The sequence below is a fragment of the Streptomyces sp. NPDC048473 genome, from assembly GCF_043200155.1.
GTDB lineage: Bacteria > Actinomycetota > Actinomycetes > Streptomycetales > Streptomycetaceae > Streptomyces.
This window is the reverse complement of the sequence record NZ_JBICXE010000017.1, coordinates 1-55,604: the sequence shown is the minus strand read 5'-3', so window position 1 is coordinate 55,604 and position 55,604 is coordinate 1. Positions and strand designations below refer to the sequence as shown.

The following is a 55,604-nucleotide window of genomic DNA, read 5'->3' as shown; positions in this document are numbered from 1 at the left end:
CCCACCTTGGGGGTGGCGCGGGCACCGTGGTGGATGTAGGGCGTGCCGTCGGCGAGCGTGTAGAACACGACCGGGACCCAGATCTTGAGCCCCGGCCGCTGCACGACGAACAGCCCCGGCTCGACCGGGTGCAGCTCGTACTCGTGCTCCGTGTCGGGGGTCAGTTCGGCCAGCGGTCCGGTGATCCGGTCGAGCATCACCAGGCCGCCGTCCCGCTCCACGATCTCCACCCGGCTGGAGAGCCGCTGGTACACGCCGACGTAGTCGGCGGGGTCCACCGCCACCGGTTCCGTCGCCGGCTGGACCGAGGTACGCATCGTCACGCCGGCCAGTTCCTGGACGATCTCCGCGAACACGTCCCGGTACAGGCTCATGGTGTCGCCGCCATTGGTGAGCAGGCAGATCGCCAGGTCGGCCTCCGGCAGCACCCGCAGGAACGCGCTCTGCCCGATGGTGCCGCCGTCGTGTCCGTACACCCGCTGTCCGTCCCAGGTGTCGAGGAACCAGCCCAGCCCCCAGGCGTGGCCCAGGATGTGCGGGTCGGGGAGCTCGACCTGCGGCGTCTGCATGGCGGTGACGCCCTCGGCCGAGAGGATCTTGGTGCCGTCCTCGGTGACGCCGTTGTCGAGGTGCAGCCGGGCGAACTGCAGTACCTCGCGCGGCGTCGAGCAGATCAGTCCGGCAGGTCCGGCCGAACGCATCAGCCCCCACAGCGGGGCCTGCACCGGCGGATCCCCCAGGTGCCCGATGGCGGCGCGGAAGCGCAGCACCTCCTCCGGCAGGGTCGCGGTGTGCGTCAGGCCGAGCGGACGGAACAGGCGCTCGCGCATCAGCTCGTCCCACTGGACGCCGGTGACGACTTCCAGTACCCGGCCGAGCAGGGTGAAGCCCGCGTTGCAGTACGACATGGTGGCGCCGAGCGGGTGGTTGGCGGTGACGTCGCCGAGCAGCGCGGCGAACTTCTCCAGGCAGTCGTCGCCCCGGCCGGTGTCGGTGAAGAGGTCGCCGTCGATGCCGCTGGTGTGGTCCAGGAGGTGGCGGAGCGTCACGCCCCGCGTCAGCTCCTCGTTCGCGATCCGCAGTTCGGGGAGTACGGAAACAATGGGCGCGTCCAGTTCGAGCAGGCCCTCGTCGACCAGGGCCATGGCCACCGTGGTGGTCCACACCTTGGAGATCGAGCCGATCTGGAACAGGGTGTCGGTGGTCGTCTCGATCCCGGCGTCGGTGTTGGCCAGGCCGACGGCGGCCTCGGCGATCAGTTCGCCGCGGTGCAGGATGCCGAGAGCGGCGCCGGGGACGGAGTGACGGGCGGCCAGTTCGGTGAGGCGGGCGGTCCAGCGGGCGGACAGGTCGGTGGTGTCGGTCATGTTGGGCTCCAATTCCGTTTCGTTCAGCGGTTCCAGGGTGTTCGGCGGGTTCAGCGGTCGGTGTGCGTGGTGACCCAGTCGACCAGGCGGCGGGAGTAGTCCTCACGGTGCGAGGGCCGGCCGTCCAGGAGGAACAGGTGCGAGCTGCCGGGGTACACGACCAGCCGGGCCGGCACGTCCCGGGTGCGCAGCGCGTGGAACCACTGCTCGGCCTGGCCGGCCGGGCAGCTGTCGTCCGCGCCGCCGTGCAGAATCAGGGTGGGTGCGCGCACCGCGTCGGCATGGCTGATCGGCGAGAGCGCCGTCATCCGTTCCGGGTCGCCGATCTCGTAGCCGGCGATCAGGTGTCCTTCTTCGGAGGTGCCGGCCATGCTCTTCAGATCGACCAGGATGCCGCCCGGTACGACGGCGGCGAAGAGGTCGCTGCGGGCGGAGAGCCAGCAGCTCAGATAGCCGCCGTAGCTGTAGCCGGTGAGCGCGATGCGTTCCGGGTCGACGAGCCCCTCGGCGACGAGGGTGGCGACCGGCTGCAGGACGTCCTGTTCGTCGGTCTCGCCCCAGGCGCCCACGGCGGCTGTGTAGAACGCCTCGCCGTAGCCGTCGCTGCCGCGGACGTTCAGCGTCAGGATCGTCCAGCCCTGCGAGGCCAGCTCCTGGTGGTAGGGGTGGAACGGGTCGGAGTGCGGTGCCCAGGCGTTGTGCGGACCGCCGTGTATGTCGACCAACAGCGGCCCGCCCGGGGGTGTCTGCGCGGCACGCGTGATCATGCCGTGCACCACCGTGCCGTCCGAGATGCTGAACTCGCGCTCGGTGACCGGGTGGAGGGTGATCTCCGGCAGTGACCGGGCCATGTGGTCGGTGAGTCGCGCGGGCTGTCGGCCTGCCACCGACTCGCCCGGTTCCCCGGACGCCCAGGAGTCCAGGTCGAGCAGGGCGATCTCGGCGAAGCTCGACGTGTCGGAGACCACCAGCGCCGCTCGCCCGGCCTTCGTGGCGACCGAGCAGCCGCTGACCCCGGTACCGGCGGGCAGCGGGGACGCGCTGATCCCGGCCGCGTGCACCCGGTACAGGCGTGTGGCGCCCCGGTCGCGGGCGCAGAACACGATGTCGTCGCCGTGGAACTGCGGCAGCGCACCCGGGTAGCCCGGGCCACCGCCCATGACGTTGCGGTCCAGGGCGGCGCTGACCGAGACCGGCGCCGATCCGTCCAGGGGCTGGCGCAGCAGCTCCAGATGGCCGACGCCGAACGTGTTCCGGCCGACGACGAGCAGCGCGGACCCGTCGGGGAACCAGCTCACCGGACCGGCGAGACCACCGGCCGGGCCGACCCGGCGGGGCTCGGGCGCGTCCTCCCCGACCCGTACGACATGAGCGGCCGAGGCCCCGGGCACAGCCGCGTCCGGGCCGCTCTGCGCGGGGTAGGCGAGCTGTGTGCCGTCGGGCGACCAGGTGGGCGAGCCGGCGTGCCGGTCGCCCTCGGTGACCTGCCTGACCTCGCCCGATTCCGTCTCCACCACGAACAGTTGTGTCCGGACCGAACCGATCAGGCCCGCCCCGTCCGCCTTCCAGCCGAGGGCGTCGATGACCACGGGTGCGGTGTCGGCGCGCCGGGTCTCGGGGGCCGAGAAAGCGATCCGTGATCCGTCCGGACTCCAGACCGGTGTGCCCGCCCCCGCCGGGCACCGGGCGGGCGTGGTGAGCGGTACGGCCTCTCCCCCGTCGACGGGCAGCAGATGGAGCTGCCCCTCGCGCAGGAACGCCAGTTGCGTCCCGTCCGGGGACCAGCGCGGCGCGGTGTCCGCGGGACCGTGGGTGAGCCGCCGGGCCGGGCCGCCCGCGCCGCGTACCTCCCAGATGGAGTGGACCACACGGTCGTTCTCGGCGTCCTGGGTGGTCAGCGCGTAGGCGACACGCTCGCCGTCGGGGGACAGTGCGGGATCACCGGGGATCTCGAACCGGTACAAGTCGTCGATCGTCAGCGGTCGGGTCATGACGCCTCCTCGGCGAGGGCAAGGGTGGGTACGCAGGAGATCAGGTTCCGGGTCGTCGGGTGCTCCGGGCGCTCCAGCACCCGTTCGGTGGGACCGCACTCGACGAGGTGCCCGCCGTCCATCACGGCGACCTGGTCGGACAAGTAGCGGACGACCGCGAGGTTGTGGGAGATGAAGAGCATCGCGAATCCCAGTTCGCGCTGGAGCCTGCGCAGCAGATTGAGCACCGCGCCCTGTACGGACACGTCCAGGGCCGAGGTGATCTCGTCCGCGATCAGCACGGCGGGCCGGGCGGCCAGGGCCCTTGCCAGGGCCACCCGTTGGCGCTGGCCGCCCGAGAGCGCGTCCGGGGTGAGCGCGGCCCGAGCGGGGTCGATGCCGACGAGCTCCAGGTAGCGGGCCACCTCCGCGTTGCGTGCGGCGCGGCGTTCGCGGGCCGGTGCCTTGCGGGCGGGTGCTCGGCGTGAGCCGGTTTCGCGGGGCAGCGCTTCGGCGACCGATGCGCCGATGGTCATGCGCGGGTCGAGCGAGGCGTACGGATTCTGGAACACCAGCTGCACCGGGCTGCGCCCGTGCCGGCGCCCGGCCTCGCTCCCGGCGAGCAGTACGCGCCCGGACTGCATCGGCGTCAGCCCGACAACAGCCTTCCCGAGGGTCGATTTACCCGACCCCGACCCGCCCACGAGTCCGGTCACCGTTCCCTCCGGCACCAGCAGGTCGACGTTCTCCACCGCGGTGAAGCGGCCGTAGCGCACGGTGATCCCGCGCAGCTCCAGTGAGCTCATGACGTTGCCTCCGCTCCCTGTGACGTGGCCTCGGCAGGGGCGCCGGCCGTTACCGCGTCCACCGGGTACCAGCAGGCGACCTGTCGGCCCGGCCCGAAGTCGGCCAGCTCGGGAGCATCGCCGTGGCAGCGTTCCCGGGCGCGTTCGCAGCGCGGCGCGAAGGGGCATCCCGTACCGGCCTCCCCCGGTTCCGGCGGGCGGCCGGGGATGGTCGCCAATTCCGTGCCGGGATCCGTGGCCATCGTCGGGACCGCCCCCACCAGTGCCCGGGTGTACGGGTGGGCCGCGCCGCCGGCCAGCTCGGCAACCGGGAGGTCCTCGACGATCAGACCTCCGTACATCACCAGGACCCGTTCGCAGACCTGGGCGACGACGGCGAGGTCGTGGGAGATCAGCAGCAGCGCGGCGCCGGAGTCCTCGCGTACCTCGGCGAGCAGGTCGAGCACCTGTTGCTGGACGGCCACGTCGAGCGCCGTGGTCGGCTCATCGGCGATGATCAGTCTCGGCTCCCCCATGAGGCCCATCGCGATGACGGCCCGCTGCCGCATTCCGCCGGAGTACTCGTGCGGCCGCTGCCGGGCGCGCCGCTGCGGCGAGGGGATACGGACGGCGCCGAGCCGGTCGACGGCGCGTGCCGTCGCCTGTGCCCGGGTCGCGCCGAGGTGTACCTCGGCCACCTCGGCGAGCTGGCGGCCCACGCGCAGGGCCGGGTTGAGCGAGGCCATGGGGTCCTGGAAGACCATGGCCAGTTCGGTGCCCAGTCGCGGGTCCGTACGCAGATCGTGCCCGTCGAAGCGGAGGGTGCGTGCGGAGATCTGCCCCGGGTGCGGGACCAGATCCGCCAGTGCCAGCGCGCTCACGCTCTTGCCGGAACCCGATTCGCCGACCAGGCCGACGGCCTCGCCCACGCCGATGCTCAACGAGATCCCGCGTACGGCCTGCCGCCCGCCGGGGAACGTCACCCTCAGATCACGCGCCCGGACCACTGCCCCGCCGTCGCCGTCGGAGGCTGCTTCATCCGGTGCCTTCATCTGCTGCTGCGGCGTCAACTCCCGGACCTGCGGCGCACGTCGGCCGCCGGCCTGTGCGAGTACTTCACCGACCAGCCCGAACATCAGCCCAGTGAGGACCACGGCCGCGCCGGGCGCGAGTGCCGCCGCCGGGTTCACATAGATCCGGTTCAGCTGCTCGTTGAGCAGCCGCCCCCAGTCGCACTCCGGCGGCTGTACGCCCAGTCCCAGGAATGAGAGGCCGGAGAAGGCGACCAGGATGCCCCCTGCCGCCTGGGTGGCGAACAGCACCGACGGCTCGGCGATGTTGGGAAGCAGATGACGTACGACCAGCTTGAACCGGCCCACGCCGAGGATCCGTGCCGCAGCGACGTAGTCCGACCCCGCGATCGAAGCCGTCAGGTTCTGCACCAGCCGTGCCATGGGCGGGACCATGGCCAGCCCCACGGCGAACACCGCCCCGGTGCTGCCCACCCCGAAGATCGTGGCGAGGAAGAGCAGGAACAGCAGCCCGGGAAAGGCCACCAGTACGCCCACGGTGGCGGTGATCAGCCGGCCGAGGCGTCGGCCCACCACCGCCGGTGCCACACCGAGCAGCAGCCCGCCGCCGACCCCGATCACGGCGGCCAGCAGGGTGAGTCGCAAGGTCAGCCGGGTCGCCACGACCACACGGGCGGCGATGTCGCGGCCGAGCTGGTCGGTGCCCAGGAGGTGGGCGGCGCTGCTGCCCTGGTTGATCGCGTCCGTGTCGACCCGCGCTGCCTGATCGCCGAGCAGGACGGGCCCGAACGCGGCGACCAGCGCCACCAGCAGGCAGGCGGTGAGAGCGGTGATTCCGATCGGCGTCCGGAGCGTGCGCCCCAGCCGGTGCCGTAGCGAGGTGTCTTGGTCCTGATGAGGCATCGTCAACTCCCGCGGACGGTGGACTGGGGGTCGGCGACGGCCACGGCCACGTCGACGGCGAAGGTGATCAGCAGTGCGGCCGCCCCGTAGACCAGTACGACGCCCTGGACCAGCGGATAGTCCTTCTCGGTGATCGCCTGGACGATCGTGGTGCCGAGGCCGGGCCAGGCGAAGACGTTCTCGACCAGTACGGTGCCGGCGAGCAGCGAGCTGAACAGCAGGCCGCCCAGGGTGAGCGAGGAGGTCAGCAGATTGGGCAGCGCGTGGCGCAGATAGCGCAGCCGGGCCGGGAGCCGTTTCGCCCGCGCCGTACGCATGTAGTCCTCGCCGAGCACCCGCAGGGTCTCCACCCTGACGATGCGCGACAGCGTGGCCGCCGGGACGACGGTGAGTGCCAGCACCGGCAGTACGTAGGAGTTCACGCCGCCCCGCGAGGCCACCGGGAAGACCGGCCATGCCACGGCGAACGCCGCGATCAGGCCGACCGCCAGCAGGAATTCGGGCACCGCGCCCAGAAAGCCGGTGACGCCGGTGAAGGCGAGCTCGCCGCGCCGTCTGCGGCCGTCCTTGGTCAGCACGGCCGCGGTCATCCCGACCGGGATGGCGAGCAGCAGGATCAGTACGAACGCGGGGACGGCGATCTGCAGGGTCGCCGGGAGCCGGCTGGAGATGATCTCGGAGACGGGCATCTGTGCGCCGATCGAGTCACCGAGCCGGCCCTGGAGGAGATGGCCCACGAAGTCGCCGTACTGCTTCAGCAGCGGCTGGTCCAGGCCGAGCGAGTGTCTGCGGGCGGCGATCAGCGCCGGGTCGGCGGTGGTGCCGAGGGCCGTCCGCACCGGGTCGCCGGGGATCAGATGGATCATCGCGAAGGCGGCCGTGACCAGCGCGGCCAGCGACACCACCAGCCGCCAGGTGCGGCGCAGAGCGAATCCGACCCACGGACTGCGGACCGTCGTACCCAGGGAGTTCAGGGTGATCGTCGCCATCAGCCGGCGCTCCGCCGCAGAGTGCTGGGGATGATGCCGGCGCCGTCCACCTGGAAGGTGATGCCCTTTGCGTAGTACCGGAAAGGCCTGCTGGCGATCGGCACGATGTCGACGTGCTTGACCAGGGCGGCATTGGCCGCTTCCCACAGAGCGCATCCCGAGGCGCCGGCCCTGGCCGAGGCCTGCGCGGCGAGGCGGTGGTAGTCGGGGTTGGTGATGGAGCCGAAGTTGTTGCCCTTCGGCGGTGGCGGCCCGTCGTAGAACTGGGTCAGCTGGTCCGGGAGCGTGACTCCGATGGGTGCCCAGGCGACGTCCCAGTCGCCGCCGCTGAGGGTACTGAGGATGCTGGAGGAACCCGTGGGTTTCGCCGATGCCTTCACGCCGAAGGACGTCCACTGCTGGACGGCCAGTTCGACCGCCGAGGCGACCTGGGCGCCCTGATTGGTCGGGTAGCTGAGCCCGACGGAGAGGGGCTTGCCGTCCTTGGTCCAGGTGCCGCCGCTCTTCGCCCAGCCGGCGGCGGTGAGAACGGCGGCGGCCTGCGAGGTGTCATGGGCGGGAACGTTCCCGGTCACCGTGTCGCCGGTACAGGGGGTGGGGGCGGTCTCGCCGATGCTGGTCGGGGGATTGCCCTTGCCGCCGGTGGCCACGTTCCTGAGCTGCTTCAGATCCAGGACGGAGACCAGAGCCTTGCGTACCGCCGGGTCGGCGCCCGGATGGCCGGCGGCCTGGTTGAACAGGAACTGCCCGAACAGCGCCTCGATGCTCTCGTTCTTCACCTTGGCCGCGTTCAGCCGTTCCTCGTCGGCACCGTTGATCAGGGCCCCGTTGATCTGCCCCGCCATCAGGAGATTGGCCGCGGTCGACTCGTTGGCGACCACCTTGAAAACCACCTTGCCGGGGAGGCCCGCGCCGGTGGAACCGCGGGGCCCCCAGGCGTATCCGTCGCGCTTGACATATGTGTAGTGGTCGCCCGGAACCGCTTCGGTCAGCCGGTACGGTCCGCTCGCGTCGGTGGCCTTGGCCAGCGCGGCCGGCGCCGCCAGGCTCTTCTTGCAGAGCAGCGGCAGCAGCCGGGACATCTGCACGATGAACGGCGCGGGTTTCGTGGTGGTGACGGTGACGGTCCGGCGCGCCCTGTCGGCCTTCGCCACGGCGGTGACGGGGACGGAGAGCCCTAGCATTGGCGACTGGTTCTTCGGATCGGCGATGTGGTTGTACTCGGCGGCCACATCGTCCGCGGTGAGCGGCGAGCCGTCCTGGCAGGTCACTCCGGAGCGGATGGTGAACTGCGCGGTGGTGGACGTGGCGGACCATTTCTCGGCCACCCCGGGAACCAGCGAGCCGTCGGCAGCGAAATGCACGAGCGTGTCGTACGCGAAGGAGTTCATCGACAGCGCGGTGCTGGCCAGCGCCGTGGTGGGGCTGAGCGTGCCCGGGTCGGCGGCGACGGCGAGCACCACCGTCGACCCCCCACCGCCGTCGGCGGACGAGCCGCCACCGCAGGCGGCCGCGGTCGCGACCAGGCCGAGCGCCGTGGCCACCGCGGCCGCCGACCGGGTCCTGCGCGTGGTTCTGCTGCTCGTCTCCGTGCCTGCGGTGCTGGCCATGGTCACCTCCGAGGGAGCGGCACGCCGCCGCCGAGTGAGGGAACATTAGGCAGCGGCACACCCGCCCCGAGTGGTCGCGCCGCACGAAAAACTGCCTCGCCGACGTTGCGCCGCGACGAAGACGAACGCGAGGGTGCGAGGGTGCGAGGGCGTGAACAGTCCGGTCGGGCGGGGAGAAGAATTCGATCGCGCCGGAATCCGGTCCCTGGCAGCGTGTGGTGCATGGCCCACCAGTACCGGATACGAGCCCACTACGATGCCCGGACGATCGTGGTCTACCAGGCGTACTCACCGGCAGTCGCTGATCCGTCCCTGCGGGCGCAACGGTTCGTGGCGCCGTTCTCGTTCAACCGGATGACCTGGATCAAACCGTCGTTCCTGTGGCTCATGCACCGCAGTAACTGGGCACAGAAGTCGGGACAGGAACGGATCCTCGCGGTACGGATCACCCGTGCCGGATGGGAGGAGGCCCTTTCCCGGGCCGTGCTGACGACGGCAGACCCTGCGGCCGTCGCCCGGGCCCCCGTCCACGTCCAGTGGGATCCCGAACGCTCGCTGCGGGGAGCCGCGCTCAATCACTACAGCATCCAGGTCGGGGTCGGACGCGGCCTGATCCGCACCTTCGCAAAGGACTGGGTCGTCGACCTCACCGACGTCACTGCACAGGTCCGCAAGATCGCGGCACTAAAGCAGAGCGGCCGGCCCGCGCAGGCCCAGCGACTGCTTCCGCCCGAGCGGATCTACCCGATGCCGCCGGCCATCGCGAGGGACCTTCTCATGGAGGCATGAGCGTCCACTCGGCCAGTTCGCCACAGGCGAGAACGGGCCACTTGTCAGTCATCCCATCGCCGTGCCTGCCGGGCCTTCACCTGGTTCATGCGGCGCGTGCGACGACGACGATGTTGTCGCTCCCGGCGGTCAGCGGCCCACGCGACCAGTCCCCGTAGCACGTCTCGACCTCGAATCCGGCTTCTCCGAGGAATGCGCCGATCCGCTCGACGTCGAGGAACCGCAGGCTCGTCCGGTCGATGCGCAGCGGCTCGCCCGCGCGGGTTGCCGTCGTCTCGGTGAACGTGACCACATCGCCGACGACCGATTCCACGAAGTGGCTCACGTGCAGGGACCGGTCCACGTGGTCGGTGATGTCGACGTGGTTCGCCGGGTTCCATTTCTCCCACGCCCGCGCCTGCGGATTGCGGGTGCCGAACACAAAGCGTCCGCCGTCGGACAGGGCCTGCCGAATCGCTGTGAGCGACGCACACAGTTCATCGTCGGTGACGAACACCTGGAAGGCGTTGCTCGCCATGACAGCGAGCGCGAACTCCCGCTCCCACTCGGCGTCCTGGGCTCTGCCCAGGACCCACTCGATGTCGTGGCGTCCGCCCGCCCGGTCCAATGCGGCACCGTTGGGGTCCAGCCCGCACAGCCGACCCTCGTGTCCCGCCTCGCGTGCACGATGCAGCAGCACGCCGGTCCCGCACCCCACGTCCAGGACGGAAGAGGCATCCATGACGCATGACAGATAGAAGTCGTCGCTCGGCCCCCACGAGTTGAGCAGGTCGTAGAGCACGGCGGCATCGGCATCGGAGTACATCCCGGCAGTATGCCGCCACGCCATCGTGTGCCTTCGCAAGCCTCCATGGACCGTCCGATCCGTCGACCGCAGGCGCAGCTGCGGTGTCTTCCGGGGGCGGGCGCGGTAAATAACGGGCCAGGACACGCGGCGGGCCCTGGCGTCGGCTTCGCCACAGCAACGCAATCCCTCGATCAGGTGTCAGGCCACCTGGCGAGTGAATCGAACGCAACATCACGCCCTCTTCGCCAGCACCCCCGGGCCCCACCGGACTGAGTCGAACTTTTGCCCGATGCTTCGTCCGCCATGTCCCGTGACGAGTCCGCTTGAAGCACGTTTTCCGATCGCACGTCCGGTCCTGCCGACTTCGAGGAGGAATCGTGAGTCCCCGTCCCATCGCTGCTGTCGTTCACCTCGCGTTCGAGAATCGCCCTTCGGATCCACCGCCTTCAAGGCGCCGCATTGACGCGGCGCCGTGCCCGATTCCTCTCGCGGTGCGGGAGCGGGAAGGGTGTGCGGCATGAAGGTCTTCGGACGGGTACGCATGGCCGAACCGGCCGTCTCCGCAAGCGAGAGGGAACTCTTCGGCGGTCCCCTGCGCTACGACACGGGCTGGTCCGAGCACGAGCTCTCCACGCTTGACCTGACCATGCTGGAGGCGGTGCGCGTACTGCCCAGGCTGGTCGGCGCCACCCTGCGGCGGGCCGCTCTACGAAATGATCACCCCAGAGCTTGATCGACTTCCGAATCACGGCCGGCCTGTCCGGCAGGTTCCGCCGGATTGGCCCTAATATCCTGCGATCGGTGCGGCGGCATGGCTGACGGGGACGGTGTGGGTGAGCCATGAGGTGTCGACGAGGAGGTGGAGGAAGAGAGACGCCGGCTCCGGGAGGTAGTTGGGGACTCCCTCACGCAAGGCCAGCCCGCTCTGGAGGTAGGTACTGGGGGCAACGGCGAGGGTGCTGCCCGCGTAGGCGGCGGTGACGGGGCGGTGAACGTGGCCTGCCAGGACGCGGACCACATTGGAGTGACGCATGATCACCTCAGTCAGCGCGTCGCCGTCCTCAAGGCCCATTCCGTCCAGGAAGGGGATTCCGATCGGAATCGGCGGGTGGTGCAGGCACACGACCGCGGGGACGTCGGGCCTGCGGCCGAGGACTCCATCGAGCCATTTCAGTTGGGACGCGCCGAGCCGGCCACCGGCGGAGCCGGGCACCTTCGAGTTGAGGACAATGATCGTGAAGGCCGAATGGTCCACCGCGTAGTGCGCCTGCCGCACACCGCCCAGGAAGTCAGTGCCGCCGAACTCGTCCAGCAGCGACGCAGGGTCATCGTGATTGCCCGTCACCAGGTGCATCGGAAGCGGGAAGCGGTCGACCAACTCGCGAAGCGCCATGTACTCGTCCGGCTGACCTCTGTCGACCAAGTCGCCGGTGATAACCACGCAGTCCGGTTGCGGGTCAAGCGCGAGGACGCGGCCGAGCGCGCGGCTCAGCCCCGCTGCCGGTGCACCGGCCAGCACGCCGGTCGTAAGATCATCGTGAGTTGTGTGGACTGACGAAGAGACGGTGGCCGCAGGTCACAGCATAGATCCCGTCCGTTGGCGGAATGCGTTCGAGGACCTGATGAGCCGGATCGCGGGCCGCTTCGCCCGGGTCGAACCCCGGCGCCGGGCGGGGCGGTTGGTGCTCGGTCTGCTGGCAGACCTGCCGCGCAAGAACTGCTGGACCATCGCCGAGTGGGCCGGGGAGTCCACCCCGGACGGCATGCAGCACCTGCTCGGCCGGGCCAGGTGGGACGCCGACCAGGTCCGCGACGACCTGCACGAGTACGTGGTGGAACACCTGTACGACTACCAGGCAGTACTGGTGGTCGACGAGACCGGGGACGTGAAGAAGGGCACGGGCACGGTTGGCGTACAGCGCCAGTACACCGGCACCGCGGGCAGGATTGAAAACGCCCAAGTTGCTGTCTACCTGGTCTACGCAGGTCAGCGCGGGCACGCCGCGGTAGACCGTGAACTGTACGTTCCGCGCTCGTGGACCGCCGAGCCCGACCGCTGCCGCGCCGCCGGGCTCGGCGAGGAGACCGTCTTCGCCACCAAACCGGAGCTGGCCGCCCGCATGGTCACCCGGTTCCTGGACGCCGGCCACCAGGCCGCGTGGGTCGCGGGTGACGAGGTCTACGGCGGCAACCCCAAGCTGCGAGGCGTGCTGGAGGAACGCTGCACCGGCTACGTCCTCGCGGTGGCCTGCTCACACGAAGCCACCACCGGCGCAGGCAAGTTCCGCGCGGACATCCTGGCCAAGAAAGTGCCCAAACGGGCCTGACAGAAGCTCTCCGCCGGAACCGGGGCCAAGGGCCACCGCTTCTACGACTGGGCCGTCATCGACCTCGCCGACCCAAGGCCCGGCAGTCGCCAACTGCTGATCCGCCGCAACCGCAGCACCGGCGAACTCGCCTACTACCGCTGCCACTCGCCCACACCGGTGCCGCTGACCACGCTGGTGCGAGTCGCTGGATCAAGATGGCGAGTAGAGGAGTTCTTCCAGTCCGGCAAGGGCCTGGCCGGACTCGACGAACACCAGGTCCGCCGGTACGCGTCCTGGTCCCGCTGGGTCACCCTGGCCATGCTCGCGCACGCCTTCCTCGCCGTCGTCCGAGCGGACGAGCACGCCCGCAGCCCCGCACGCGACGCCCTCATACCGCTCACCTGCAACGAGATCCAACGCCTTTTCATCGCCCTGGTCGTCCAACCCGTCCACGATGTTGCCCACCGGCTGGGCTGGTCCACCTGGCGACGCCGCCACCAGGCCCGGTCCCAGGCAAGCCACTACCGGCGACAAGCCGCGCAAGCATGAAGATCACGATCTACGGCTGGAGTATTAGTACTCCAGTTGCACTTCTCCGTATGCCCTGGTCACGGGGCCCTTTTGGAGTCTAGTCGGCTGACGCTGCATCAGGTCGGTGGTGGTTCGTGACTCACCCGATCGGGGCGCGTGCGGCGCTGGTAGTGGCAGCGGCGGGCGATGGCCTGGTGGCGTCGGCGCCAGCGGGACCAGTAGAGCCGCCGCGCGGGTGACCGGTGCCGGGCTGAGGGGGGATGGGCAAGGTCCAGGAGCCGTCGGACTTCTGCCACGGTGAGGGGAACGAGGCTGCTCGAACCGTTTCTGCGGCCCCCTTTTCGAGGGCCTGGGCTGTCATTGCCGCCAGGAAGGCGTGCGCGAGCATGGCCAGGGTGATGTGGCGATACCAGCCGACGTAGCGGCGGACTTCGTACTGGTCCAGACCGCACTCGTTCTTCGCGGCTTGGAAGCACTCCTCGATGACCCACCGGGCGCCAGCCACCCGAACCAATTCGGAGACGGTAGCGTCCGCCGGCGCGAAGGCCAGGTAATACGCGATCTCCTCGGGACGCGCCAAACTGCGGCGTGCGCCCCGTGACCAGGGCATATGGAGAAGTGCAACTGGAGTATTAGCACGTGTCCTGCAACACGCTCATTCGGCGTCCCCTCCCTCGGCGGGGTGCCGCGCGGCCTGAGCCAGGGCGACGGCGCGGGCGGGCTTGTGCGTCATCGCCTCACTCTCGGCGTCGATGCCGAGAGCGCGCTCGGGGCGGCCCGGATCCGGTCCTCCGCGCGGGCCCGCAGCCGGTGACGGAGCTCGAGCTCGGCGATCGGCCGGCCCAAGGTGTTGGTGGCGAAACAGGTCAGCCGCATGCCGTCCGCATCCGTGAGCCGCAACTGGGCCCCGGGGTGCGGTCGTTCCTTCCTGACGATCAGCCGCATGCCCTTGGGCCAGCCGTCCAGAACGTCGCCGGTGAGTTCAGCGACCCAGGCGCCGTCGCGGATCTCGCCGTCCGCCTCGACGGCCGCCGTCCAGGCCGATGCCGGAACCTTCAGCACATGCTGGTGGATCGCCTCGGTGATCACCATGCCGACCGAGTAGGACAGCCACCGTCCCCGCCGGGCGAGCCAGGCGACGAAGTCATGGGTGCCGCCCGCAGAGGGCCTGCAGGCGTATGTGCTCACCAGCCTCGGACGTCCGCAGGAGGCAGGAGAAGTCCGGGCTTGGCTTGCGGCAAACGACCCGGATCGCAGAAATGAGCGGCGAGACCGAGAAAGGCAAGGTAGTTGCCTCGGGGGTGGCGCTCATAGCGGGGGTTGAGTCTGCGGTAGCCGGTCAGCCAGGACACGGTTCGCTCGATCACCCACCTCCGGTGCCCGAGTCGTTCACTGGACTCGATGCCCTTGCGGGCGATGCGGACGCCGATGCGTCACCAAGCGGGGGAAAGGCTGATGGACCACACATCCCCCACCTTATGTTCGATGGGGTGGTCCGCAGTCGCACTGGCGTATCCGTAGGGATCAACATCGGCGATTACAAGGATCGTCGCGCCAGACCCGGATACTCGGTAACGACGCATGTCCATGGTCGTCGCTTCTTTCTCCCGTTCGATGGAATGGCTCAGGCTCGTGACGGCGGCGGCCAATTCGTCGAATTTCATTCGAGGAGCGAAATTGCCGTACTGGTGTCGAAGAGGCGCGGGCACGGTGGCCATGTCACCCCGGCTCAGACGGTGGACTTGCACGCTGATGCCGAAGCAGGACCAATTTTCCTCGTCCTCTTGGAACGAGACCTCCACGAGTCCGTAGTCTCGACGCATCAGCCCCTGCGATTTGTCGTCGAGGTAGTCGGCTCCCAGTTTTGGTTCCCAGTCTGAGGGTTGCGTGTCAATGCCTGCTCCCATCACTTCACCACACGTGGCAAAGTGCGCATAGAAGTCCAGGTCGGACATCTACATCTTCTCCATTGCATCGATCAGGGCCTGCAGTTCTGCTGTCCGGTCGTTGTTAAAGCGCCACTGCGGCTTACGCCCTTCTTTCATAGCCTTGGCGCTGGACTCGAAGACCTCCTTGGCCGACTCGGTCACCCTGATCATGTCCGAGCGCACCTTAGGGTCGGATTTGATCGATTCGACAACGGCATCCACCTGCTTCTGGGTAGCGGTGCCGTTCCTCAGACGGATTGCCTCTCCCCTAATACCTCCCTTTCCGTCTGGGCGGAGAGCTACCTCCATGCCATCCTTCATATTGACGTGAGCACCTTTCGTCACCCAATCCTGATCCACCTGGCCCACGTGATCGATCTGTACGCTGCACTTTTTCTTGTTTGCATTGTGTACTAGGACCGGCGTGTGCCCTGCGATCACGTAGTACGTGTGGACACCGCTGACTGTGAGGTCAAACGTACGCTGCTGGCCCTGTTGGCTGACGACTGCGGTTACTGGGAGGGGCGAGCCTGTGAAGCTGCGTAGTTCGTCGCCTACCTGGACATCCTCGGCATTCGTCCAACGCTCATCGTCTGCCAGCCAGAACGGGTGATTGTCGGTCGCCGTGACCGTGGCCAGCCCCTGGTCAGTGGTGACCGTGAGCTGAGTGAAGTCCTTGTCGTCCTTGGTAGTGAAGGTGTTGGTCACCGGCCGCGTAACGGTCAGCCCTACCTGCGGGTCACTGGCGGCGACTCGGTCTCCGATGCGGATGTCTTCGATGGCCCGGGTGGTGCCGTCTGCCAGCAGTACCTGGGTGCCGGACGGGAAGCTGTGCGGGTTGGCGCAGGCTGCTGCGTCCCGTTCCGACTTCGCCTGGTTGGCGAGTTTCTCCGCCTCGACCTTGGCCAGCGCGCTGGCGTCGATCAGAGTGTTGGCGCGGAGTGGGTAGCTGAGGGTGACCTTGCAGCTGCAAGCCTGGGCGTCGGCCTCGGCCTGCGCCTTGTTGCGGGCCGAGACCGAGGCGTAGAGCGGTCCGGCTCCTGGGTTGGAGCATTGCAGGGTGCCTGAGACGTTGTTGCCCCGGACGGGGAAGGTGCGCTGTGGGCTGGTGCACTGGCCGGCGGGTTTGCCGTCGATGGAGAAGGTCGCGCTCATCACGGCGGTGACCTCGCCTTTGGTGACGCGTTCCTTCCGTGCGATGGAGCTGACCTCGCCGGTGAAGTTTTGGGTGGCGGTGCAGCCCGACGAGCTGCAGTCCATCTCGCCCGCGCCGTCCATGGTGAAGTTGATGCCGTGGTCGGTCGCGTCCTTGAGCTGGGCGGCGTACTTGACCAGGGTGTCGAACATCTTGTCGGCGGCGTCGGCGAGGATCGGGGTCAGGTCCATTCCCTCGCCGTCGCCGGACTCCAGCGGCCCGGTGGTCACCTTGGGGGGTGCTGTCGGCTCCTCTCCGTTCTCAAGCTGGTCCTTCATGTCGGAGAGGCCTTCGCGGAGGTCGTAGGTCTCCAGCCTCAACACCCGGTGCGGCTTCTTCTTCGTCACCAGCAGGCGACCGGCCGAGGTATCGATGCCGAGCGCAGGCGTTCCGTTGACGCTCAGCGGCTGCTGCCCAGACGTCGTCTTCGACTCGCTCGCTACTTGCGGTGACTTCTCCAGGCCAGCCAGAGCCTTGGCCAGCACGTTCGCTAGTTCCGACGGGGCGATGGTACGGGCCAACGCCTCGCCCGTGAGATCGGAGCCGTCGTCCAGCCCCACCATCCACTCGCTGGGCGGCGCCTCCTCGCCCGCCGCCACGTCTTCCCTGGGGGCGGGGTCGGCCTGCCACCGCATGAACGTCTTGCCGCCGATGCGCAGCACATCCTGGCCGTTGTCGTCCTTGCCGGTGCTGTTCCGGCCAGAGGAGGTGGTGCCGAACTGGCTGCCGCTGGCGGTGACGGTGATCTCGTTCTCGGTGATGCCGAGAAACGAGGTGTCCTTGTAGCGCAGGCCAGGGGCGTCGGCCAGGTCGTCAACAGCTTCCTTGAACGGCTTGAGGTTCCGCTGAGCCGCCTGCGCCTCATCAGAGTCGGAGGACGAGGACGTCAGAGACAAGAGCCCGGCCACCAGCGCCACGATGACCAGACCGACGACGCCAACAAGTGATGCCCGTTGACGTCCAGTCAGAGCCTGGATCCGCGCTATCCACGGCCTGCCGGTCGGTCGGCCGACGGGCATCGGAGGCTGAGTGGGGGGCGCGGGCGGGGTAGCCGGGCCCGGGGTGGCGGCGAACGGCGGCGAAAATTCCGGAAGGGGCGGCGGGTCAGCGGGGAGTGGTCGCGTGGCGGACGTTGAGGGGGCCTCCGGTGCCGGTGGCGTACTCGGCTCGTCCCCCGAGCGGCCGAGCACAGGTTCTTCGCCGCTTGATTCTCGTTCGGCCATGACTCCCCCTCATACGCATCCATGACGTGCCCTCACGGGACCCGGAGATTGGTCACCGTGGCAGCCGACTCCGAGCGGCTGGCCCCATTCGCCCGTGGAAGCACGGAGAATACCGATCCGGATCTGCTCAGTTACCGTCGTTTGAAGCGAAGTTCACAGAATCCACCCATCACAGTCGCGAGCGATGACGGTAGGGCCTGGGCTTGTACTGGTAGAGAGCCCGGGGGCGGGGCCGTAGTCCCCCGTCTCGACGTGGAGCGGTGACTAGGGTTCCAGGTCAAGCACGGAGACGCAGCGCTGAAGAGGCGCCGACGGACTGGAGCGATCCATCGAGCGTGCCCTCCTGCGGGGGAACGTGCCTCACTTGCCTGATCGGCATCTACGCCGACTACCAGCAGTTTTGCTTGACAACCCTAGATAACGCTGGACCCCGAAGCGGAGATCTCCGCGTTCGACCGGATCCGGCAGCTTGCCGGCCCCCATCGGGCGGTCGTGCTGGTGACCCACCGCATGTCCGGCGTCCGCCACGCCGACACCATCTACGTACTGAACAAGGGGCGCCTGGCCGAGCACGGCACCCATGACGAACTGATCGCGGCCGGCGGGCGCTACGCCTCCATGTTCCGCACCCAGGCCGCCCAGTACGCGGCTCCGGCCGATGCCGAGCTCCCGCACCAGAGCACGCCGGCGACCCGCAGTCACTCGTGAGCCGGCACGCCGGCGCCGCTCAACACCCCTCGCCCGGAAGGGAGACAGACACCAGGACCGCCAAATCCGCCACACCGGCCGGCTGTTGACCGACGGCCCGTGGCATCGCTCCCGCGGATGCACCTCCGACAGGAGGTGCATCCCCATACAGACCCTCACCGGTGATCAATACCTCAGGCAGGCGCGGGTGGCATTGGTGAGGATCTGGCCATGAGTACATCTTCGCAGCCGCCGGCCGACAGGCTCCAGACGGACCGGCCGCACTCGGCACGCGTGTGGAACTACCTCCTGGGCGGCAAGGACAACTACACCGTCGACCACCAAATGGGCGACATGATCCTCAACTCGTTCCCCGACTTCGCCGCCATCGCCCGCCTCCAGCGGGCCTTCCTCGCCCGCGCGGTGCGCTTCCTGACCGCAGAGGCAGGCATCCGTCAGTTCCTCGACATAGGCACGGGCCTGCCGACGGCCGACAACACGCACGAGGTGGCCCAGCGGGTGGCCCCGGAGTCCAGGATCGTGTACGTCGACAACGACCCGCTCGTCCTGACCCACGCCCGCGCCCTGCTCACCAGCACTCCCGAGGGCGCGTGCGCATACATCGACGCCGACGTCAGGGACGCCGACGCGATCCTCGCCGAGGCCGCCAAGACGCTGGACTTCAGCCGGCCGGTCGGGCTGACCATGCTGGGGATCATGGGTCAGCTCCCCGATGAGGACGACCCGTGGGCGCTGGTCGACCGACTGGTGGCCGCACTCCCCTCAGGAAGCTGTCTGGCCCTCAGCGACGGCACGGACACGAGTGACTCCCTGAACCGGGCCGTCGCCTCCTACAACGCGAACTCGGCCGGCTCGTACCATCTGCGCAGCCCTGAACGGATCGCCGACTTCTTCCACGGCCTGGACGTGGTGGAGCCGGGCGTCGTGCGGACGTCGGCGTGGCGCCCCGATCCCGACCGGAGCCCGGGGGACACCCTGCAGGGCCATGCGGTGAGCGGCGTCGGGCTCAAGGTCTGAGACTCCGGGGTCCTCCGGCGCCGAGGCCGCGCGGTCCGCGACCTCGGCTCGGAGGACCAGGGGATGGGACGGGCATCGGAGTGCGCCGACGCCGTCCGACGGCGCAACAGGCCTCCGCCCGCGTCGAGTTCTACCGGCGGGCGAGCGAGCCCCGTACGAAGGCTGCCTGGCCCGCATGCTGCAGGTCGTCCGAGATGACGCTGATCAGACGGACCCCGAGGGTGACCGGCGGCGACCACGCCTCGTCGACGACACGGTTCAGAGCCCTGCCGTCGAGCCCACTGATGAATCCGAGGGTCTGTTCATGGACGTCGTCGTAGTAGCCGAGCAGCAGTTCGGGCGAGCCCACCTGCACAGACGCCACGTCTGCGGTGCTGTGTCCGTACCCGGTGGCGTCCTTCGCGAAGGGCAGATCGAAGCGGGAGGCCCAGTCCCGGGTGAACCAGACCTGCTCGATACCTGCCGCATCCGAGACATGGTCGTCCTGGATCCGAGTGAGGTGCCACACGAGCCAGGCGATCGTGTTCGCTCCGTCGTCGAGGCGGGCATGGAGGTCGGCGGGTGAAAGGCCCTCGACCACCGAGTGCACCGTCTCCTGGACGCGAGTGAACGCGTCCGTCAAAAGGTCAGCGCTGTTCATGCCATCACCTTCTCCGCTCTCGCGCTCCTCCCCTGCCATCGACACGCGCCGCACACAACTCGGCCTCCGGTCACCGACCATGACGCACAGGAGCAGCACGTCGAACCCCATCGGCGTCCCCGACGCGTCCGCCGCGTCATACGGCCGGAACCGAGCCGACAGGCGCAGGTGTGCTGCCCGGTAAATCAAATGCGCCGGGGATGTTGATTGCGTATACCTCGGTCGCAGTGCCCGGGTCCGGGCACTGCGACTCGACAGCTTCCGGAGTTCGATGTGATCGCAGATCCGGTCCTCCGTCCCATCACCGGACCGGAGGAGACGATCTTGTTCAACGCTCTGCCCGGCGTCCAGCCGGTCCCGGCGCGCTGGAGGGACGACTCCGAGACCGGGCGCCGGATCAGGGAACGGATAGAGGTGGTCGAGCGCACCGGCGGCAAGGTGTTCGTGGAAAGACTCCGCTACCGCCGGCTCTCCGGCACACCGCTGCCCACGCCTCGCGGCCGGCTGAACTTCCGTACCGTCAAAAGCGATGAGGAAGCCATCGGACTCCTGGCCCGCATCCTGCCGGGCACGCTCGATGCCTACAGCCGGGCCGATATCGCCCGTTCCTCGATCGAGGAATACGCCCGTGTCCAGTACCACGACGAACTGCTCAGCTACTCCAGTCCACGCGACTGGTGGCGGATCGGTGTGCGACAGGACGGCGAACCGGTCGGGCTGGTGGTACCGGCGCAGAGTCCGAACGGCTTCGTCATCGCCTGCATCGGAGTCGCGGAAGGCCATCGTGGCCACGGCTACGTCGACGACCTGCTCACGGAGGGAACCAGCCTGCTGGCCGCCCAGGGCGCCGAACGCATCACCGCGGACACGGATCTGGGCAACCGACCCATGGCGCGAGCGTTCGAAGGCGCCGGGTACGAGAACTTCGCTCAGCGCATCGACATGGGCTGGGACTGACGACTGAGGTGGTCGGCGCCCGAGTGCACCGCCCACACGAAGACGCCGAGGGACAGAGCCCCGACCGCCACGGAGTCGTACGGTGCCGGCAGGTGGCCGGAACCGCCGAAAGTGCCGAGCCATGACAGCAGCGTCAGCGCGGCCAGATGAAAGACCAGCCAGGCGCCATGCAGCAACTCGACGCGTGGCGAAGGCCCCTCGGTACCACGCTGCTGCAGCAGGAACAGCGGGACGCCGAGCAGGACGAGCGGCAGTGCGAGCCGCAGGTCGTGCCAGCCCGACCAGAAGACGAACTCGCCGGCCACGATGAAACTGACCGGCGCGATCCAGCGCACCCCCGGCACCTCGCCCTCCGTCCGTGGCACTCCGCTCTCCCGCTCGTGTGCCCGGAACGCCGCGACGGCGACCGCCGATGCCGCGTAGATGAGCAGATACATGTCGCCCATCACGCTCACGATGTCCTGCCAGCCGCCGAACGGCAGCATGAAGACGATGATGACGGCAAGGTTGAGCAACAGCGCCCGGTGCGCCATGCCGGACCGGGGATCGATCCGCATGAAGAAGCGGGGCAGCAGGCCGTTCTTGGCGAGGGCGTACGTATGCCGGGCATCGATCGCCACCCCCACATAGGCCGAACCGCCGGGAGAGATCACCGCGTCGGCGTAGAGCAGAGTGGCCAGCCAGTGCAGATTGAGCACCAGGGCGAGCTGCCCGAACGGCGACTCGAAGTCGACGCCCTGCCAGCCGTTGCCCAGCAGGGACTCGGGCACCGTGAACAGGAACGCCAGCTGGAGGCCGAGGTAGACCAGCACGGCAAGACCGATGCCGGTGAGCACCGCGGCCGGCACGTTACGGCGTGGATTGCGGGCCTCGCCCGAGAAGTCGAGCGGAGCCTGGAACCCGTTGACGGAGTAGACGATGCCGCCACCGGCGAGAGCGGACAGGCATGCCGCGTAGCCGTACGGTGCGAAGCCACCGTGGTCGGTGAGGCGCCCGGAGTGCGTGCCCGACAGGAACAGCGCGATGACCGTGACGACGGGGACGACGACCTTGAACACCGACACCAGATTGTTCAGGCGGGCGAACATCCGCACGGCGAACCAGTTGAGCGCGGTCAGCAGGACGCTCAGCGCGACGGCCACACCGAGGCCCGGGGCGCTGAGTCTGCTGCCGTCGTACAGGCCCGGCAGATAGTGCGCGGCGTACTGCATGATCGCGCTGATCTCTGCCGCCGTCCCGCCGACCGACAGCAGGACGGACCAGCCGATCACCGTACCGACCAGCCGCCCGCTCGCGTACAGCGGCCAACGCACGGTGCCTCCGCCCTCCGGACGGGTGGCCCCGAGCTCGACCATGACCAGAGCGACCAGGCCGCACAGCGCACCGGCCGCGATCCAGGACAGCAGGGCGGCAGGTCCGGCGGTCTGGGCGGCGTACATGGCCGCGAACAGCCACCCGGAACCGAGGATGTTGGAGAACCCGATCGCGGTCAGGCCCCAGAATCCGAGATCCTTGCGGAGCCTGCGCTCCTCGACCTGCACCGCAGGGGCGGCGAGGGACTCCGCTGGCTCGTTCTGCGGCACGTGGCACGTCTCCTCGGAGGGTCCGGGACATACGAGAGCCCAGCGTGCCACGCGTGATGGCAGGAACCTCCGAAGGATTGCCGCTTGAGGCGCCGATACGGGTGAACGCTCTGTCAGCGGCCACGACGGTCATGGCAGTCACGGCAGGATGCCGGGCACACCCCTGCCGCTGGTCAGGTGGTCAGCTCCGCGATATGGGCCAGTCGACGCAGCGAGTCCATCAGAGCCGCACGGTCGTAAGTACTGGTGGTGACCAGCACCTCGTCCGCACCGGTCTCCTTGATGACCGTTTCGAGCGCTGTGACCACTTGGTTCTCCGTGCCCTGGAGGTGACCGCGCAATCCGCTCTCGTAGAAACCGCGCTCCTTCTCCGTCATGGTCAGTGCCTCGACCCGCTCGGCGGGGGCGAGCGGCGGGAACACGCCATGCGTCCGGGAATACGCCATCGCCCACGCCTCCGGTATCAGCAGGCGCCGGGCCTCCTCCGCGCTTCCGGCGAGCGCGATCGTGCCCGACACGATCACATAGGGTTCCGGGGCCCAGGACGAGGGGCGGAACTCCCGGCGGTAGCGCTCGACGGCCCGCAGCAGCTTCTCCCGCCCACGCAGGTCCCCGACGACCAGCGGCAGCCCGGCCGCCGCGGCGATCCCGGCACCCTCGCCGGTGGCCAGCACGAACGGGGGTATGCGCAGGCCCTCGGCGGGCCGGGCGTGAACCTGCGGGTGGGCGCGCTGCGTGCCGACCAGCCAGCCGAGCAGCTCGCCGAGCTGCCCGGCGAAGTCCTCCGCGTCCGACTTGTCCCGGCCGAGTGCCCTGCGGATGCCGTCGGTGAAGCCCACCGAGCGGCCGAGACCCATATCGATCCGGCCGGGGAAGAGTGACTCCAGCACCCCGAACTGTTCGGCCACCACGAGCGGTTGATGGTTGGGGAGCATCACGCCGCCCGTGCCGACCCGAATGGTGGATGTCGCCGCCGCGACGGCCGCGGCCAGCACGGTCGGCGCCGAACCGGCGACGCCCGGCACGCCGTGATGCTCGGATACCCAGAACCGGTGATAGCCCAGCGCCTCGGCCTCCTGGGCGAGGCGCACGGTGTCGCGCAGCGCCTCGGGGCCGTCGTACCCCTCACGGGTACGGGAACGGTCAAGCACGGAAAACCGGGTGGATGCGATCACAGAGCTCACACCCTTGTTCAACGTCCGGCCCGCGCCAGGATTCCCCCGGTCCGCCACGAAGTCGACGTGCGCGGCCCCTGAGCAGCAGCGCTCAGGGGCCGCGCGACGGCGGTGCGCCCACAGTGTCAGGGAGGAGTGGGCGGGGCATTCGGCCGCCACCCGGCGGCGACTACTCCATCGGGTAGATGTCCCCGCTCGCCATGCCGCTGACCTGATCGCTCTCCGCTTCGATCCTTTGAGCCTTGTCCTTCAGGCGTTGGCGCTCCTTGGGGTCGGTGGTGCGCTCGGCTGCGTCCTTGAGGTCCTTCGCCTTGGCGCGCATCTGCCTCACGCGACCGCGGTATTCTTCTGACTCGCTCATGATCACTCCTTGGATCTGCGGGCGGAGCGGGCCCCACCACGGAACCAGGTTTCCCGGGGGCAGCGCACCCCAGGCGGTTACCCGCCGTTACGTTCGACGCAACAGACGTCATCCGCCGGCCCGGCGTCCCGGGCGGCCGGTGCCGCTCGGGCGCGGTTTCCCACCTCCAGAGTAGGCAGGATGCGACTGCCGTGGGCCTTCACTGTGCTCCCGCTCGTCCGTAGCCGCACGCCCGGCCCCGGCTGACCCGTCAGCCCCGGGACCGGCGCCGGGGACACCGGGATGCGCCCGCCCCTGCCCAGTGGGCATCCGCGCCCAGAAAACCAAGTCCGATCCCCAGCATCCAGGAGTCCTTGGCCAGCGGAATGCCGTCCCGGGTGGGCCGCAGGCTGCCGGGCTCCCGCATCCCGGGGACCCGCAGGTACAGACCGAGCAGGCCCCCGGAGAACCCTGTCAGCACCAGTCCAGCCAGTCGGGTCGGTACGAAGGGGGCGAGCAGGGTTCCGCCGACCGCGATCTCCGACAGGGCGAGCAGCCGGGTGAATCGCTTGGCCTCCATCTTCTTGAGGAACGGGTAGGCGATACAGGCCATGCCGTGCACGCCCTGGGCGGTCTCTTCGTCCGCTTTGAGTTTGCCCAGGCCGGCGTTCAGGATGAACGCGCCGGTGGCAAGGCGAGGGGCCACATCACGCGGTTCGAGTGTGGTCATCATGTGGGAGCCTCCGTCGATCTGGTAATCGGCCCCTCGTCGAGCTTAGCCAGAAGGGTGCCGGGGGCGCTTCACATGGAGTCCCGACTATGAGGTCCGGCTTACAGCCGCTGCCGACGCGTTACCCGTCACCGTGACCTGCTGCCCCCGGCTCGTCGTCTGCGAGGCAGTGCTCAAGCAGCTTCCGGACGACGGATCGGTGACGGCGGGAAGGCCGCCCGTGTAGTCGACGCCGGCCTCGGTACCGACCGGCTTGCCGTACGTCACGGTGACGCGCTGGCCGCACCCGGCCGTGAGGTAGGGCTCGATGAATCCTTGATCGGCGCTCTTGAACCGGCCCGAGGCCGACGGCAGGCCGAGACTGCCGATGTGTGCCACGGGCGTTCCTGTCGCCGTTTCGACGACGTCTCCGGACATCAGCTGCGTCGCCCCACTCACACCGGCGCGCTTGAGCACCAGGGAGTACATCGTTCCCGGCGCGTAGGGGAAACGGACCGAGCAGCTCACTCCCGCGCCGCCGTCGGCCCCGTAGGTGCAGTGGTCGTCCGTGGTCGTGGCATCGGCGTTGAAGGAACTGAAGATCGCCTGGAGTACATGATTCCCGTTCGCGTCCACGGGCTTCGGCTGGAACCCCGCATACGGGCGGGTGCCGCTCTCCAGGGTGGTGTAGTAGGCGAAATAGATACCGGACGCGTCAGGCGCGGAGTCCACCGCCATCGGAAGCGTCAACGTGGTCACGGGCGTGGGCGCGTTGGTGGTCCAGCGGAGTGTCGGTGTCGAGGCCCACGACTGCCCTGCCGCACCGACAGTGAGCAGCGCGGTGGCGGCGAGGACTGTGCCCGACCTCATGAGGCGGCGCAGGGGCCTGCGGGTGGACGTACCGGATTCGACAAATGCAGTGCGCATGTCATCTCCCTTGGGGGGTCTTCAGGGTGGCAGTGGGACCGACTCCGGCTTCAGTCGGCGAGCGTGCTGGGGTCGACAGGCGATTGCGGAAGCCCCAACGCGGCGAGCGCGGCAACGCCGGAGGGGTCGATCGGGAAGGCCCACCTGTGGACGAAGAAGTCGGTGAGGTCGCATCCGGCGGTGCGGCCGGCGTACGTCGCCAGGGCCAGGTACTGGCGGGCGTTGATGACGGGGTCGTGCGTGTAGTCGTCGACCGGGGCGTCATGCTGGTGCTCACTGCGCACGAGGCGGTGCAGCCTGGGCCAGAAGTCCTCGCCGAACGCCAGCTCCAACTGACGGAGCGGGATGAGTTTTTCGTACGCCCCGAAGGATTTCTCGTATGTGATCCCGGTGGTGCCGAGCTTCGGCAGAGCGGTCTGGTAGTAGTTCAGCCCCGTCCTGGGGTCGACCGTCAGCAGGTTGGACGTCTGGCCGAGGGTGCGCTGTGCGGCCAGCGAGTAGATGTTGACGGTGACTTCGGTCAACTGATCGGCCTGGTAGGCAGCTTGCTGGTGGAGATGGCCGAGCTCGTGGTACAGGCCCCAGCCTCGGGTGCGGAGCCCGGCCACGGTGCACAGCCGGTCCATGTACGCGCGCGGGAAGCCGTTGTAGCCGTGCCAGGCATAGGCACCCACCCCACTGGGCACGACGCTGACTTCGTTGAAGTGGTAGCGGCCAGCCTTGGGCCGGTTGAGCGGTCCCCTGCCGTCCAGACCGCTGATGCGGGCATGGCTGTTGATGACGGTGTCGAACAGCTCCATCAGTGTGGTGTGATCCTCGCCGCGATAGAGCAGCGCCCCTTCGCGGGTGAGGGTGAGAATTGCCTGATCGGTCGTCAACTCGACCCAGGGGACGTCGGTTTTCTCGTCGAGCTGCTTCTGGAATGCGGCTTCACCGGTGCGGCCCAGTTCGAAGACGGCCATGCGCTGAGCACCGTTGCCGAACGTGACTGCGGCCCTCTCCCCTTGTCCCGCGAAGCTCAGATAGATGGGGCCGCCGTGGGCGTCGCTGACCGTATTGCGGCCCGGGCGCAGTGGGATGGCGCGCGGCTCCTGGAGGGTGGCGTCGGTGTTGTAGTAGTCGAAGGTGCCGATGTGCAGCGTCGGTACGCGACCGCCTGCCGGTCGGACAGTCACGGAGACGGGCGTGCCCGCAGGGGCATAACGGCCCGTGGGGATGAAGTCGCTGGACCGAAGTGAGCGTGCAAGGCGCATCCGCTCCTTCTCGGCGTCGGGAAATGCCTTGATGAGGAGCGTGTCTCCGGAGTGATGTACGGGGTGCCGGTCGGCCTCCTGAGCCGAGGCGGTGCCCGCACCCAGCAGGGCAGTGGCGCCGGCACCGGCGAGGGCACCGAGGATCATCCGGCGACCGATGGCGCGGGAGACGGAGCCGTCCGACGAGGTGGAGGCCGGGCCCCCGACATCCTCGGGCAGCGAGGACAAGGCGACGAGGTGGGCCGGAGTGGTGAATGGCATTCGGGCAGAGCGCATCCTGAGACTCCCATGGGGATCAACGGCATCGGAGTGAAGTGCGGGCTGCGCGCCAGCATGTAAGCGATTGCCATGGAGTCGCAAGAGGGTCCTCAATGTTTCTATCTTTTACTATGGCCAGGGCGTACGGCGACGACAGTAACCGCTCACATCCACGGGGCATTACGGGTGGAGATGGCAACGCTCGAATCGCTGACGACCGTACGGCCGGGCGGAGTTCCAAACCGGGCAGCTTTGACCGGATGACGACGTATTACCGGAACGAGCAAGCAGCGAAGCACCAGCCGGCGCCGATGCCCGTGCCCTCCCAGGACGTGGACGAGGGTTACCGGCTCGTCGGCCCCGACGGAACTCCGACGCCCGTGGTGGAGCACGTGCAGTGGGTCGACAACCACCCGGCCGGCCCGGATACACACGTGATTTTCTCGTTCGAGGACGACACGGGCGTCGAGTTCCCGTTCGACGTTCCGCTGACAGCCGTCCGGCATGACGAGCGGCGCCCGGCACCCCGGGGCCGAACTCACCTCTGCCCCCTGCCTCATTGGGTAAGCCGCTCGAGAGGTGACGCACGGAGCCGGCCGATCGAGGAAATCCATGCGCGAAGGCTTGAGCGGGCGAGCGCGCTCGGCGCCGACGCGATCGAGACAGTCGTGCTCCCGTCCGACGCCGACGGACTGCGGTTCGCGCTGAAGCACGGATTCGTCGAAGTCGAGAGGTACTTGCTGCCGGGCGGTACCAACCCCTGGATCACATGACGACTGCTCTGATCGCGACTTGCCACGACGCGGCCGACGACAGGGCCGGCAGCACGGAACGGGCCATGTCGACTTCTGTCGATCGCGGAGCAACCTCGGACACGCGACTGCCGTCTTGATCCACAGCAAGGCGGTTCACCGCAAGCGACAAGCCACGTCCGACCCCCCACGAGTGCCCGGGTCCGATCATCAGGCAACTATGCACTTGACGTATACACCAGGTGCATAGTTCTCCTGCTGTCGACCCGGCCGCGCGCGAAAGGCACCCATGCACAGCAAGGCACTGGCGCCCGAGTATCAAGGCGCCCTCACCAAGATGTCGGTGAACTCCTCTCTCACAGATGTACTGGCAGAAGGAGTACGTCACTTGAGGGAGGCCGAGCTCACCGGCTCGCAGCAGGAAGTGGCACGGTGTGGGCTCGCGGTGGCCGAGGCGCATCGCAGGCTCGGCAACGTAAAGGAAGCCGATCAGGCATGGAAGGCCAGTTACCGGGCCGCCCGCTCGGCCGGCGACCTGGGGGCGATGGCCTGGGCGCTGTGGAGCGGTGGGACGCTCGCCCGGCAACGCGGTGAACTCAGGCTTGCTTTCCGACTGTTGGGGCTTGCTGCCGACATGGCGAAACGCGGCGGGGACATCGTCGCCCGTGGCTACTCCCTCGCCGGCCTTGCGGAGACCGGGCGAATACAGGGCGACTACCAGACCGTCGCGGTCCTGCACGAGCAGCTGCTCGCCGAGGCGCGGGCCCGCGGCGAGGCACGCCATACCGTGTGGGCCCTGGAAGGCATCGCACAGATCCACCGCAACACCGGATCGCTCGACAGCGCCCTGGCCATGTTCGAGGAGGCCGCTCAGCTGGCCGGGGACGCGGACGACCGGCGTGGCCGCGCGTGGGCCCTGCGCGGCATGGCCGACATCATTTCCCTGCGGGACGACGATCCGGAGCGTGCCCTTGCCCTGCTCACGGAGGCCGAACTCACGTGCCGTGAGATGAAGTTGTCCAGCGCGCTCGCGTACAACCACAAGATGCGCGCCAACGTGTTCTTCCGCGCCCGCCGTTACGAGGAGGCGCGCCAGGTCTACGAGGAGGCGCTCGCCGAGTTCCGTGCCATGACCGAACCCCGGGGTGAAGCGCTGGCCCGACTCGGTCTCGTCAAGTCGCTCGCCCGGCTCGGCCGCGACAGCAACGAGACCGCCGCCGATCTGGACGAGTTGCGCCGCACCCTCAGCCGTATCGGCCTGCTCAACGCCCGGGACATGGTGGACAAGGCGTACGCCGAACTCGGCGTGACACCGGTCGGTGGCGAGACGGACGAGGAGAGCGGACGACGATGACACCACCGCCCGTAACCCAGCAGGCCACGGCACCGCAGATTCTCGCCCGCTGCCGCGACCTCGTACGCCCGGCGCTCGCACAGGCCGTACAGCGTCTGCACCCGTGGCACGCGGAAATGGCTGCATTCTCCCTCGGATGGGGCACGGCGGACGGCAGCCCCGTCACAGGATCACAGGGCAAAGGGGTGCGCCAGGCCCTCACGCTGCTCAGCGCCGAGGCCGCAGGCGCCGCTGCGGAGGATGCTGTCGTCGGCGCGGTCGCCGTCGAACTGATCCACGTCTTCTCCCTCCTGCACGACGACATCATGGACGGCGACGAGACTCGCAGACAGCGCGCCACCGTCTGGAAGGCGTACGGGACCGGCCCCGCGATCCTCGCGGGGGACGCGCTTTTCGCACTGGCTGTACAGACTCTGGCCGACGCCCCCGGCGTGCACAGCGCGGCAGCGGTCCGGCATCTCGCCGGAACACTGACCGACCTGGTGCGCGGTCAGGCCGATGACCTCCTCTTCGAGTCCCGGCCCTGGACCGGGCCGGAAGCGGTGCAGCCGCACGAGTACCGGTGGATGGCCGAGCACAAGACCGGCGCGCTGCTCGGCTGCGCGGCGGGCCTGGGTGGAGTGCTCGCCGGAGCTCCTGCCACGACCGTCGACGCCCTCGCCGGAGCGGGTCGGCACCTCGGGGTGGCATTCCAGGCCGTGGACGATCTCCTGGGGATCTGGGGGGATCCGGAGGTCACGGGCAAGCCTGTCCACAGTGATCTGCGCCGGCTGAAAAAGACGTACCCCGTCCTCGCGGCCCTGGCCACGGACGACCCCGCTGCCCGGCGCCTCGCCACACTTCTCGGCACCGGCGGCCCGCTCGACACCGCCACCGCCCGGCGGGCAGCCGACCTCGTCGAAGAAGCCGGTGGGCGCTCCGCGACACTGGCCGAAGCGCACCAGCACCTGGACAGAGCGCGCAGCAGCCTCGAAAGCGTTCCACTGGCCCCGGTCGCGCTCGGTGAAATCCTCGCGCTTCTCCCGTTCTTCGTCGACCGCACGATGTGACCCGACGCGGGGGCCCGACCGGTCACCGGTCCCCCGCCGGCCCGCCGGCCCGCCGACCCCGGTCTACTCCTCGATGGCCCCACCGGTCCGCCGGAGATGCTGCCGGAAGGTGTACGACGGATCGGCTGAGCGCTGTGCCAGATAGTCGTCGAAGGACGTCTGCTTGCGCAGTGTCTCGCCCGCCCTGATCCTGCGGGCCTGTTCACGCTCGGTCTGCCGGATCGTGTGCGCCGTCGCCAGCACTTCTTCGGCATGCTCGGCCGGGACGAACAGCACGCCGTCCTCGTCGCCGAAGACGAGGTCGCGAAGTCGATGTTCACGAGAACAGGAGGCGTCTCGTCCCTGGCAGGCGTGGCTTGTAGGGCCCGGACCCGTTGGCGAGGGTGGGGCCCGGGCCGGTGGGTTGATCGGTCCGCGAGTCTTGATCGCTGCCGAGCCTGCTGATTAGCTGGCCGGTATGACCGAGCTCGGACCCGTCCCCTGGCCACCTGCCCCGATCAGGACCGAGAGGCTCGTGCTCCGTGAGCCCGAGGCCCGGGACCGTGCGGCGTTCATCGAGCTGCTCGCCTCGCCAGAGGTGCACACCTACCTCGGCGGCCCCCGGCCGCGTGACGAGCTTGAGCGCGAGATGTCCGGGGCGCCCGAGCGGTGGCCCGGAAGCTTCGTCGTTGATCTCGACGGGTCGATGATCGGCCAGATCCTGCTCAGGAGAGCAACGGGGCACCGTCGCCCGGCTGCCGCGGGGAAGGCCGATCTCGGCTACCTGTTCCTGCCGCGGGCGTGGGGATTCGGGTACGCCGCCGAGGCGTGCGCGGCGGCACTCGGCTGGCTCGCCGGCGCGCTTCCCGGCGAGCCGGTGGTGCTCACCACCCAGACCGCCAACGTCGGCTCGATGCGTCTCGCGGCGAAGCTGGGGTTCACTGAGGTAGAGCGGTTCGATGCCTGGGGCGCCGAGCAGTGGCTCGGCATGTGGTCCCCGGTCACGCCGACCGATTGAGCTCGTGCTCGACAGTGCGGATCCGCAACTCGACAGCACTGCTAGGACGGAGCCCAGCGCTGTTGAAACTCGTGAACATCTCACCAGGCGGAGACGGCCGAACGCCTCCCGAAGCGCTGTCCGTTCTCGTGGACGAAGCCAGTCAGCTGTCTTCGACGGCTGTGCGTCGGCGGAAGGCCGCTTGTCGGCATCGGTGTGAGCAGTAGCGGGCATCGCGCCGTCGGTCGTCGCCGGGCGTCCGGGTAACGCCGCAGGCCGGGCACTCTCTCTTTTCCAGGCGGGTGGACGCCTCACGGAGTGTTCGCTCGTGTTGTGCCGCCTCCAGTTGCGTGACCTGCATGCGGGTGAGCAGAACCGCATCATCGGATTCGCGGCTTCCATCTGGTTGCCGCAGCTGGCGCAACGGCCCGGGTCGTCGGAATCCGGGGCGAGGAACGCGTTGAGCCGATGGACGAGTTGCTCCGGTGTCTCCGGGTTCTGCGTCCGGGGCTCGTTGGGCATCGGCCATGGGTGGTTGGGGAGGGTTCGGCAATAGCGCTCTTCCTCGATCCAGCGGACGAGCGGGTCGGCAACGCCGGCGGCTTCGTAGCGGTAGCCGGGGGCGGCTCGTGCACGGACTTCACTGATGAACAAGCGGAATTCCCGGTCGTTGCCGGTGAAGGGCAGGCCGCGGAGTTGGGGGGAGGCCGGTGAGGGCGACGATGTCGGGATAACTGCTGGCGATGAGCCGGGGGTCCTCGCGGTAGGTGCCTCCGCCGGGAGGAATGAGGAGTTTCAGTCTGCGGTCGCGCCGCTTGTGAAGTCGGCCGCTGCCCCACCAGCACCAGGCGGTGGCCTGGCGCATGGCGATCACGACGGTCTGCCAGCTGTGTTCGCGGACCAGGCGGTGGTGGTCGCGCTGTGCCTGGATGATCTCGGGTATCTGACGGAGGTCGAACTGCGCGTGGTAGGTGTCGGGCCAGCGGCCGTGGCGGAGACAGAGCCGGGTGCTTTTGGGGACCCAGTGCCGGGCTTGGGCGAACACTCCCTTGGCAGCCAGGCAGAGCGTGCAGGCCGTTCGAACCTGCCACCCGTCATCGAGCAGTTGGCAGGACAGGGGCAGGTTACTGGTGAGGCCAGGCGCCCGGAGATCGGGCAGGGCTTTCAGGAGCCGGTCGCGGGGGTGGCCCGACAGGTTGCTGATGGCGTCGAGCAACGGCAGCGGAGCGGGATGGATCCGGTGCTGGTTGTTGATGTGCTCGTGGAGTGCGAGGTGGGAGATCCGGTTCGCTGCCGCGAGCCGGCCGACGTAGGAGTCCCAGGATGGGTCCATGAACCACACCGCACGTATCGCCCTGGTCGGCGACCGGGATCCGGCCGTCCGCTCCCATACCCGCGTCCCCGTTCTGCTGGAGTCCCTGCGCAATCGCGACGTCCTCGACCTGGACGCCTACTGGATCCCCACACAGGAGGCCGCGGACGGGATCGAGGGCTTCGATGCGGTCTGGATGCTGCCCGCAGCCCGTACCGCAGTGAGTCGGGCGCGGTCGCGGCCATCCGTACCGCCCGTGAGGGGGCATCCCTTTTCTGGGTACCTGCGGGGGCTTCCAGCACGCCTTGCTCGAGTACGCCCGAAATGTGTGCGGCCTGGCCGGTGCCGGTCACACCGAGAACACGCCGCAGACCGCCGCCGAAGACGCGGTGGTGGTCCCGCCGGCCTGCTCGCTGGTCGGTCACGAGGGTGCGATCAGGCTCGCCGACGGCTCATGGGCCGCCCAGCTCCTGGGCGCCGAACGCACGGTGGAGCGCTACTACTGCAACTACGGGCCCAACCCCCGCCACCTGGACCTGCTGCGGTCGCACGGACTGCGCTTCACGGGCGTCGAGGATGCGGGCGAGGTCCGTATCGCCGAGCTCCCGTCGCACCCGTTCTTTCTGGCCACCCTCTTCCAGCCCGAACTGTTTGGCGACGGCACCCGGCCGCACCCCTTGATCACAGGACTGGCCGAAGCTGCCGTCCGTCACGCGAAAGGCTCGCTCCGATGCAGGTCCGAGGCGACAGCCCCCGGGGCTGGAGGATCCGCGTGACGGCCGCGGTGGCCGCGTATGTACGAGCATGCACGGTCCCCGATGCCCACGCCGCCAGCCCTCTCGCGCCGGTGCCGGACGCCGCACCGACCGCCACCCGCACCGACATGTCGAGATCGCAACCGGGCATGCCCCCGCACTATTCGGACGTCACGTTCGGGGGCTCGTAGTGGGTGGTCCAGCTGCGGCGCATGTCCCAGGTGCCACCGTCCGCGGAGGCGCCGCGCAGACCGTGGACGGTGTCGGCGCCGGCGAGTTCGACGAGCCGCGGGGTGCCGAGCGAGGCGAAACCGAAGGTGCGGGCCGGATCCCAGTCGGTGGAATGGCGCAGGCGCCGGGCGAACTGCGCCACTCCGAGCGGCGCGCCTGCCAGCACCCACGCGTCCGGGGCCTGGGCGGTCAGCCGCTGGGCAGGCCGCAGCCACGAGGCGCCGTCCTCGGGCCAGTCGACGACGACGAGCACATCCTTGCGCAGGGCCTGCCACGCGCGGATGAACGCATGGGCGGCGGCACGGGAGTTGGCGTCGCGCCCGTGCCCGACGGAAACGGACTGGATGCGCGAGCGGGGCGCGGTCAGCAGGCCGATCAGAGCGGCCAGCTCCGCTTCCGTGTGCGCATCCGGTGCCGGGCTGTCGGCGACAGGGTTACGGAGCTTGGGTGACCTGCTCCGCGTGGCGTCTTTGATCAGGCTCATGAGGTGTCCCCGGGGCTCTGCTCCTGCTTCTCTTTCCCGTTCTCTTTCCAGCGGGCGTACGCCTCCGGCAGGCACACCGCACACGGCCGGTAGCCGGCCTCGATGGCGGTGGCCTCGTCGGCGAAGAACACTCGCTGCGACACGTAATGGCCGCGGGCCATCGCCCTCAGCGCGGAGGGGCAGTCCAGCCGTCCGTACAACCGGCCCCGTCGGTGTCCGCCGAGTGTGCCCGGTGTGGTGCTGCGGTAAGACTCGCCGTCCGGGCCGAGCAGTGTGCGGATGCGCTGACCGGCTTCTCGGCGGGCATCGGTGCGGTCGCTCATTCGGCATCGTGGAAGACGAGGCCAAGGGTGCGGCGCCGGCCGGAGCGGACGGTGCTGACACCGTGCCGCATGGGCGCGGTCGACCAGCCGCGCTTGGAGGCAATCGGGCGGTCGCGGGTGGTGAACACCAGCCCGTGGCCCTGGAGAAGGCCGGTGGCCGATCCCCGGGACTGGGCGCGGGGGCGCTGCTCGGTCATGAGGAACTCGCCACCGGTGTAGTCGGTGCCGGGCACATCGAGTCCGATAGCGACCTGGAGCGGGAAGAGCATGTCTCCGAAGACGTCGCGGTGCAGGGCGTTCCAGTCTCCGGCACCGTAACGCAGAATGATCTGGGCGGACTTGGACTGGCCGGCCTCGTGACACATGCCGAGCCACTCCTCCAGTTCGTCGGGCCACGGGGCGGGCTTTCCCAGCTTGCCGGCCCAGGCACGGGCGATCGGCAGCAGGTGCGGGTAGAACGCCTCGCGCAACTCCCGGACCACCTCGGGCAGATCATGGGTGAAATAGCGGTACTGGCCGGAGCCGAATCGGTAGCGGGCCATGTCGATGGTGGAGCGGAAGCGTTCGGTGTCGTCGTACAGACCGGCGAGCTCGCGGCACTGGGCGGGGGTGAGCAGCTGCCCGGTCAGCGCGCTGCCGTGTTCATCGACCTCGTCGGTGAGCGCGGCCCAGTCGGTGGCGTCGACCAGGTGGCTCACGGCTCCGGCCGGGCGTGTTGTGTCGATCATGGGTCTGGTTCCTCGGTACGGGGTTGGCGAAGGGCTGGGCCGTGGGCGTCGCCGCGGCCCCGGCGAGAGTGACACGGGGGCGCGCCGACACCGGTCAGGCGGCTGCCAGGGCGACGCGCTCGGAGGCGCCTTCGTGGAGCAGCAGCCGCTGCTTGCGCTCCAGACCTCCTGCGTAGCCGGTCAGGGAGCCGTCCGCACCGATCACCCGGTGGCAGGGCCGGACGATCAGCAGCGGGTTCGCACCGATGGCCGTGCCGACCGAGCGAGCCGCGGATCGCGGCGCGCAGATCCGGTCGGCGATACGGCCATAGGTCGTCGTGCTGCCGTACGGGACGGCCTCGATCGCCATCCAGACCCGCTGCTGGAACTCGCTGCCGCACTCGACGTGTTCAATGTCGAATCGGGTGCGTCCGCCGTCGAAGTACGAGCGCAGCTGAGCGACGATCTCGGCGAGCGCGTCCGCGTCCTCGACCCAGCCGTCCCGGACGGCCGCGCCGCCCCTCTGCTCGGGAACCGACAACGAGGCAAGGGCTGTGCCGCCGTTCGCCGTCGGAGACTCCTCGCCGACAAGCAGCAGTTCACCCAGCGGGCTGTCCATAGTCGTGTAGAGCGTCATCGGGCATTCCTTCCAAGCGGTTTCATCGACCCATGAACGAGTCTGCGGCTTTTGCGGAGGTTCGTCCGGCGATTTTCGGACGGAGCATTTCCGCCGGGACTGTGTGGCCCCGCACGGCGTGCCGGAATCCGACGGGTGGGAATCAGCGGGCGTTGTGGAAAATGAGGCCCAAGGTGTTGCGTCGCCCGGACTCAACGGCTCCGGTGCCGTGCCGTACGGGGTGCCGGCGGTAGCCGTTCTTGCCGTGCACCGGCCGATGGCGGACCGGGAAGATCATCCCTTGGCCCAGCTCCGGCTTGACGACGATGGCCTTCGACTGGAAGCGGGGGCGCTGCTCGACAAAGACGTTCTCGCCGCCTGTGAAGTCCTCGCCCGGCTGGTTGAGCATGATCGCAATCTGCAGCGGGAACACGATGTCGCCGTAGATGTCCTGATGCAGGCAGGCGTAGTCGCCCTCCCCGTAGGTGAGGATCAGCGGAGTCGGGCGGTTCTGGCCGTTGGCCGCGCACTCCTCGGTGAGTTCCGCAAGCGTGTCCGGGAAGGTGCGTTCACCGAGCATCGGCGCCCATTGGTTGGCCATCCACGCCATCGGCGGGTAGAGGCTCTCGCGCAGCGCCTGCACCAGCGGTGGCAGTGGATTCGCGTAGTACTTGTAGGTGCCGCGGCCGAAGTTGTAGCGCTGCATCACCACCGTACTGCGGAACATCCCGTCCTCGTCGAGCGTGCCGATGAGCTCCTCGCACAGCTCGCGGCTGAGCAGGGGCGGGGTGAGCGCCACGCCGCGCTCGTTCAACTGCCCGTACAGCGCCGCCCAGTCCAGCTCGCACAGCGCGGGCAGGCCGTTGTCGTACGGAACGCGCGGCGCGTCACCGGTCCGGGATGTTTCGCCGAACAGCGTCGGGGCGACGGCGGAGTGGTTCATGGTGTGTTCCTCAGTGATGTGTTGTCGTCGCAGCGGTCGGGGCCGGGCGGGAACCTCGGCCACTCGGGTACGTGCGGCATCACAGCCTGCGCGCCGTAGCCACGTCGCCGCCGAAAGCCCCCGACGATCAATGCTGACTGCCACTGAGCGAGAAATCTGGCGCTATTCGGACATTGCGCTACGGGTCGTGTGCGGCGAACAGGCCCGAGGGTGCTGTCCACCACGTCAACAGACCGGATGCACGGTTGAACGGCTCAGAACCCCAGCACCGAAGATCTCCTGCGGAGTACAGGACCTGTGAGGAACAAGGCCACGAGAAGTCCCCCGATGGCCGCTTCGGGCCTCACCCTCACAGGGCAATTCGCCTAGCGGTGGTTTGTTGAACCGGGGAGTAGAGGTTAAGGGGGTGGCCTGCGCCGACGGCGTGGATCAGGGCTTGGAGTTCCGGTGGTGGGGGTGCATTCGTCCAGGCTCGCCAGCATCGTTGGAGGCTGGTCCAGGGGTCGGGCCAGGCCCGGACGGCGCGTATTGCCTTGGGCCAGCTGGCCGTGTGGGGCTGGTGGGGTCTGGTTGGTCCCCCTCTCGGGCCGGCCCGGTTCTTCGGGCGGCTCCGGTGGTGCTGTGCCGGGCGAAGCCTCGGGTGGCGGACTGAACCAGGCGTCCCAGCAGAACGAGAACGCGCAGGTGACCAGCGTCTGGTGGCGGCGGATGGCGGTGTCGGAGCGGACCTGGAGGTCGGCCCGCACGAGTTCGTCCTTGACCTGTTTGTTGTTCTGCTCGATCCAGTGCCGGATGCCGTAGATCTGGACGACTTCGTGCAGTTCAGCGGCGGGTTCGGGACTGTCGGCCTCCCGGGGGCCGCCGGGTCGGGGCAGGTCGGTGGCCAGGTACCAGGTGGCCTTCGCGGGCAGGGTGGCCGGGTCTGCGGTCGTCACGACCAGGCGGACGTTTCCGTCGGGGCCCCACCAGCCGAGGTGGGCGTCGGCGGCCCACCAGGTCTCGGTGTGCCCGTCGCGGAAGGTTCGCTCGATGGCAGTCCAGTCGCCGGGATGCTCGGGGTCCGTCCAGGTCAGGGCGCGGGCGGCGTCGGCGGGGGTGTAGGCGTCCTTGCCGTAGGCCCAGGTGCCGTGGCTCGGTTTGAGGGCCATGACGAACGGCAGTCCCGCCTCGCTGAGTTGTCTGCGGAAGCTGTTTTGGTCGCCGTAGGCGCAGTCGGCGGCCACGGCCCGGAAGGCCACCCCGGCCGTGTTGGTGGTGCGGGCGAGTTCTGCGTCGATCTGCAGTTTCGTGCGGAAGCCGGGATCGCTCCTGCCCTTGGGGAAGTGATGGCCGGGGCTGTAGGGCACCGCGTGCAGCGGGTAGTAGAGGTTCTCATCGGCCCAGCAGGTGGTCACCGTCACGATGCCGTTGTCGAGTGAACATGTGGCCTGTGCCGGCGGAGAAACGGTCCTGAGTGCCGGCGAGATCAGCTTCACTCGCGAGGCAGGCCGATGGGCCGTGGGCGACGTCAGCAACCACTCAACCGGGTACTGTCCGGACGTCAGCTCCTGGTCGGCAGTGGCCCGTGCTCTGGATGGCATAGAGCTCGGGCGTCCCTCCGGGTTCACCCATGAAGTGGTGTTCCGGCGCTGTCCTGGCTGCCAGGAGCACAACATCGTGCGCGAGGACGACTTCGTCTGCGTTTTCTGCGGCAGCGATTTGCCCGAGGCGTGGAACGTGGATCCCTCTGCTCGACGGCAGAGTGTCATAGCCACTCGTTGCACGTGAGGGCTGGGCCGATAGTGTGACTGACGTGTCTGAGGGGATCGCCTGGATAGGCGCATACAGCTGCACGAACGCGGGAGGCGTGCCCGGGATGCGAGGTCACATCTCCCTGACAGCGGCCCGCGGTATCGGGACTGAAGAGTTCCTGATGGCTCTTGGTGCTGACCTTGCGCAACTGGAGGACGGGCCGCCGTACAAGGATTGGCGGACGCTGACCGCCAACGGGGGCACGGCCTTGGACGATGCCAACCGGGCGATGTACGGCACGCACGGAGAGTGGGTGTACGTGCTGGAGGACTGGGGCATGTCGACCTGGTACACGGGCTTCAGGAAGGTCGAGGGAATGGCCCCCTACCCGGACGAAGAGATCATCTGCCTGACGATGAACTCCCACTGCCCGCCGAGCCGGATCATTCACGCGCCGGGGGACGGCAACGACCGGCAAGGCGAGTTCGGGGAAACCACAGGATCCGGATCGGCGCTGGACGAAGCGCTACAGGCCGCGGGCGCGGTGCTCCTGCCACGGCCGGATGCCCGTGACGAGGAAGCAATCGCGCGCTATGAGGCGGAGAGCGAGGCGCTACCGCGGGCGGTGTTCGCCGCGGCCGGGAACTACACGGGACTCGTGATCGACCAGGCCGCAGTCGAAGCCGGTGATCTGCCGCTGGCCGTCCTACCCATGGTGATGTGACCTGGCGGCCAGCAAGAACAAGGGGCGCACCGCGGCATGCGGTGCGCCCCTTGCGTTTGCAGGTCAGGTCAGAGCGCGCTCAGTGCAGACGACCGGGGCAATGCTGCCGTGCAGGCAGGTCGCGCCGGGGGTCATGCGCGTATCGAGCCAGTACGCATCCTTGTCCATGACCCTCATGTCCTTGAGGAACTTGGTGAACCGGCCGCCCATGGATTCCTGGTTGTGCATGCCGGAGATCGCCGACCGGCCGCAGACTTCCTTGAACGTCGGGTCGGTGCCGTTGATGCTGAACAGGTGCACCGCCGTACCCAGCTTCTTGGCATAGGTACCAATGCACGCATCTCCGGTAGGCGTCGTGCCGCCCGGCAGCAGCGCCGGACTGATGCCGCCCTCGGCGGTGGACATGCCTCCGCTGTTGTACGACGACGCGAATGCGAACTCGTCGCAGTTCAGCATGTCGGCGGCACCGACCAGGGCGGACGGGTCGCCGTTGTCTGCAACCCATCCGGTGGGACAGATCCGGCCGCGGCTTCTCTTGTTCTGCGCCTCGTCGCCCATGTAGTACAGGGGCTTTTGGTCCGTCATCGAACCGGGGTGGCCCGGGTGTACTTCTGGACCATCCACGCGTGGGCCGTCGCCTGTGGGAACCGCTTGGCGTTGAAGACGTACGTCGGGGCCGAGTTGACGAAGACACAGCCGGTCTTGCTGTTGGTGTCCTTGGTGTCACACCGGATCTGGTCCAGCTCCGATATGCCGGCAGGGTAGTCCTTGGACCACTGGTAGCCAGTCATGAACGGGCGGATTTTCCCGTCTGACGGCAGGATGCTCCCGTCGATCTTTACGTCCGGCTTGTAAAGGTACTGCTGTTGGGCGTCGTCGCGTCCCACAGGTACGGCGTCGTGATCGAAGCAGAATGCATCTCATCGGGCACCCACCAGTTCTTACCCTTCCACGCACTCGCGTCGGGCTGCACCGGCTTGCACGACCCCTGACACAGGTGATCGCCAAGGTTCAGGTCGATCTCGGCGAAGTCCAAGGGGATCTGCTGCGCAGGCTCGAGCGTCAGGTGCTCGGTGAAACCGTTCTCCCCGTCGAGTTCGATCAGCCGCAGGAACATGAAGTAGGCGATGGCGTCCGGCACCCCATCGGTGCGGATCATGATGGGCACAGATCGCACGTCACACTCGGTCTGCCGGGTGGCCAGGATGCTGGGGAAGTCCGTGTTGCACCAGGGGACATCTTCCACCGCGGCGGCCATCTTCGATGCGACCTTCTTGGGTGACTCCTTCCTGGTCAACTGCTTGCCGAAGCACACCTGACGGCCGTCTTCATTGGTGGGGCCGCACTGCTCGGTGGCCTTGGGAGTCTTCGCGGCCAGGGTGGCGGACGCGCCGAGAGGCTTGGTCTGCAAAGCGCTGGGCGGCACGTCGAACATGTTGGGATCCGGCGCGGCGTAGTCCGGCGTCGGCAGCGTCAGGTCAACGGGCAGCTCCACACGGAACGGCGCCCACGGTGACCACGCCGTTTCATAAAGGCTGCCGTCGAAGGCCGAGGTGTGGAACACGTAGTTCGTGTTCAGTGACAGCTTGTCCGCCGGGACGTCGACCGTGACGGGCGATCCGGTTGGCATATAGGGGGAGACGATCACGCCGAACTCGGAGTCGTTCAGCTTGACCTTCGTCTTCGGCTTGCCAGACCGCAGTGCGGCGCCGGCCACGGCCTGCTGTTCACACCGGCTGCACCCGGCGACGCGCTGACCTGCGAGTTGCAGATTCCGGACTCCGGTCCGCGAACCCTCAGGCTGCGGGTGAAGCGGCACGATTCCAGAGGCATCTACCAGCTGTCGGTCAACGGCACCGCGGTCGGAGAGCCGCTGGACCTGTACAGCCCGGTCATGGCCTACGCCGAGCCGGAGTTCACCCAGGTGTCCCTGCGTGCGGGAAGCAACAAGCTCCGTCTGACCCACGTCGGGCAGCACGCCAAGCGCACCACCGTCCCGGGGACTTGCGCGATCGACCGCATCGGTCTGCGGCACCCTGGCTAGATCCTGCCTTCAAGCTGCCGAAGCCACGCGAAGGGCGGCCAAGCGACGGCCGAGCGGCGCCCGGTGCCTGCGATCGCAAGGCGGGACGGTTCCCGAATCGAGTCTCCCTGCTCGAAACGAACGAAGTCGAGAACTTAGGGAAGTACCGGGCGTCGCACGGCACCGGCGGGCCGTGGAATCTGCCGAGACACACGTTCCCGACGGCAACACGGTCCCTGGGCAGCGGTCCTGCGGGATCGAGGGCCGGCCGACCGACCTCTTCATCGTTGTCGGTCCATGCCGCCCTGCTCACAGTCCGCTTCGACGGCGGGCGTGGCCGAGGAGAGCGCCGACGGCAAATTCGGCAGCTCTACCAGTAATGCCGTCGCCCGCCCACTGCATGCCCGACGGCACCCAGGATCCAGAGAACGATGCCGATCACGACGAGCACGACACCGATGGTCCACAGGATCGAAATGCCTGCCACCAGGCCGATGACCAGCAGAATGACACCAAGGACGATCATGGCGACCTCCAATCTCACACTTCTCCCAGTATGCGCCTGACGGGTGCGCGGGGTGATACGGATCGCGCGAGGAGCGTGGTCTCCGGCTACGGAGGTACCGCTCGAATGGCCCAAGGCGCGAACGTGGAGCACGATGAGAGAGAAGGCACCTTCGTTTTCCGCCTGCCACCGTATGCCGCGGCAGACAACTGCCCGGCAGCGTCATCTCGCCGGCACGGAAGGCACAGGTGCAAACGACTCCCGTGAGCGGGATCCTGCAAGCAGTGTGCCGCGAGGCGCTTCTGCGACGAGCTCGTCCAGACCGACGCCGTCCACGAGCAGGCAGTACAGGCAGTGCAGGCAGTGCTACGCAACGACATCGGCGGCCTGCGCGGATGCGCGCCGGGCCCCAGAGGGGTAGCCGTCGTGCGCAGTGTGGGTGTTGAGGAAGAACTCCTTCTGGTCAACCCGGAGAGCGGGGAGCCACGGGCACTGTCGGCGGCGGTACTGGCTGTGGCCTCCCGCGACGCGGACGGCAACTCCCCCTTCGAGTCGGAGCTCCACCGTCAGCAGCTCGAGTTCGCCACTCAGCCGCAGACCGAGATGAGCGAACTCGGGTCCGAGATTCGGCGTCGGCGGGCCGAGGCCGCTGGTCGCGCCGCAGATTTGGGGGCCGCCGTCGCCGCTCTGGCAACATCCCCGCTCCCCGTCAGTCCGACGGTCGGGAAGGGCGAGCGGTATCAGTGGCTGGAGGAGCAGTTCGGGCTCACCACGCAGGAACAACTCACATGTGGCTGCCATGTCCATGTCTCGGTGGAATCCGACAACGAGGGCGTCGCCGTGCTGGACCGTATCCGGATATGGCTTCCGGTGCTACTGGCCCTGAGCGCGAACTCCCCCTTCTGGCAGGGCAAGGACAGCCAGTACGGCAGCTACCGCAGCCGGGTCTGGGGACGCTGGCCGTCGTCCGGACCGGTGGAGGTCTTCGGCTCCGCGGACCGCTATCACGAGTACGTACGGACCATGATCAACACCGGGGCGCTCCGCGACGAGGGCATGATCTACTTCGACGCACGCCTCTCGAAGCGCTACCCGACCGTTGAGATCAGAGTGGCGGACGTGTGTCTCGACGCCACTACGACGGTACTGCTCGCCGCACTCGCCCGGGGTCTGGTGGAAACATCGGCCCGCCAATGGCAGGCCGGCGGTGCGGCGCCTCAGAACGGGGTGGGCGCTCTGCGTCTGGCCGGCTGGCGAGCCGGCCGGTCTGGCCTGGAGGGCCCGTTGGTTCACCCGCTGACCATGCGCCCGGCCTCCGCCGTGGACGTGACGCACGCACTGCTCGATCATGTGCGCGGGGCGCTGGAGGACAGCGGCGACGTGGCGGCAGCCGAGGAAGCACTGAACTCGCTGCTGAGAACCGGGAACGGTGCATACGTCCAGCGAGAGCTGCTGGGGCGGACCGGAAGCCTCCGTGACGTCGTCACCGAGTGCGTCCGCCGCACTCGCGAGTGACCGGGGGTTGCCCGGCACACCCTGCGCCGCTTCCGCTCGGGCACGTCCCGGAGCTTCGAGTGGCCGGCGGCTCCGCCCGTAGGGTGACTTCCTGCGCATGTCGCCGCGGGCGCCCGCAATGACGCGGCCCTGGCTGGTACCAGCAGGGAATGCCCAGGCCATCGCATCCGCAGCCCGACAACACGGACCCCGGCGTACCGTCCGAAGGACGGCGGCACCGAATCCGCACCGCGTCACGCCAGGCGCAGCGCGGCATGACCCGCCCTGCGGCCCGGAACCCGGGCGCGCGACCTACGCCGCCCGGCCCGCGGTACGAGCCACGGGTGAACCCCACGCTGCGGACGGCCGCTGCCTACGCCTGGCGAGTCCTCGTCGTGGGAGCCGTCGTGTACGCCGTCTTCTCAGCGCTGGGACGGTTCCACGAGGTAGCGGTAGCCGTCTTCCTCGGTCTGGTCGGCACCGCGTTGTTGCGCCCGGTGGCGGATCTCCTGGCCCGCCTGATGCCGCGGCCGCTCGCTGTCGCCGTGGCACTTCTCGGCAGTATCGTCCTCGTCCTCGGCGTTCTGACCCTCATCGGCGAGGTAGTCGCCGGAGAACGCGCGGGGCTGGAGCGGGAGTTCGGCGACGGCCTGGCCAGGATCGAGCACTGGCTGGAGGGGCCACCGTTCCGGCTGAACCCCAAGGCGCTCGACGACCTCCAGTCCCGGATCGGACAGTACCTGTCCAGCCATCGCTCCGCCCTCATCAGCACGGCCCTCAGTGGCGTGGGCCGCCTGGTGGAGGTGGTGACGGTGTTCGTTCTCGCATTGTTCTGCTCGGTCTTCTTCATTCACTCGGGCGACCGGCAGTGGGACTGGTTCTGCGACCAGCTTCCGGAGACGGCCCGGGCCCGGGTGACGATCGCGGGCCGTGCGGCGTGGCGGACGTTCACCGGGTACACACACGGCATCGTCCTGGTGGCGGCGACCAACGCAGTACTCGTCGGACTGGCCCTGTTCGCACTCGGAGTGCCGCTGGCGCTTCCCCTGGCGCTGCTGGAGTTCTTCGCCGCCTTCATTCCGTTGATCGGCTCACCGATCGCCCTCGCAGTCGCCGCCGTGGTCGCTCTGGCGGCGAAGGGCCCGATCGTGGCGGCCGTCGTCATCGCGCTGATCGTGGTCATCGGCCAGATCGAGGGCCACCTTCTGCACCCGATCGTGATGAGCTGGGCCGTCCGCCTGCACCCGGTGGTGGTCGCACTCGCGGTGATCGGCGGCGCCATCGCGGCGGGGGTGCTGGGCGCGGTGGTGGCGGTGCCGCTCGTGTCCGTCGTCTGGTCAGTCCATCAGGCCCTGCGCCGGGCACACGAGTCCACACAGACGAAGGACTGAAGGAAGCACAAAGGCGGAGGCGGGACAGAGATCCCCGGAACTTCCGGCCGACCTGCCCCGGGCACAGGCCGGAAGCCGAACTGCCCATGCGGTTCCGTCGTACCGCGATCGCTGCCGCCTTCTGGAGATCGGCGTCGGCCGCCTGATCCGAGGCAGGGCCTCGCCCCGGCCCACTGGGTCCTGCCTCGGATCGGACACCACAGCCGCTCCGCGTCAACGGGGCGTCGTGTGCTGCCTCCTCACCACCAGGCCCTTCGGCCCCTCGATGTGCGCCGTGCCGTCGGCGTCGACGGAGATGTCCAGCCGCCCGCCCGCAATGTCGAGCCCCTCGACCTTCAGCGGCCGGTACGCCTCCGCGAACCCGGGCGCGACCGTGAGCGTTCCGCCGGGGACATCGGCAGAGAGCCCCAGCACCGACTGGAGGATCATGACGGACGAGGCCGCCGCCCAGGCCTGCGGGCGGCAGGACGCCGGATAGGGCGAGGGCCGGGCGTCGGTCGCCGCTCCATGACCGGCGAACAGTTCGGGAAGCCGCGCGTCGAAGGCCGCCGATGCGGTCAGCAGCCCCTCGGACAGGGACGCGGCCGCTTCCGGGAACCCCGCCCTGACCAGGCCGTGCACCGCGATCGCGGTGTCGTGGGGCCAGATGGAACCGATGTGATAGCCGTATGGGTTGTAGGCGACGGAGTCGCTGCTCAGCGTTCGCAGACCATGACCCGAGTCGAGGTCGGGCGCGCTGAGCCTGGCGGCCAGCAGCGCGCTCTCCTCATGGTTGAGCAGGCCCGTGCCCAGCAGGTGGCCGAAGCCCGAGGTGACCGAGTCCACCGGCTTCTTGTCCCGGTCGAGCGCCACGGCCGGGTACGGTCCCCGCTCGTCCTCCACCCAGAAGTGGCTGCGGAAGCGGTCCCTCAGCCGCTCGGCCCACTCCTCCCACCGGTCGGCGCCGGGGCGGCCGAAAGCGCGCAGCAGGTCAGCGCCGCCGCGGGCCGCCTCGTACGCGTACGCCTGGACCTCGCAGAGCGCGATCGGGGAGGCGGCGAAGCGTCCGTCGCGATACCGGATGGAGTCGCCGGAGTCCTTCCAGCCCTGGTTGGCCAGACCCCGGCCGGTGTGGTCGATGTACTTCAGGAAACCGTCCCCGTCCGCGTCGCCGTGGTCGCGCATCCAGGCGAGGGCGGACTCCGCGTGCGGCAGGAGCTGTTCGACCTGCTCGGGCGCGAGGCCCCAGCGCCAGGAGTCGTGCAGCAGGGTGATCCAGAGGGGGGTGGCGTCGACCGTGCCGTAGTAGCAGGGCGGCAGGGCGAAGTTCTCGTTGAAGTTCTGGGTGGCGCGGCGCACTTCGTGCAGGATCTTGCCGGGCTGTTCCTCGGTGTCCTGGTCGGACTTCGTGCCCTGCCGGCGGGCAAGTGTGCGCAGCGTACCTGCGGCGAGTTCGGTGCCCAGGGGCAGCAGCATGCGGGCCGCCCACAGGGAGTCCCGGCCGAAGAGGGTGAGGAACCACGGGGCTCCGGCGGCCAGGAACTGGTCGGCGGGCTTCTCCGGGTCGGTCAGCCGCAGCCGGTCGAGGTCGGCGGCCGACTGGCTCAGCCAGTGGTCGAAGCGCCGGTCGGCGCTGCGCAGGACCGGCGTGCGCCAGGGCAGGCTGTCGGCAGGGGGTGCGGGGAACTGGTCGCCGTCCTCATGCGCCGCGTCGCAGTGCAGTACGGCGGTCCATGACGAGCCGGGCGCGAGTGCGATGTCGTACTCCAGCCGTCCGGCAGCCGGGTCGAGGGCGGCGGGCACCGGGGAGCTGGTGAGGCGTACGGCGAAGGTGTCCCGGGACCAGTCGAGTCCGCCCTCGGTGGCGGCGGCGGTGACCGGGCTCTGGGCGTGACCGGACTTGACGCGCTCGATCGGGGCGAGGTCCGTCCCGGCGGTGACGATCAGTCGGACCCGGACATGCTGCCGTCCCGCGTTGCCGACTTCGAGGGTCTCCTCCAGGCGCCCCGGGGTGATGCGGCGGCGTCGGTGCAAGGTGACTGCCGGGTCCGGTGTCTCCTCGCCCAGGCCGCGCAGCACACCGCGGAAGGCTGCCCGGTCCGCTCCCTCAAGGGCTCCCCGCACCGGTGCGATCGCGATTCCGTCCGCCGCGACGGTCAGCCGGGCAAGTGCTCTGCTGTCGCCGTGGTAGAAGCCGTCTGCGGCGCCGTCGATCTGTCCGTCCGCCTGCGAGATCGCGAAGCTCGGGGCGTACAGCGTCACACAGGCGTCATGCAGGAACGGCTGGAGGCCTTCGGCCGACGGGCCGACCCCCGTATCGGAGTTCGTCATGTCGTGGGTCTTGACAGTTGTGTCCAACAGAGCAGAACCTCTCAGGCATTGGAGCGTTCCAAGAACCCTAACGACGACTTCAGTGCGTTGACAACGGTTTTGGAACGCTCCAATGAACTCGCCCATTCGTACGACCGGTTTCGGAGACACTCATGCCCCGCTCCCCCAACACCCCCGCGTCCAAGGCCGGTTCAGTCACCCTGGCCACGGTCGCGCGGCGGGCCGGAGTGTCTCCGCAGACGGTGTCGAACGCGCTCAACTCCCCCGAACTGCTGCGTCCGGAGACCCTGGAGCGGGTCCGTCGCACCATCGACGAGCTGGGCTATCGCCCGCACCGGGCGGCTCAGACCCTGCGCACCCGCTCCAGCAAGCTCATCGGCTACGGCATTCGTCCCACCGCCCCCGGCACCTCGGCCCCGGTCATGGACCGGTTTCTGCACGCCCTGTCCCAGACCGCCGACGAGGCCGGTTACCGGATCCTGCTCTTCGCCTCACCTCCTGGCAGCGCCGGCCTCGACGGGTACGAGGAGCTCCTCGACCTGCACAGCGTGGACGGTTTCGTGCTGAGCGGCACCGACCGGGGCGACCAGCGCCAGGCCTGGCTGGAGAAGCGCGGTGTGCCGTTCGTGGGCTTCGGCCGGATGTGGTCCGGCCGGCAGATCGGGGACTGGGTGGATGTCGACGGCGCCTCGGGCACGGACGCCGCGGTCGAGCATCTGGTGGGTCTGGGGCATCGCAGGATCGCGTTCCTCGGCTGGCCGCGTGGCTCCGGGGTCGGCGACGACCGCGCCATGGGCTGGCAGCGCGCCATGCGGCGGCACCACCTTTCGATACGCAACAGACGGGCACGGAGCGTCGATGACATCGCCTCTGCGAAGGCCGCCGTCGGACCGCTGCTCGACGCGGGCGCGACGGCCGTGATCGCCGCCAGCGACATGCTCGCGCTCGGCTGCTATCACGCCCTGCGAGAACGACGAGCCGTGCCGGGCACGGATGTGGCGGTCATCGGCTTCGACGACTCCCCCACGGCCGCGCTGCTCTCCCCCGGACTGTCCACCGTCGCCCAGCCGCTGGAGGCCGTCGGCCGCGAATGCGTCCGCCTGCTGCTGGCCCGGATGTCGGAACTCGGCGCTCCGCCCGAACGCGTCCTGCTCGAACCGTCCCTCGTCGTGCGTGACAGCACATCCGTGTCGGGCGACTGAACCACCACGCGCCCGTCTGCGGGCCACCGATACACAGCGCGCCCTGTTCCGGGCAGCTGAGCCGCAAGCCCTATCCCCCTGGAGGAATTCATGGGAACCCGTACGGCCGTCGCCGCCTTCGCCACCTGCGCGGCGCTACTGGCCGCAACCGGCTGCTCATCCAGCTTCGGCAGCGACAAGGAGCCGGAGCAGGACAAGGCCGGCAAGCAGAAATTGACGGTACTGATCGCCACCTCGGGGGACGCCGAGACCGAGGCGGTCAAGAAGGCCGCCGCCGCGTACGCGAAGAAGTCGGGCAACTCGGTCTCGGTCGAGGTCGCCAAGGACATGAACCAGCAGCTTGCCCAGTCCTTCGCCGGGCACAAGCCGCCGGACGTCTTCTACGTCAACTCCGACCAGTTCGCGAACTACGCGAAGGGCGGCTCGCTGTACCCGTACGGGGACCGGATATCCGACGCCGACGACTTCTCCGAGCAGTTGCGCACCTCGTTCTCGTACGACGGGAAGCTGGTCTGCCTGCCGAAGGACACCTCGACCCTCGCACTCGCCATCAATACCGACCTGTGGAAGAAGGCCGGGCTGACGGAGAAGGACTATCCGAAGAGCTGGGCGGAGCTGAAGACCGTCGCGGACAAACTCACCGGCAAGGGCGTCACCGGTCTGGTCACCAGCGACGAGTACCAGCGGCTCGGAGTCTTCATGAAGCAGGCGGGCGGCTGGCTCACCGACCCGGACCAGAAGAAGATGACCGCCGACGCCCCGGAGAACGCCAAGGGGCTCGACTTCGTCCAGTCCCTGCTCAAGTCGGGCTCGATGAAGTTCGCCAAGCAGGTGGACACCAGCTGGGGCGGTGAGGCGCTCGGCAAGGGCAAGGCCGCCATGACGATCGAGGGCAACTGGCTCGAAGGCGGCATGAAGCTCGACTACCCCAACGTGAAGTACACCGTCGCGCCGCTGCCCGAGGGGCCGGCCGGCAAGGGGACTCTGGCCTTCAGCAACTGCTGGGGCGTGGCCGCCGACAGCGCGCACCGCGACGCGGGAGTCGACCTCGTGAAGTACCTGACCTCCGCGCAGCAGCAGCTCGACTTCGCCGACGCGTTCGGTGTCATGCCGTCGCGGACGAGCGCGCTCAGGACGTACGCCGAGAAGCAGCCGGCCGCCAAGGCATGGGTGGACGGCAACGCCTACGCACAGGGCCCGGTGACGATCGCCGGCTTCGACAAGGTCCTGAGCCAGTTCAACACCGATCTGCAGTCGCTGCGCACCGCCGATCCGAAGAAGATCCTCGCCGACCTTCAGCGCAACGGCGAACAGGCGATCGCGAAGGGCAACTGAGCCCCATGCCCATCCGCACGATGCGCGCGAGCGCTGTCCCCCGCACGACCGGCTCGCCGGGCGCACCTGACCGCGCCCCCGGCAACGCCGGCACGACCGCGAAGGCTCGCGCCCGGCGCGCGGGCCTTCGCGGGGAGGGCACCTGGGGCTGGCTGTTCGTCAGCCCCATGGTGCTCGTCCTCGGCCTGTTCATGGTGCTTCCCATCCTGATGGCCCTGTGGGTGAGCCTGCTGCACTGGGACGGACAGTCCAACCCGTTCTCCGGCCAGGCCGATTTCGTCGGCCTGGACAACTACCGGTCGCTGCTCACGCAGGACGGGCTCGACCGCACGCTCTTCGCGACCGCCCTGCGCAACAACGCCTATTACGTGCTGCTGACCGTCCCTCTGCAGACCGTGCTGGCACTGGGTCTGGCCCTGGTCGTCAACCAGAAACTGCTGCGGGGGCGTGGCGCCCTCCGTACGACGTTCTTCTTCCCGTCGGTCACCAGCTCCATCGCCGTCTCGACGGTCTTCCTCTTTCTCTTCCAGGGCAGTGGAGCCGTCAACTCCATGCTGTCCTGGATCGGGGTCAAGGGACCGAACTGGTTCGCGGACCCGCGCGGGGTCCTCTCCCTGGTCCTGGGCGGTCTGGGAATCGTCGATCCCGAACGGCCCACCGGGTTGCTGGCCGATCACTCCACCATGGGGCTGTCTTGGTTCGAGTGGCTCTCGGGCCCCTCGGTCGCGATGTGCACACTCATCCTGCTCGCCGTGTGGACCACCTCGGGCACGTTCATGCTGATCTTCCTCGCGGCGCTCCAGAACATCCCGCGGGAGCTGGAGGAGTCGGCCGCCATGGAAGGGGTCAGCCGTCGTCAGATGCTGTGGCATGTGACACTGCCCGCGCTGCGTCCCGTGCTGTTCCTGGTCCTGACCCTGGGGCTGATCTCCACCTGGCAGGTCTTCGACCAGGTGTACGTGATGGGCCAGGGCGCTCCGGGCAATACGACGCTCACGCCCGCCTTCCTGTCGTACTCCGCGGGCTTCGACAACGCGGACTTCGGGCAGGGCTCGGCGATCGCGTTCATCCTGCTCGCCCTGATCCTCGTCCTGACCGCGTTCCAGCGCTGGGCGCTGCGGGAGCGCGGCGCACGCACCGGGAGGAACCGATGACCGTCGCCGGTACGACCGTACGCGAACGGGCTCAGCCCTCCCCTCGCCGTCGCGCCCCGCACGACCGGGGCCGCCCCGTTCTGAGCCGTTTCCCCCGGCCGTGGCGGCTGGTGGGGTACGCCGCGGTGCTGGGGCTGGGGCTGCTCTATCTGCTGCCGTTCGTCCTCCAGTTGGTGACCGGATTCAAGACGGATCCGGACGCCGCCGCCCATCCGCTGGCCCTGCTGCCCACCACTCCGACCACGGCGGCTTACCAGCGGCTGTTCGGGCTGAGCCAGGCCGCGGACGGGGTGCCCTTCCTGCGCTGGCTGGGCAACTCGACGCTGGTGGCGGTGGTGGTGACCCTGGGCCGGGTGCTGTTCGACTCCATGGCGGGATACGCGCTGGCGCGGCTGCGCTTCTGGGGCCGCTCGGCGCTGTTCGGCTTTGTGCTCGCGGTGATGGCGGTGCCCGGAGTGGCCCTGCTCATCCCGAAGTTCCTGGTGCTCAACACCTTCGGGCTCTTCGATACGTACACCGGCATGATCCTGCCGTTGCTGGTGGATGCTGCGGGCATCTTCATCATGAAGCAGTTCTTCGAATCGGTGCCGCGCGAGGTCGAGGAGGCCGCACGGGTCGACGGGGCGGGTGTGTTCCGGATCTTCTGGTCCGTCGTCCTGCCAATGGCCAGACCGGCGTTGATCACCCTGACGATCCTGTCGTTCCAGGGGTCGTGGAACGAGTTCACGCACTTCCTCGTCAGCACGCAGTCCGGGCAGTACGAGACGCTCACCACGGGCCTGGCCCGCTTTGTCTCGGGCGGACTCGGCGGCGGAACGCAGTATCCGCTGAAGCTGGCGGCGGCCCTGCTCTCCACCATCCCGGTGGCCGCGCTGTTCTTCTGCTTCCAGCGCTACTTCGTGAGCGGAGCCAACGCGGGAGCGGTCAAGGAGTGAGCTCCGGCGCCGTCAGGAACCGACGGCGCCGGAACCCGACGCACCGACCGGACCGGGCCCCGCTGTTCTGAGCGTAATGTCCCGATCACCTAGACTCGGCGGATGGCGAAGTATTTCGACGTACACCCCGAGAATCCTCAAGCGCGCACCATCCGCACCGTGGCAGACAGCATCCGGTCCGGTGCGCTCGTCGCGTACCCGACGGACTCCTGTTACGCACTGGGATGTCAGCTGGGCAGTCGTGACGGCATCAGCCGGATCCGGTCGATCCGGAACCTCGACGACCGTCACCACTTCACCCTTGTGTGCCAGAACTTCGCGCAGCTGGGTCAGTTCGTGCACATCGACAACGATGTGTTCCGCGCGATCAAGGCAGCGACGCCCGGCAGTTACACCTTCATCCTCCCGGCGACGAAGGAGGTGCCGCGTCAGCTGCTGCACCCGAAGAAGAAGACGGTCGGAGTACGGATTCCCGACCATGTCGTCGCTCAGGCTCTGCTCGCCGACCTCGGTGAGCCGCTGCTGTCCAGCACCTTGCTCCTGCCCGACGAGGACGAGCCGCTGACACAGGGCTGGGAGATCAAGGAGAGGCTCGACCATGTGGTGGACGCCGTCGTCGACTCGGGCGACTGCGGCACCGAGCCGACCACGGTCATCGACTTCTCCGGCGGTGAGCTCGAGATCGTACGCCGAGGAGCCGGCGACACCACGCGGTTCGAGTAGCCGCGCCGACGGCATCACCATGCTCGGCACGGGCCAGTGCCCAGGGGCACGGCAGCGGAGCCGGCCGGCCGTGGTCGGGGTGGTGTCCCGCGGTGATCAGGTACTGATTCGTGCGCGACCCCCCCATCGGATTGGTGTACCCGTCGGCCTGGCCGATCTCCCGATCGGTGCCGGTCGGTGCCGGTCGGTGTGAGGCTGTCCGGAAATCCGGCCGCCTGGCAGGCCACCCGGACGTCCTGGCCGATGGGGACGCCCGAACCGGGCCGGCACCATGCCGTCCGGCACTTGCCAGGTGTCCGGTTCCCCGGCACCCGGGGCCAGTACGGCGAGCGGCGCGGCGTCCAGCACCGGATCTGCCCATACGACGTTCGCCGCACAGAGCCGCCCGCCGAGGAGTCGGACCAGGTCGCGCTCGTACGCGTGGCCCCGCTCGTCGGCCACGACATGCCAGCACTCGACTCAGTGCGCTCCGACGTCACCTCGACGTTCTTGCCGGTCCGGGCGGCCTGCTGCAGTGCCGCGTCCTCGCCCGCGTCATCCGTTCCCTCGGAATCACCTGACGCAGCACTGGTTCTGGCGGCCGACGCGTAGGCGGCGGCGAGCGAGGCCTCATCGGCCGGGCAAGGCCGCAGCCGGAACAGCCGTCACCACACCCGCCGTCATGAACACTCACGCCTGATTCGGCAACCCCCAGGAAACCGAAGCCAGTACGGGAGGAAGACGCCACGGAGCAAGCACTCAGCCCGCACCCCGAACGACCCCTTGGACGCCGGCAGCGGGACGGGCCCTCCACCACCCGGCCTTCGGGCTCCCTACCCGGTAGCCCGGCGGGGACCATGACGGTGGCGATCCATCGACGGCGAGTTCCACCCACTCCCGCAAGGATCCGCGCCTGTCCTCATCTCAGCAGCCGACCCTGCCAAACAACGTCATGAAGATCACTGCGTACGGCTGCCATAAAGGACGAACACCATCACATACACAAAGAAGTTGACAACTTCGCAGTCGATGTCCTGCATCGCTCGGCCGGTGTTCACACAAAGTTGGTGTCCACGCGCTTCGATGAACGGGTTGCAGCACCCATTTCCGACTATCCCTGCCCAGGCGAGGAGCTTCCATGGCCCCCGATCCGATAACCCCGACCCCCGAGTCCGAGCTCGGCGACAGCCCCGAGACGACGACCGGCACCACCCGCCGTCGGTTCCTCCAGGGCACGGGGGTCGCCGCCGGGACGCTGGCGCTCGGCGGGACCGCCGGGACGGGCGGCGCGTACGCTGCTCCGAAGCCACGGCACGTCTTGCCGAAGGGCTTCAAGGGCAACATGTCCGACCTGAAGCATGTCGTGATCCTGATGCAGGAGAACCGGTCCCTCGACCACTACTTCGGCACGTTCCCCGGCGTACGCGGCTTCAATGACAAGCAGGCGCTGCGGTTCCAGGACGGCACCACCGTCTTCCATCAGAAGGACAGAAACGGCACCATCGTCACCCCGCAGGTCGACGACGGTGCCTGGGGCAACGACCACGGAGCCTGGGGCGACGTCGACCATCGCAAGTGGGATCTGTGGGTGCAGCACAACGGCGCCAACTGCATGAACTACCACAGCGACGCCTACATGCGCTTCTACCACTCGGTCGCCGCCCAGTACACCATCGCCGACCAGAACTTCTGCTCTGAGTTCGGGCCGACCGACCCCAACCGAAAATACCTGTGGAGCGGTACCGCAAACAGCGAGACGGGCAACACCGATGAGTCCAACTACTCCCGTCCCTGGATCACGGTGGCCGAGCAGCTCCAGCAGGCCGGCATCGACTGGCGGCTCTACTCCGACAACAGCGGCAACGGGCGACAGGGTTACATCAGCACCTGGGTCGGCGACTACGGCGACAACGAGCTGAAGTACTTCAAGGGGTTCGACCCGGAAGGGCTCAGCGCCGACGACCCCAAGCTGCGGCCCGGCACCGGGCTGATCTGGCGCGGCAACGCCACGTACTACTCCGGCATGACCTCGCCGAACGACGACTCCGACGAGAACCTCGACGCGGTCCTCAAGAACTTCCATGACGCCTGCCAGCCGGGCGCGGAACACCCGCTGCCGGCGGTCTCCTGGATCGTGGCGCCGTACGGCTGGTCCGAGCACCCGAGCGCGGACACCCTGCACGGCGAGCGCTACGTCAAGAAGGTGCTCGACAGCCTGCAGAGCAACCCCGATATCTGGAACCACACCCTCTTCATCCTTAACTACGACGAGAACGACGGGAAGTTCGACCACGTGCTGCCGCCGTGGCCTGAGCCGGGCACGGCCCGCGAGTACGTCGGCGACTACCCGCTCGGCTTCGGTCCGCGGGTGCCGATGCTGCTGGTCTCGCCGTGGACCCGCGGCGGGTACGTCGCCTCGGAAGTCTTCGACCACACCTCGACGATCAGGTTCCTCGAGACCTGGGCGGCCCACCTCGGCAAGCCGTTCCGCTGCCCCAACATCAGCGATTGGCGGCGCTCGATCGCGGGCGACCTGACCAGCGCGCTCGACTTCGCCCACCCGCAACCGGGGCCGGCTACCTTCCCGGATCCCCTCGCCGAGCAGTCGGTGTCGATCGCCGCCGACCACATGAAGCCGCGCCCGCTGAGCTTCCATCCCCACGCGACGATCTCGGAGGACCGTGCGTCGGGGACGGTCACCGCCAGGATGACCCTGACCGGCGGCCCGAAGGACAAGGCCTTGAGCTTCCAGGTCTTCCCCGACAAGTACCAGGCGTTCTCCAGCACGCCGTTCACCGTCACTGCGCGCAAGCCGCGGGAGTACACCTGGGACGCCAAGGCCACCGACGGCAAGTACGCGTTCTCGATCTACTCCAACGACGGCTTTGTGCGCTCCTTCGCCGGCCAGGTCGCGCCCGCTGGAGAGAGGGACAGTGGCTTCCCGCGCGTGGAGGTCGACCTGCTGAAGGGCGAGGGCACCAAGCACGAGGCTCAGGTGAAGCTCACGTTGCACAACGACGGCACCAAGCCGGTGGATTACACGCTCACCGCTAACGACTACCTCGGCCGTACCCAGAAGGTCACGGTGGCCCACGGCAAGACGAAGGTCGTCATGTGGCCCACCCAGGAGGGCTACTACGACGTGGTCGTCACCGACACCACCTGGACGCAGCGCTACGCCGGCCGGATCGCCACTAGGGCGCGTATCGGGTTGTGATCAAGAGGTTGCCTGGGTGAGGTCTTTGATCCAGATCATCGAGGCGCGGAGGTGGAGCCCGGCGAGGTAGCTCTCCGGGGTCTTGTCGTACCGGGTGGCGATGCCTCGCCAGGCCTTCAGTTTGTTGATCAGACGCTCGACGGTGTTCCGCTCCTTGTAGAGGTCGGCGTCGTGGCTGACGGGCCGACCGCCCCTGGAGCCCTTGTTCGCCCGGTTGGCCGCCTGGTCTCTCTTCTCCGGGATGACTGCCTTGATGCCACGTTTCCGCAGGTGGGCGCGGTTACCGCGGGACGAGTAGGCCTTGTCCCCGGCGACCGCGTCCGGCCGGGTGCGAGGACGGCCGACGGGTCCCCGGACCCGTATCTTCTTCAGCACCGGGATGAACTGCGGGCTGT

At 68.6% G+C, this 55,604-nt stretch carries 49 protein-coding genes and 8 pseudogenes (1 of these 57 running past the window's edge); 23 read left to right on the top strand and 34 right to left on the bottom strand.

Features of this window, described 5'->3' with window-relative positions:
• The 6 genes in view from ACGFU7_RS25495 to ACGFU7_RS25470 are tightly spaced (at most 50 nt apart) and all read right to left on the bottom strand, a layout consistent with a single transcriptional unit that may run on beyond the window.
• A protein-coding gene (locus ACGFU7_RS25495; RefSeq protein WP_393698538.1) for a serine hydrolase domain-containing protein crosses the window boundary here: on the bottom strand, positions 1–1,367 show its 5' portion. It extends 4 nt beyond the left edge of the window; only the first 1,367 of its 1,371 coding nucleotides appear in the window; the start codon lies at positions 1,365–1,367; its stop codon lies off the left edge, out of view.
• Positions 1,368–1,417: 50 nt separating this feature from the next.
• Positions 1,418–3,358: a prolyl oligopeptidase family serine peptidase gene (locus ACGFU7_RS25490; protein WP_393698536.1), complete on the bottom strand. Its 1,941-nt coding sequence runs from the start codon at positions 3,356–3,358 to the stop codon at positions 1,418–1,420.
• On the bottom strand, positions 3,355–4,143 hold the full coding sequence (locus tag ACGFU7_RS25485) for an ABC transporter ATP-binding protein (RefSeq protein WP_393698534.1): 789 nt from the start codon (positions 4,141–4,143) through the stop codon (positions 3,355–3,357). Before ACGFU7_RS25485 ends, ACGFU7_RS25490 begins: the two co-directional genes overlap by 4 nt.
• Positions 4,140–6,056: a dipeptide/oligopeptide/nickel ABC transporter permease/ATP-binding protein gene (locus tag ACGFU7_RS25480; protein WP_393698532.1), complete on the bottom strand. Its 1,917-nt coding sequence runs from the start codon at positions 6,054–6,056 to the stop codon at positions 4,140–4,142. Before ACGFU7_RS25480 ends, ACGFU7_RS25485 begins: the two co-directional genes overlap by 4 nt.
• 2 nt (positions 6,057–6,058) lie before the next feature.
• Complete coding sequence (locus ACGFU7_RS25475; protein ID WP_393698530.1) at positions 6,059–7,045, bottom strand: ABC transporter permease; 987 nt, start codon at positions 7,043–7,045, stop codon at positions 6,059–6,061.
• Positions 7,045–8,655 (bottom strand): ABC transporter substrate-binding protein, encoded by a 1,611-nt coding sequence (locus ACGFU7_RS25470; protein ID WP_393698528.1) that lies wholly within the window; start codon positions 8,653–8,655, stop codon positions 7,045–7,047. The genes ACGFU7_RS25475 and ACGFU7_RS25470 overlap by 1 nt, the downstream gene beginning before the upstream one ends.
• A gap of 222 nt (positions 8,656–8,877) precedes the next feature.
• Between ACGFU7_RS25470 and ACGFU7_RS25465 the strand changes: the two genes are divergently transcribed.
• On the top strand, positions 8,878–9,444 hold the full coding sequence (locus tag ACGFU7_RS25465) for a DUF4291 domain-containing protein (RefSeq protein ID WP_393698526.1): 567 nt from the start codon (positions 8,878–8,880) through the stop codon (positions 9,442–9,444).
• An 85-nt stretch (positions 9,445–9,529) separates the two neighbouring features.
• On the opposite strand, the gene ACGFU7_RS25460 is transcribed toward ACGFU7_RS25465, so the two are convergent.
• A complete protein-coding gene (locus ACGFU7_RS25460) occupies positions 9,530–10,249 on the bottom strand; it encodes a class I SAM-dependent methyltransferase (protein WP_393698524.1) in 720 nt (239 codons plus the stop codon).
• Positions 10,250–10,748: 499 nt separating this feature from the next.
• Here ACGFU7_RS25460 and ACGFU7_RS25455 point away from each other — a divergent pair, with 499 nt between their 5' ends.
• Positions 10,749–10,964 (top strand): hypothetical protein, encoded by a 216-nt coding sequence (locus ACGFU7_RS25455; RefSeq protein WP_393698523.1) that lies wholly within the window; start codon positions 10,749–10,751, stop codon positions 10,962–10,964.
• A gap of 51 nt (positions 10,965–11,015) precedes the next feature.
• Here the strand turns inward: ACGFU7_RS25455 and ACGFU7_RS25450 are convergent, their stop codons facing one another.
• Entirely contained in the window at positions 11,016–11,750 is a 735-nt protein-coding gene (locus tag ACGFU7_RS25450; protein ID WP_393698521.1) for a phosphodiesterase, read from the bottom strand.
• A gap of 103 nt (positions 11,751–11,853) precedes the next feature.
• Here ACGFU7_RS25450 and ACGFU7_RS25445 point away from each other — a divergent pair.
• Positions 11,854–13,089, top strand: a pseudogene (locus tag ACGFU7_RS25445) (IS701 family transposase).
• 316 nt (positions 13,090–13,405) lie between these two features.
• Here ACGFU7_RS25445 and ACGFU7_RS25440 read toward each other — a convergent pair.
• From ACGFU7_RS25440 to ACGFU7_RS25420, 5 genes and pseudogenes are all read right to left on the bottom strand, one after another.
• A pseudogene (locus ACGFU7_RS25440) lies at positions 13,406–13,663 on the bottom strand (IS701 family transposase); the annotation flags it as partial.
• A gap of 137 nt (positions 13,664–13,800) precedes the next feature.
• Positions 13,801–14,238: pseudogene (locus ACGFU7_RS25435) on the bottom strand (transposase); the annotation flags it as partial.
• A 17-nt stretch (positions 14,239–14,255) separates the two neighbouring features.
• Positions 14,256–14,492: pseudogene (locus tag ACGFU7_RS25430) on the bottom strand (hypothetical protein); the annotation flags it as partial.
• 12 nt (positions 14,493–14,504) lie between these two features.
• Entirely contained in the window at positions 14,505–15,026 is a 522-nt protein-coding gene (locus ACGFU7_RS25425) for a hypothetical protein (protein WP_393698519.1), read from the bottom strand.
• Complete coding sequence (locus tag ACGFU7_RS25420; protein ID WP_393698518.1) at positions 15,027–17,111, bottom strand: Hint domain-containing protein; 2,085 nt, start codon at positions 17,109–17,111, stop codon at positions 15,027–15,029. It lies immediately after the preceding gene.
• Between the two features lie 729 nt (positions 17,112–17,840).
• Here ACGFU7_RS25420 and ACGFU7_RS25415 point away from each other — a divergent pair.
• Positions 17,841–18,125 (top strand): annotated as a pseudogene (locus ACGFU7_RS25415) (ABC transporter ATP-binding protein); the annotation flags it as partial.
• A gap of 210 nt (positions 18,126–18,335) precedes the next feature.
• Positions 18,336–19,142, top strand: coding sequence for an SAM-dependent methyltransferase (locus ACGFU7_RS25410; RefSeq protein ID WP_393698517.1), 807 nt, complete (start codon positions 18,336–18,338; stop codon positions 19,140–19,142).
• A gap of 130 nt (positions 19,143–19,272) precedes the next feature.
• Here ACGFU7_RS25410 and ACGFU7_RS25405 read toward each other — a convergent pair whose 3' ends face one another.
• The gene (locus ACGFU7_RS25405) at positions 19,273–19,782 is read right to left on the bottom strand and encodes a DUF664 domain-containing protein (RefSeq protein ID WP_393698515.1); all 510 of its coding nucleotides are present in this window, start codon (positions 19,780–19,782) and stop codon (positions 19,273–19,275) included.
• Positions 19,783–20,106: 324 nt separating this feature from the next.
• On the opposite strand from ACGFU7_RS25405, the gene ACGFU7_RS25400 reads away from it, so the two are divergent.
• Positions 20,107–20,739 (top strand): GNAT family N-acetyltransferase, encoded by a 633-nt coding sequence (locus ACGFU7_RS25400; RefSeq protein ID WP_393698514.1) that lies wholly within the window; start codon positions 20,107–20,109, stop codon positions 20,737–20,739.
• Here ACGFU7_RS25400 and ACGFU7_RS25395 read toward each other — a convergent pair.
• The 6 genes from ACGFU7_RS25395 to ACGFU7_RS25370 form a co-directional block, all read right to left on the bottom strand.
• Entirely contained in the window at positions 20,712–22,322 is a 1,611-nt protein-coding gene (locus ACGFU7_RS25395; protein ID WP_393698512.1) for an APC family permease, read from the bottom strand. The two genes, ACGFU7_RS25400 and ACGFU7_RS25395, sit on opposite strands and share 28 nt — an antisense overlap.
• Before the next feature lie 173 nt (positions 22,323–22,495).
• A complete protein-coding gene (locus ACGFU7_RS25390) occupies positions 22,496–23,506 on the bottom strand; it encodes an MsnO8 family LLM class oxidoreductase (RefSeq protein WP_393698511.1) in 1,011 nt (336 codons plus the stop codon).
• A gap of 160 nt (positions 23,507–23,666) precedes the next feature.
• Positions 23,667–23,858 (bottom strand): DUF6381 family protein, encoded by a 192-nt coding sequence (locus ACGFU7_RS25385; protein WP_393698510.1) that lies wholly within the window; start codon positions 23,856–23,858, stop codon positions 23,667–23,669.
• A 250-nt stretch (positions 23,859–24,108) separates the two neighbouring features.
• Complete coding sequence (locus ACGFU7_RS25380; RefSeq protein ID WP_393698508.1) at positions 24,109–24,570, bottom strand: hypothetical protein; 462 nt, start codon at positions 24,568–24,570, stop codon at positions 24,109–24,111.
• Positions 24,571–24,654: 84 nt separating this feature from the next.
• Positions 24,655–25,473 carry a hypothetical protein gene (locus ACGFU7_RS25375; RefSeq protein WP_393698506.1) on the bottom strand — a complete coding sequence of 273 codons (819 nt, stop codon included), beginning with the start codon at positions 25,471–25,473 and terminating at the stop codon, positions 24,655–24,657.
• Positions 25,474–25,523: 50 nt separating this feature from the next.
• The gene (locus ACGFU7_RS25370; RefSeq protein WP_393698505.1) at positions 25,524–26,987 is read right to left on the bottom strand and encodes a M60 family metallopeptidase; all 1,464 of its coding nucleotides are present in this window, start codon (positions 26,985–26,987) and stop codon (positions 25,524–25,526) included.
• A gap of 128 nt (positions 26,988–27,115) precedes the next feature.
• Between ACGFU7_RS25370 and ACGFU7_RS25365 the strand changes: the two genes are divergently transcribed.
• From ACGFU7_RS25365 to ACGFU7_RS25355, 3 genes are all read left to right on the top strand, one after another.
• Positions 27,116–27,757, top strand: coding sequence for a hypothetical protein (locus ACGFU7_RS25365; RefSeq protein ID WP_393698504.1), 642 nt, complete (start codon positions 27,116–27,118; stop codon positions 27,755–27,757).
• Between the two features lie 268 nt (positions 27,758–28,025).
• Positions 28,026–29,090: a tetratricopeptide repeat protein gene (locus tag ACGFU7_RS25360; RefSeq protein ID WP_393698503.1), complete on the top strand. Its 1,065-nt coding sequence runs from the start codon at positions 28,026–28,028 to the stop codon at positions 29,088–29,090.
• Positions 29,087–30,139, top strand: coding sequence for a polyprenyl synthetase family protein (locus ACGFU7_RS25355; RefSeq protein ID WP_393698501.1), 1,053 nt, complete (start codon positions 29,087–29,089; stop codon positions 30,137–30,139). The genes ACGFU7_RS25360 and ACGFU7_RS25355 overlap by 4 nt, the downstream gene beginning before the upstream one ends.
• Before the next feature lie 63 nt (positions 30,140–30,202).
• On the opposite strand, the pseudogene ACGFU7_RS25350 reads toward ACGFU7_RS25355, so the two are convergent.
• A pseudogene (locus ACGFU7_RS25350) lies at positions 30,203–30,442 on the bottom strand (RraA family protein); the annotation flags it as partial.
• A 154-nt stretch (positions 30,443–30,596) separates the two neighbouring features.
• On the opposite strand from ACGFU7_RS25350, the gene ACGFU7_RS25345 reads away from it, so the two are divergent.
• A complete protein-coding gene (locus tag ACGFU7_RS25345) occupies positions 30,597–31,136 on the top strand; it encodes a GNAT family N-acetyltransferase (RefSeq protein WP_393698500.1) in 540 nt (179 codons plus the stop codon).
• 619 nt (positions 31,137–31,755) lie between these two features.
• Here ACGFU7_RS25345 and ACGFU7_RS25340 read toward each other — a convergent pair.
• On the bottom strand, positions 31,756–32,448 hold the full coding sequence (locus ACGFU7_RS25340) for a hypothetical protein (RefSeq protein WP_393698499.1): 693 nt from the start codon (positions 32,446–32,448) through the stop codon (positions 31,756–31,758).
• On the opposite strand from ACGFU7_RS25340, the pseudogene ACGFU7_RS25335 reads away from it, so the two are divergent.
• A pseudogene (locus ACGFU7_RS25335) lies at positions 32,447–33,203 on the top strand (hypothetical protein). The gene ACGFU7_RS25340 and the pseudogene ACGFU7_RS25335 sit on opposite strands and share 2 nt — an antisense overlap.
• A gap of 139 nt (positions 33,204–33,342) precedes the next feature.
• Here ACGFU7_RS25335 and ACGFU7_RS25330 read toward each other — a convergent pair.
• From ACGFU7_RS25330 to ACGFU7_RS25305, 6 genes are all read right to left on the bottom strand, one after another.
• Positions 33,343–33,897, bottom strand: coding sequence for a hypothetical protein (locus ACGFU7_RS25330; RefSeq protein ID WP_393698497.1), 555 nt, complete (start codon positions 33,895–33,897; stop codon positions 33,343–33,345).
• Positions 33,894–34,220: an Ada metal-binding domain-containing protein gene (locus ACGFU7_RS25325; RefSeq protein ID WP_393698496.1), complete on the bottom strand. Its 327-nt coding sequence runs from the start codon at positions 34,218–34,220 to the stop codon at positions 33,894–33,896. Before ACGFU7_RS25325 ends, ACGFU7_RS25330 begins: the two co-directional genes overlap by 4 nt.
• A complete protein-coding gene (locus ACGFU7_RS25320) occupies positions 34,217–34,948 on the bottom strand; it encodes a 2OG-Fe(II) oxygenase (RefSeq protein ID WP_393698495.1) in 732 nt (243 codons plus the stop codon). Before ACGFU7_RS25320 ends, ACGFU7_RS25325 begins: the two co-directional genes overlap by 4 nt.
• Before the next feature lie 94 nt (positions 34,949–35,042).
• Positions 35,043–35,564 carry a methylated-DNA--[protein]-cysteine S-methyltransferase gene (locus ACGFU7_RS25315; RefSeq protein WP_393698494.1) on the bottom strand — a complete coding sequence of 174 codons (522 nt, stop codon included), beginning with the start codon at positions 35,562–35,564 and terminating at the stop codon, positions 35,043–35,045.
• 142 nt (positions 35,565–35,706) lie between these two features.
• Entirely contained in the window at positions 35,707–36,486 is a 780-nt protein-coding gene (locus ACGFU7_RS25310) for a 2OG-Fe(II) oxygenase (RefSeq protein ID WP_393698492.1), read from the bottom strand.
• Between the two features lie 398 nt (positions 36,487–36,884).
• Complete coding sequence (locus tag ACGFU7_RS25305) at positions 36,885–37,886, bottom strand: transposase (RefSeq protein WP_393698491.1); 1,002 nt, start codon at positions 37,884–37,886, stop codon at positions 36,885–36,887.
• Between the two features lie 4 nt (positions 37,887–37,890).
• Here ACGFU7_RS25305 and ACGFU7_RS25300 point away from each other — a divergent pair.
• Both ACGFU7_RS25300 and ACGFU7_RS25295 read left to right on the top strand, forming a co-directional pair.
• Positions 37,891–38,253, top strand: a pseudogene (locus ACGFU7_RS25300) (hypothetical protein); the annotation flags it as partial.
• Between the two features lie 145 nt (positions 38,254–38,398).
• Complete coding sequence (locus tag ACGFU7_RS25295) at positions 38,399–38,941, top strand: hypothetical protein (protein WP_393698490.1); 543 nt, start codon at positions 38,399–38,401, stop codon at positions 38,939–38,941.
• Positions 38,942–39,004: 63 nt separating this feature from the next.
• Here the strand turns inward: ACGFU7_RS25295 and ACGFU7_RS25290 are convergent, their stop codons facing one another.
• From ACGFU7_RS25290 to ACGFU7_RS25280, 3 genes are read right to left on the bottom strand one after another with little or no spacing between them, the layout of a single operon-like run.
• Positions 39,005–39,499, bottom strand: a complete 495-nt coding sequence (locus tag ACGFU7_RS25290; protein ID WP_393698489.1) for a hypothetical protein — start codon at positions 39,497–39,499, stop codon at positions 39,005–39,007.
• 23 nt (positions 39,500–39,522) lie between these two features.
• Positions 39,523–39,732 carry a hypothetical protein gene (locus ACGFU7_RS25285; RefSeq protein WP_393698488.1) on the bottom strand — a complete coding sequence of 70 codons (210 nt, stop codon included), beginning with the start codon at positions 39,730–39,732 and terminating at the stop codon, positions 39,523–39,525.
• A 47-nt stretch (positions 39,733–39,779) separates the two neighbouring features.
• Positions 39,780–40,658, bottom strand: coding sequence for a hypothetical protein (locus tag ACGFU7_RS25280; protein WP_393698486.1), 879 nt, complete (start codon positions 40,656–40,658; stop codon positions 39,780–39,782).
• 90 nt (positions 40,659–40,748) lie between these two features.
• Between ACGFU7_RS25280 and ACGFU7_RS25275 the strand changes: the two genes are divergently transcribed.
• Positions 40,749–40,985 carry a hypothetical protein gene (locus ACGFU7_RS25275; RefSeq protein WP_393698485.1) on the top strand — a complete coding sequence of 79 codons (237 nt, stop codon included), beginning with the start codon at positions 40,749–40,751 and terminating at the stop codon, positions 40,983–40,985.
• Positions 40,986–41,334: 349 nt separating this feature from the next.
• Here the strand turns inward: ACGFU7_RS25275 and ACGFU7_RS25270 are convergent, their stop codons facing one another.
• Entirely contained in the window at positions 41,335–41,490 is a 156-nt protein-coding gene (locus ACGFU7_RS25270) for a DUF6131 family protein (protein ID WP_328891360.1), read from the bottom strand.
• 405 nt (positions 41,491–41,895) lie between these two features.
• On the opposite strand from ACGFU7_RS25270, the gene ACGFU7_RS25265 reads away from it, so the two are divergent.
• Both ACGFU7_RS25265 and ACGFU7_RS25260 read left to right on the top strand, forming a co-directional pair.
• On the top strand, positions 41,896–42,984 hold the full coding sequence (locus ACGFU7_RS25265; RefSeq protein WP_393698483.1) for a glutamate--cysteine ligase: 1,089 nt from the start codon (positions 41,896–41,898) through the stop codon (positions 42,982–42,984).
• 323 nt (positions 42,985–43,307) lie between these two features.
• Entirely contained in the window at positions 43,308–44,354 is a 1,047-nt protein-coding gene (locus ACGFU7_RS25260; protein WP_393698482.1) for an AI-2E family transporter, read from the top strand.
• 213 nt (positions 44,355–44,567) lie between these two features.
• On the opposite strand, the gene ACGFU7_RS25255 is transcribed toward ACGFU7_RS25260, so the two are convergent.
• Entirely contained in the window at positions 44,568–46,664 is a 2,097-nt protein-coding gene (locus ACGFU7_RS25255; protein WP_393698481.1) for a glycogen debranching N-terminal domain-containing protein, read from the bottom strand.
• A 152-nt stretch (positions 46,665–46,816) separates the two neighbouring features.
• On the opposite strand from ACGFU7_RS25255, the gene ACGFU7_RS25250 reads away from it, so the two are divergent.
• The 7 genes from ACGFU7_RS25250 to ACGFU7_RS25220 all read left to right on the top strand — a co-directional run bounded on the left by ACGFU7_RS25250 (position 46,817) and on the right by ACGFU7_RS25220 (position 55,209).
• On the top strand, positions 46,817–47,866 hold the full coding sequence (locus ACGFU7_RS25250; RefSeq protein WP_393698479.1) for a LacI family DNA-binding transcriptional regulator: 1,050 nt from the start codon (positions 46,817–46,819) through the stop codon (positions 47,864–47,866).
• A gap of 90 nt (positions 47,867–47,956) precedes the next feature.
• Complete coding sequence (locus tag ACGFU7_RS25245; protein ID WP_393698478.1) at positions 47,957–49,201, top strand: extracellular solute-binding protein; 1,245 nt, start codon at positions 47,957–47,959, stop codon at positions 49,199–49,201.
• A 5-nt stretch (positions 49,202–49,206) separates the two neighbouring features.
• Positions 49,207–50,355 (top strand): carbohydrate ABC transporter permease, encoded by a 1,149-nt coding sequence (locus ACGFU7_RS25240; RefSeq protein WP_393698476.1) that lies wholly within the window; start codon positions 49,207–49,209, stop codon positions 50,353–50,355.
• Positions 50,352–51,290, top strand: a complete 939-nt coding sequence (locus ACGFU7_RS25235) for a carbohydrate ABC transporter permease (RefSeq protein WP_393698474.1) — start codon at positions 50,352–50,354, stop codon at positions 51,288–51,290. Before ACGFU7_RS25240 ends, ACGFU7_RS25235 begins: the two co-directional genes overlap by 4 nt.
• A gap of 102 nt (positions 51,291–51,392) precedes the next feature.
• Entirely contained in the window at positions 51,393–52,013 is a 621-nt protein-coding gene (locus tag ACGFU7_RS25230; RefSeq protein ID WP_393698473.1) for an L-threonylcarbamoyladenylate synthase, read from the top strand.
• 285 nt (positions 52,014–52,298) lie between these two features.
• A complete protein-coding gene (locus ACGFU7_RS25225; RefSeq protein ID WP_393698472.1) occupies positions 52,299–52,604 on the top strand; it encodes a hypothetical protein in 306 nt (101 codons plus the stop codon).
• Between the two features lie 526 nt (positions 52,605–53,130).
• Entirely contained in the window at positions 53,131–55,209 is a 2,079-nt protein-coding gene (locus ACGFU7_RS25220; RefSeq protein ID WP_393698470.1) for an alkaline phosphatase family protein, read from the top strand.
• On the opposite strand, the gene ACGFU7_RS25215 is transcribed toward ACGFU7_RS25220, so the two are convergent.
• Positions 55,210–55,604: transposase (locus ACGFU7_RS25215; protein ID WP_393698468.1), on the bottom strand; the 395-nt coding region annotated here is incomplete at its 5' end. It lies immediately after the preceding gene.

Excerpts from the sequence above, each read along its gene's own strand:
- ACGFU7_RS25465 (WP_393698526.1), top strand. The coding sequence starts at position 8,878 with ATGGCCCACCAGTACCGGATACGAGCCCACTACGATGCCCGGACGATC.
- ACGFU7_RS25425 (WP_393698519.1), bottom strand. The coding sequence starts at position 15,026 with ATGTCCGACCTGGACTTCTATGCGCACTTTGCCACGTGTGGTGAAGTG.
- ACGFU7_RS25315 (WP_393698494.1), bottom strand. The coding sequence starts at position 35,564 with ATGACGCTCTACACGACTATGGACAGCCCGCTGGGTGAACTGCTGCTT.
- ACGFU7_RS25250 (WP_393698479.1), top strand. The coding sequence starts at position 46,817 with ATGCCCCGCTCCCCCAACACCCCCGCGTCCAAGGCCGGTTCAGTCACC.
- ACGFU7_RS25470 (WP_393698528.1), bottom strand. The coding sequence starts at position 8,655 with ATGGCCAGCACCGCAGGCACGGAGACGAGCAGCAGAACCACGCGCAGG.
- ACGFU7_RS25460 (WP_393698524.1), bottom strand. The coding sequence starts at position 10,249 with ATGTACTCCGATGCCGATGCCGCCGTGCTCTACGACCTGCTCAACTCG.
- ACGFU7_RS25380 (WP_393698508.1), bottom strand. The coding sequence starts at position 24,570 with ATGATGACCACACTCGAACCGCGTGATGTGGCCCCTCGCCTTGCCACC.
- ACGFU7_RS25375 (WP_393698506.1), bottom strand. The coding sequence starts at position 25,473 with ATGCGCACTGCATTTGTCGAATCCGGTACGTCCACCCGCAGGCCCCTG.
- ACGFU7_RS25490 (WP_393698536.1), bottom strand. The coding sequence starts at position 3,358 with ATGACCCGACCGCTGACGATCGACGACTTGTACCGGTTCGAGATCCCC.
- ACGFU7_RS25235 (WP_393698474.1), top strand. The coding sequence starts at position 50,352 with ATGACCGTCGCCGGTACGACCGTACGCGAACGGGCTCAGCCCTCCCCT.
- ACGFU7_RS25340 (WP_393698499.1), bottom strand. The coding sequence starts at position 32,448 with ATGGACCCATCCTGGGACTCCTACGTCGGCCGGCTCGCGGCAGCGAAC.
- ACGFU7_RS25230 (WP_393698473.1), top strand. The coding sequence starts at position 51,393 with ATGGCGAAGTATTTCGACGTACACCCCGAGAATCCTCAAGCGCGCACC.
- ACGFU7_RS25455 (WP_393698523.1), top strand. The coding sequence starts at position 10,749 with ATGAAGGTCTTCGGACGGGTACGCATGGCCGAACCGGCCGTCTCCGCA.
- ACGFU7_RS25485 (WP_393698534.1), bottom strand. The coding sequence starts at position 4,143 with ATGAGCTCACTGGAGCTGCGCGGGATCACCGTGCGCTACGGCCGCTTC.
- ACGFU7_RS25285 (WP_393698488.1), bottom strand. The coding sequence starts at position 39,732 with ATGACTGGCTACCAGTGGTCCAAGGACTACCCTGCCGGCATATCGGAG.
- ACGFU7_RS25220 (WP_393698470.1), top strand. The coding sequence starts at position 53,131 with ATGGCCCCCGATCCGATAACCCCGACCCCCGAGTCCGAGCTCGGCGAC.
- ACGFU7_RS25255 (WP_393698481.1), bottom strand. The coding sequence starts at position 46,664 with ATGACGAACTCCGATACGGGGGTCGGCCCGTCGGCCGAAGGCCTCCAG.
- ACGFU7_RS25295 (WP_393698490.1), top strand. The coding sequence starts at position 38,399 with ATGGCTCTTGGTGCTGACCTTGCGCAACTGGAGGACGGGCCGCCGTAC.
- ACGFU7_RS25330 (WP_393698497.1), bottom strand. The coding sequence starts at position 33,897 with ATGAGCCTGATCAAAGACGCCACGCGGAGCAGGTCACCCAAGCTCCGT.
- ACGFU7_RS25245 (WP_393698478.1), top strand. The coding sequence starts at position 47,957 with ATGGGAACCCGTACGGCCGTCGCCGCCTTCGCCACCTGCGCGGCGCTA.
- ACGFU7_RS25290 (WP_393698489.1), bottom strand. The coding sequence starts at position 39,499 with ATGGGCGACGAGGCGCAGAACAAGAGAAGCCGCGGCCGGATCTGTCCC.
- ACGFU7_RS25355 (WP_393698501.1), top strand. The coding sequence starts at position 29,087 with ATGACACCACCGCCCGTAACCCAGCAGGCCACGGCACCGCAGATTCTC.
- ACGFU7_RS25325 (WP_393698496.1), bottom strand. The coding sequence starts at position 34,220 with ATGAGCGACCGCACCGATGCCCGCCGAGAAGCCGGTCAGCGCATCCGC.
- ACGFU7_RS25270 (WP_328891360.1), bottom strand. The coding sequence starts at position 41,490 with ATGATCGTCCTTGGTGTCATTCTGCTGGTCATCGGCCTGGTGGCAGGC.
- ACGFU7_RS25385 (WP_393698510.1), bottom strand. The coding sequence starts at position 23,858 with ATGAGCGAGTCAGAAGAATACCGCGGTCGCGTGAGGCAGATGCGCGCC.
- ACGFU7_RS25405 (WP_393698515.1), bottom strand. The coding sequence starts at position 19,782 with ATGAACAGCGCTGACCTTTTGACGGACGCGTTCACTCGCGTCCAGGAG.
- ACGFU7_RS25480 (WP_393698532.1), bottom strand. The coding sequence starts at position 6,056 with ATGCCTCATCAGGACCAAGACACCTCGCTACGGCACCGGCTGGGGCGC.
- ACGFU7_RS25345 (WP_393698500.1), top strand. The coding sequence starts at position 30,597 with ATGACCGAGCTCGGACCCGTCCCCTGGCCACCTGCCCCGATCAGGACC.
- ACGFU7_RS25240 (WP_393698476.1), top strand. The coding sequence starts at position 49,207 with ATGCCCATCCGCACGATGCGCGCGAGCGCTGTCCCCCGCACGACCGGC.
- ACGFU7_RS25310 (WP_393698492.1), bottom strand. The coding sequence starts at position 36,486 with ATGAACCACTCCGCCGTCGCCCCGACGCTGTTCGGCGAAACATCCCGG.
- ACGFU7_RS25320 (WP_393698495.1), bottom strand. The coding sequence starts at position 34,948 with ATGATCGACACAACACGCCCGGCCGGAGCCGTGAGCCACCTGGTCGAC.
- ACGFU7_RS25475 (WP_393698530.1), bottom strand. The coding sequence starts at position 7,045 with ATGGCGACGATCACCCTGAACTCCCTGGGTACGACGGTCCGCAGTCCG.
- ACGFU7_RS25370 (WP_393698505.1), bottom strand. The coding sequence starts at position 26,987 with ATGCCATTCACCACTCCGGCCCACCTCGTCGCCTTGTCCTCGCTGCCC.
- ACGFU7_RS25410 (WP_393698517.1), top strand. The coding sequence starts at position 18,336 with ATGAGTACATCTTCGCAGCCGCCGGCCGACAGGCTCCAGACGGACCGG.
- ACGFU7_RS25360 (WP_393698503.1), top strand. The coding sequence starts at position 28,026 with ATGCACAGCAAGGCACTGGCGCCCGAGTATCAAGGCGCCCTCACCAAG.
- ACGFU7_RS25365 (WP_393698504.1), top strand. The coding sequence starts at position 27,116 with ATGGCCAGGGCGTACGGCGACGACAGTAACCGCTCACATCCACGGGGC.